At 70.0% G+C, this 56,858-nt stretch carries 47 protein-coding genes, 1 other RNA gene and 4 pseudogenes (2 of these 52 running past the window's edge); 14 read left to right on the top strand and 38 right to left on the bottom strand.

Annotated elements, in window-relative coordinates; genetic code table 11:
- From murF to dapF, 14 genes are all read right to left on the bottom strand, one after another.
- A protein-coding gene (murF, locus tag AAG689_RS00520; protein WP_406624335.1) for a UDP-N-acetylmuramoyl-tripeptide--D-alanyl-D-alanine ligase crosses the window boundary here: on the bottom strand, nt 1-698 show its 5' portion. 664 nt of this gene lie to the left of the window's left edge; the window shows 698 of its 1,362 coding nt (coding positions 1-698); it begins with the start codon at nt 696-698; its stop codon lies off the left edge, out of view.
- A complete protein-coding gene (locus tag AAG689_RS00515; RefSeq protein WP_406624334.1) occupies nt 695-2,197 on the bottom strand; it encodes a UDP-N-acetylmuramoyl-L-alanyl-D-glutamate--2,6-diaminopimelate ligase in 1,503 nt (500 codons plus the stop codon). The genes murF and AAG689_RS00515 overlap by 4 nt, the downstream gene beginning before the upstream one ends.
- Nucleotides 2,194-3,942, bottom strand: a complete 1,749-nt coding sequence (locus AAG689_RS00510; protein ID WP_406624333.1) for a peptidoglycan D,D-transpeptidase FtsI family protein — start codon at nt 3,940-3,942, stop codon at nt 2,194-2,196. The genes AAG689_RS00515 and AAG689_RS00510 overlap by 4 nt, the downstream gene beginning before the upstream one ends.
- Entirely contained in the window at nt 3,939-4,244 is a 306-nt protein-coding gene (gene ftsL, locus AAG689_RS00505) for a cell division protein FtsL (protein WP_020230910.1), read from the bottom strand. The genes AAG689_RS00510 and ftsL overlap by 4 nt, the downstream gene beginning before the upstream one ends.
- A complete protein-coding gene (rsmH, locus tag AAG689_RS00500; protein WP_406624332.1) occupies nt 4,241-5,167 on the bottom strand; it encodes a 16S rRNA (cytosine(1402)-N(4))-methyltransferase RsmH in 927 nt (308 codons plus the stop codon). Before rsmH ends, ftsL begins: the two co-directional genes overlap by 4 nt.
- 8 nt (nt 5,168-5,175) lie before the next feature.
- A complete protein-coding gene (gene mraZ / locus AAG689_RS00495; protein ID WP_034691928.1) occupies nt 5,176-5,604 on the bottom strand; it encodes a division/cell wall cluster transcriptional repressor MraZ in 429 nt (142 codons plus the stop codon).
- A 260-nt stretch (nt 5,605-5,864) separates the two neighbouring features.
- Nucleotides 5,865-7,184 carry an ATP-dependent protease ATPase subunit HslU gene (gene hslU, locus AAG689_RS00490; RefSeq protein WP_406624331.1) on the bottom strand — a complete coding sequence of 440 codons (1,320 nt, stop codon included), beginning with the start codon at nt 7,182-7,184 and terminating at the stop codon, nt 5,865-5,867.
- A gap of 78 nt (nt 7,185-7,262) precedes the next feature.
- Nucleotides 7,263-7,808 carry an ATP-dependent protease subunit HslV gene (gene hslV / locus AAG689_RS00485; RefSeq protein ID WP_020230914.1) on the bottom strand — a complete coding sequence of 182 codons (546 nt, stop codon included), beginning with the start codon at nt 7,806-7,808 and terminating at the stop codon, nt 7,263-7,265.
- 53 nt (nt 7,809-7,861) lie between these two features.
- The gene (locus tag AAG689_RS00480) at nt 7,862-9,637 is read right to left on the bottom strand and encodes an STAS domain-containing protein (protein WP_406624330.1); all 1,776 of its coding nucleotides are present in this window, start codon (nt 9,635-9,637) and stop codon (nt 7,862-7,864) included.
- A 63-nt stretch (nt 9,638-9,700) separates the two neighbouring features.
- A complete protein-coding gene (dksA, locus tag AAG689_RS00475; RefSeq protein WP_024001756.1) occupies nt 9,701-10,192 on the bottom strand; it encodes an RNA polymerase-binding protein DksA in 492 nt (163 codons plus the stop codon).
- Nucleotides 10,193-10,536: 344 nt separating this feature from the next.
- Nucleotides 10,537-11,613: a CobW family GTP-binding protein gene (locus AAG689_RS00470; protein ID WP_406624329.1), complete on the bottom strand. Its 1,077-nt coding sequence runs from the start codon at nt 11,611-11,613 to the stop codon at nt 10,537-10,539.
- A 77-nt stretch (nt 11,614-11,690) separates the two neighbouring features.
- Entirely contained in the window at nt 11,691-12,632 is a 942-nt protein-coding gene (locus AAG689_RS00465) for a tyrosine recombinase XerC (RefSeq protein ID WP_406624328.1), read from the bottom strand.
- Nucleotides 12,633-12,799: 167 nt separating this feature from the next.
- Entirely contained in the window at nt 12,800-13,465 is a 666-nt protein-coding gene (locus tag AAG689_RS00460; RefSeq protein ID WP_406626254.1) for a DUF484 family protein, read from the bottom strand.
- A gap of 19 nt (nt 13,466-13,484) precedes the next feature.
- On the bottom strand, nt 13,485-14,363 hold the full coding sequence (dapF, locus tag AAG689_RS00455) for a diaminopimelate epimerase (RefSeq protein WP_406624327.1): 879 nt from the start codon (nt 14,361-14,363) through the stop codon (nt 13,485-13,487).
- A 154-nt stretch (nt 14,364-14,517) separates the two neighbouring features.
- Between dapF and AAG689_RS00450 the strand changes: the two genes are divergently transcribed.
- The 5 genes from AAG689_RS00450 to AAG689_RS00430 all read left to right on the top strand — a co-directional run bounded on the left by AAG689_RS00450 (nt 14,518) and on the right by AAG689_RS00430 (nt 19,656).
- Complete coding sequence (locus AAG689_RS00450; protein ID WP_406624326.1) at nt 14,518-14,715, top strand: hypothetical protein; 198 nt, start codon at nt 14,518-14,520, stop codon at nt 14,713-14,715.
- An 18-nt stretch (nt 14,716-14,733) separates the two neighbouring features.
- Complete coding sequence (locus tag AAG689_RS00445) at nt 14,734-16,416, top strand: MBL fold metallo-hydrolase (protein WP_406624325.1); 1,683 nt, start codon at nt 14,734-14,736, stop codon at nt 16,414-16,416.
- Nucleotides 16,409-17,173, top strand: coding sequence for an rRNA pseudouridine synthase (locus AAG689_RS00440; RefSeq protein ID WP_406624324.1), 765 nt, complete (start codon nt 16,409-16,411; stop codon nt 17,171-17,173). The genes AAG689_RS00445 and AAG689_RS00440 overlap by 8 nt, the downstream gene beginning before the upstream one ends.
- Before the next feature lie 108 nt (nt 17,174-17,281).
- Nucleotides 17,282-18,541: a YjgN family protein gene (locus AAG689_RS00435; RefSeq protein WP_406624323.1), complete on the top strand. Its 1,260-nt coding sequence runs from the start codon at nt 17,282-17,284 to the stop codon at nt 18,539-18,541.
- Nucleotides 18,538-19,656, top strand: a complete 1,119-nt coding sequence (locus tag AAG689_RS00430; protein WP_406624322.1) for a M48 family metallopeptidase — start codon at nt 18,538-18,540, stop codon at nt 19,654-19,656. Before AAG689_RS00435 ends, AAG689_RS00430 begins: the two co-directional genes overlap by 4 nt.
- A gap of 55 nt (nt 19,657-19,711) precedes the next feature.
- Here AAG689_RS00430 and rnpB read toward each other — a convergent pair.
- Together rnpB and AAG689_RS00420 are read right to left on the bottom strand one after the other, a co-directional pair.
- An RNA gene (gene rnpB, locus AAG689_RS00425) (RNase P RNA component class A) lies at nt 19,712-20,052 on the bottom strand.
- Between the two features lie 23 nt (nt 20,053-20,075).
- A complete protein-coding gene (locus AAG689_RS00420; RefSeq protein ID WP_200405938.1) occupies nt 20,076-20,246 on the bottom strand; it encodes a hypothetical protein in 171 nt (56 codons plus the stop codon).
- A gap of 179 nt (nt 20,247-20,425) precedes the next feature.
- Between AAG689_RS00420 and cysK the strand changes: the two genes are divergently transcribed.
- The 6 genes from cysK (at nt 20,426) to AAG689_RS00390 (ending at nt 27,307) form a co-directional block, all read left to right on the top strand.
- Complete coding sequence (cysK, locus tag AAG689_RS00415; RefSeq protein ID WP_406624321.1) at nt 20,426-21,343, top strand: cysteine synthase A; 918 nt, start codon at nt 20,426-20,428, stop codon at nt 21,341-21,343.
- A gap of 106 nt (nt 21,344-21,449) precedes the next feature.
- Entirely contained in the window at nt 21,450-22,217 is a 768-nt protein-coding gene (locus tag AAG689_RS00410; RefSeq protein WP_406624320.1) for an endonuclease/exonuclease/phosphatase family protein, read from the top strand.
- Nucleotides 22,214-23,422 carry a cardiolipin synthase ClsB gene (gene clsB / locus AAG689_RS00405; RefSeq protein WP_406624319.1) on the top strand — a complete coding sequence of 403 codons (1,209 nt, stop codon included), beginning with the start codon at nt 22,214-22,216 and terminating at the stop codon, nt 23,420-23,422. The genes AAG689_RS00410 and clsB overlap by 4 nt, the downstream gene beginning before the upstream one ends.
- A gap of 7 nt (nt 23,423-23,429) precedes the next feature.
- On the top strand, nt 23,430-24,404 hold the full coding sequence (locus AAG689_RS00400) for a lysylphosphatidylglycerol synthase domain-containing protein (RefSeq protein WP_406624318.1): 975 nt from the start codon (nt 23,430-23,432) through the stop codon (nt 24,402-24,404).
- A gap of 65 nt (nt 24,405-24,469) precedes the next feature.
- Complete coding sequence (locus AAG689_RS00395; RefSeq protein ID WP_406624317.1) at nt 24,470-25,501, top strand: molecular chaperone DnaJ; 1,032 nt, start codon at nt 24,470-24,472, stop codon at nt 25,499-25,501.
- Between the two features lie 33 nt (nt 25,502-25,534).
- On the top strand, nt 25,535-27,307 hold the full coding sequence (locus AAG689_RS00390; protein WP_406624316.1) for an NAD(P)/FAD-dependent oxidoreductase: 1,773 nt from the start codon (nt 25,535-25,537) through the stop codon (nt 27,305-27,307).
- A 1-nt stretch (nt 27,308) separates the two neighbouring features.
- Here the strand turns inward: AAG689_RS00390 and AAG689_RS00385 are convergent, their stop codons facing one another.
- From AAG689_RS00385 to AAG689_RS00330, 12 genes and pseudogenes are all read right to left on the bottom strand, one after another.
- Complete coding sequence (locus tag AAG689_RS00385; RefSeq protein ID WP_406624315.1) at nt 27,309-28,268, bottom strand: tripartite tricarboxylate transporter substrate binding protein; 960 nt, start codon at nt 28,266-28,268, stop codon at nt 27,309-27,311.
- 31 nt (nt 28,269-28,299) lie between these two features.
- Nucleotides 28,300-29,820: a class I adenylate-forming enzyme family protein gene (locus AAG689_RS00380; protein ID WP_406624314.1), complete on the bottom strand. Its 1,521-nt coding sequence runs from the start codon at nt 29,818-29,820 to the stop codon at nt 28,300-28,302.
- Nucleotides 29,821-29,903: 83 nt separating this feature from the next.
- Entirely contained in the window at nt 29,904-30,836 is a 933-nt protein-coding gene (locus tag AAG689_RS00375) for an electron transfer flavoprotein subunit alpha/FixB family protein (protein WP_406622580.1), read from the bottom strand.
- 2 nt (nt 30,837-30,838) lie between these two features.
- A complete protein-coding gene (locus AAG689_RS00370) occupies nt 30,839-31,603 on the bottom strand; it encodes an electron transfer flavoprotein subunit beta/FixA family protein (RefSeq protein WP_406624313.1) in 765 nt (254 codons plus the stop codon).
- Nucleotides 31,604-31,636: 33 nt separating this feature from the next.
- Nucleotides 31,637-32,644, bottom strand: a complete 1,008-nt coding sequence (locus AAG689_RS00365; RefSeq protein ID WP_406624312.1) for a Bug family tripartite tricarboxylate transporter substrate binding protein — start codon at nt 32,642-32,644, stop codon at nt 31,637-31,639.
- An 80-nt stretch (nt 32,645-32,724) separates the two neighbouring features.
- Entirely contained in the window at nt 32,725-33,714 is a 990-nt protein-coding gene (locus tag AAG689_RS00360) for a Bug family tripartite tricarboxylate transporter substrate binding protein (protein ID WP_406624311.1), read from the bottom strand.
- A 39-nt stretch (nt 33,715-33,753) separates the two neighbouring features.
- Nucleotides 33,754-34,761 carry a Bug family tripartite tricarboxylate transporter substrate binding protein gene (locus AAG689_RS00355; protein WP_406624310.1) on the bottom strand — a complete coding sequence of 336 codons (1,008 nt, stop codon included), beginning with the start codon at nt 34,759-34,761 and terminating at the stop codon, nt 33,754-33,756.
- A gap of 44 nt (nt 34,762-34,805) precedes the next feature.
- Nucleotides 34,806-36,027, bottom strand: a pseudogene (locus AAG689_RS00350) (CaiB/BaiF CoA transferase family protein).
- A complete protein-coding gene (locus AAG689_RS00345) occupies nt 36,024-37,163 on the bottom strand; it encodes an acyl-CoA dehydrogenase family protein (RefSeq protein ID WP_406624309.1) in 1,140 nt (379 codons plus the stop codon). The pseudogene AAG689_RS00350 and the gene AAG689_RS00345 overlap by 4 nt, the downstream one beginning before the upstream one ends.
- A 19-nt stretch (nt 37,164-37,182) precedes the next feature.
- A pseudogene (locus AAG689_RS00340) lies at nt 37,183-38,378 on the bottom strand (acyl-CoA dehydrogenase family protein).
- A gap of 14 nt (nt 38,379-38,392) precedes the next feature.
- Entirely contained in the window at nt 38,393-39,589 is a 1,197-nt protein-coding gene (locus AAG689_RS00335; RefSeq protein WP_406624308.1) for an acetyl-CoA C-acyltransferase, read from the bottom strand.
- A 109-nt stretch (nt 39,590-39,698) separates the two neighbouring features.
- Nucleotides 39,699-41,800: pseudogene (locus AAG689_RS00330) on the bottom strand (3-hydroxyacyl-CoA dehydrogenase NAD-binding domain-containing protein).
- A 119-nt stretch (nt 41,801-41,919) separates the two neighbouring features.
- Here AAG689_RS00330 and AAG689_RS00325 point away from each other — a divergent pair.
- On the top strand, nt 41,920-42,804 hold the full coding sequence (locus tag AAG689_RS00325; RefSeq protein WP_406624307.1) for a LysR family transcriptional regulator: 885 nt from the start codon (nt 41,920-41,922) through the stop codon (nt 42,802-42,804).
- Here AAG689_RS00325 and AAG689_RS00320 read toward each other — a convergent pair.
- The 8 genes from AAG689_RS00320 to AAG689_RS00285 all read right to left on the bottom strand — a co-directional run bounded on the left by AAG689_RS00320 (nt 42,801) and on the right by AAG689_RS00285 (nt 49,136).
- On the bottom strand, nt 42,801-43,136 hold the full coding sequence (locus tag AAG689_RS00320; protein WP_406624306.1) for a hypothetical protein: 336 nt from the start codon (nt 43,134-43,136) through the stop codon (nt 42,801-42,803). The genes AAG689_RS00325 and AAG689_RS00320 overlap by 4 nt on opposite strands.
- 95 nt (nt 43,137-43,231) lie before the next feature.
- Entirely contained in the window at nt 43,232-44,101 is an 870-nt protein-coding gene (htpX, locus tag AAG689_RS00315) for a protease HtpX (RefSeq protein WP_020227759.1), read from the bottom strand.
- A gap of 105 nt (nt 44,102-44,206) precedes the next feature.
- A complete protein-coding gene (locus AAG689_RS00310; RefSeq protein ID WP_020227760.1) occupies nt 44,207-44,956 on the bottom strand; it encodes a DUF3025 domain-containing protein in 750 nt (249 codons plus the stop codon).
- Nucleotides 44,953-45,753 (bottom strand): NYN domain-containing protein, encoded by an 801-nt coding sequence (locus AAG689_RS00305; protein WP_020227761.1) that lies wholly within the window; start codon nt 45,751-45,753, stop codon nt 44,953-44,955. Before AAG689_RS00305 ends, AAG689_RS00310 begins: the two co-directional genes overlap by 4 nt.
- 191 nt (nt 45,754-45,944) lie before the next feature.
- A complete protein-coding gene (gene pyrC, locus AAG689_RS00300) occupies nt 45,945-46,928 on the bottom strand; it encodes a dihydroorotase (protein ID WP_406624305.1) in 984 nt (327 codons plus the stop codon).
- A gap of 148 nt (nt 46,929-47,076) precedes the next feature.
- Nucleotides 47,077-47,388, bottom strand: coding sequence for a hypothetical protein (locus tag AAG689_RS00295; RefSeq protein WP_406624304.1), 312 nt, complete (start codon nt 47,386-47,388; stop codon nt 47,077-47,079).
- 103 nt (nt 47,389-47,491) lie between these two features.
- Nucleotides 47,492-48,001, bottom strand: coding sequence for a hypothetical protein (locus tag AAG689_RS00290; protein WP_020227764.1), 510 nt, complete (start codon nt 47,999-48,001; stop codon nt 47,492-47,494).
- Between the two features lie 172 nt (nt 48,002-48,173).
- Nucleotides 48,174-49,136 (bottom strand): LysR family transcriptional regulator, encoded by a 963-nt coding sequence (locus AAG689_RS00285; protein ID WP_406624303.1) that lies wholly within the window; start codon nt 49,134-49,136, stop codon nt 48,174-48,176.
- 110 nt (nt 49,137-49,246) lie between these two features.
- Here AAG689_RS00285 and AAG689_RS00280 point away from each other — a divergent pair, with 110 nt between their 5' ends.
- On the top strand, nt 49,247-50,419 hold the full coding sequence (locus AAG689_RS00280) for an MFS transporter (protein ID WP_406624302.1): 1,173 nt from the start codon (nt 49,247-49,249) through the stop codon (nt 50,417-50,419).
- 34 nt (nt 50,420-50,453) lie between these two features.
- Nucleotides 50,454-50,803: pseudogene (locus tag AAG689_RS00275) on the top strand (aldo/keto reductase); the annotation flags it as partial.
- Between the two features lie 216 nt (nt 50,804-51,019).
- Here AAG689_RS00275 and AAG689_RS00270 read toward each other — a convergent pair.
- Together AAG689_RS00270 and uvrA are read right to left on the bottom strand one after the other, a co-directional pair.
- Nucleotides 51,020-52,174 (bottom strand): Fic family protein, encoded by a 1,155-nt coding sequence (locus AAG689_RS00270; RefSeq protein WP_406624301.1) that lies wholly within the window; start codon nt 52,172-52,174, stop codon nt 51,020-51,022.
- A 12-nt stretch (nt 52,175-52,186) separates the two neighbouring features.
- A protein-coding gene (gene uvrA, locus AAG689_RS00265) for an excinuclease ABC subunit UvrA (RefSeq protein WP_406624300.1) crosses the window boundary here: on the bottom strand, nt 52,187-56,858 show its 3' portion. It continues 1,085 nt past the right edge of the window; the window shows 4,672 of its 5,757 coding nt (coding positions 1,086-5,757); its start codon lies off the right edge, out of view; its stop codon occupies nt 52,187-52,189.

Genomic DNA, 56,858 nt, shown 5'->3' with positions numbered 1-56,858 from the left:
GGCGTGAACGCATCGGCGGCGGGGAACACGGCCACGCCGTCGGCGGGCAGCGCGGCGAGCACGCTGCCGTTCTCGCGCGCCACGGCTTCCACGGTGTGCATGAATTCGAGATGCTCGCGCTGCGCGTTGTTGACCAGCGCCACCGTCGGCCGGGCGATGTCCGCGAGGTAGGCGATCTCGCCGGGATGGTTCATGCCCATCTCCACCACGGCCGCCTGGTGCGCGGCCCCCAGGCGCAGCAGCGTGAGCGGCACGCCGATGTCGTTGTTGAGGTTGCCTTGCGTGGCAAAGGCGGCCGCACCCTTCCAGGCGCGCAGCACGGCTGCGACCATCTGCGTGACGGTGGTCTTGCCGTTGCTGCCCGTCACGCCGATGAGCGGCAGGCGCCACTGCGCGCGCCAGCCCGCAGCCAGCGCGCCGAGCGCGCGCAGCGTGTCGGGCACCTCGATGCCGGGCAGGCCCGCGGACTGCAGCCCCGCATGCGCCACGGCGGCCACTGCGCCCGCCTCGCGCGCCTGGGCCAGAAACTGGTTCGCGTCGAAACGCTCGCCCTTGAGCGCCACGAACAGGTCGCCCGCCGCCAGCGTGCGCGTGTCGCTGTGCACGCGCACGATGAGCGTGGCACCGTCGCCCACGAGGCGCGAGCCGGGCACGAAGGCATGCACCTGCGCCAGGGTCATCATCGGCCGGCCGTTCATGCCGCCTCCTTGCGCAGCGAGAGCGCGTCGCGCGCCTGCGCCATGTCGGAGAACGGCTGGCGCCGGCCCGCCGTCTCCTGGTAATCCTCATGCCCCTTGCCGGCGATCAGCACCACATCCAGCGCATCGGCCTCGGCCAGCGCCAGCCGGATGGCGGCGGCGCGGTCGGGCTCGGCGCGCACGTGCGTGGCGGCGATGGTGCCCAGCAGGATCTGGTGGATGATGGCCTGCGGGTCTTCGCCGCGCGGGTTGTCGCTGGTCACGATCACTTGGTCAGCGCCATGCTGCGCGGCCGCGCCCATCAGCGGCCGCTTGCCCGCGTCGCGGTTGCCGCCGCAGCCGAACACGCACCACAGCCGCCCGCCGCGCTCTTGCGCCACGGGCTGCAGCGCGGCCAGCGCCTGGCGCAGGGCGTCGGGCGTGTGGGCATAGTCGACGGCCACGAGCGGCTGGCCGGGCAGCGCGATCTGCTCCATGCGGCCCGGCACGGGTGCAAGCCGCGCGCAGGCGCGCACGGCGGCGGCCAGCGGCACGCCGAGCGTGCGCAGCGCGGCGATCACGCCGAGCAGGTTGGCGACGTTGTAGAGGCCGACGAGGCGCGTCTGCAGCGCATGCGCGTCATCGCCTTCGGCGACGGTGAAGGCCAGCCCTTCGCCGGTGTGCGACACGTCCCGCGCAATGAGCCGCGCGGGGCCGTGCATCGAGACGCTCCAGAGTTCGAGGCCTTTGCCTTGCAGCTCGGCGTGCAACGCCGCTCCGCGTTCGTCGTCGATATTGATGACGGCGGCGCGCAGCCCCGGCCAGTCGAACAGCGCGCGCTTGGCCTGCCAGTAGGCGTCCATGCTCGCGTGGTAGTCTAGGTGGTCCTGCGTGAAGTTGGTGAACAGGGCGGTATGGATGCGCGTGCCCGCGAGGCGGTGCTCGGCCAGGCCGATGGACGAAGCCTCGATGGCCGCGTGCGCGATGCCGCCAGCCACGAATGCGCGGAACGCGCGCTGCAGGCGCACGGGGTCGGGCGTGGTCAGGCCGGTGGATTCCACGGCGGGCGGGAATCCGATGCCCAAAGTGCCCACCAGCGCACATCCAGCAAGCGCAGGCAGCTCTTTTTTCGATAGCACGCCAAGCGCATCGGCCAGCCACCATGCGGTGCTGGTCTTGCCGTTGGTGCCGGTGACGGCGAGCACGGTGAGCCGCTCGCCCGGCTGGCCGAACCATTCGGCGGCAATCAGGCCGGTGGCGGCCTTGAGGCCGGGCAGCGCGGCGATGTGCGCGCCACTGAACGCGAACGGCTCCACGCCCTCGCGCTCCACGAGGCAGGCCGTGGCGCCGCGCGCGATGGCATCGCCCACATGGGCGCGGCCATCGGTGGCGGCGCCGGGCCAGGCGATGAAGCCGTCGCCGGGCTGGATCAGCCGGCTGTCGGTCTGCAGCGTGCCGGTGACGCGCGCGCGCAGGAAGGCGACGGCTTCGGCGACGGTGGTGAAGGTGCGCGGCGTCACAGCGGCTCCTCCACCGCGTTCGCCACGATCTGCGGCTTGACGGCCATGTCGGGCGCCACGCCCATCATGCGCAGCGTCTGCTGCACCACTTCGCCGAACACGGGGCCGGCGACGGTGCCGCCGTAGTAGCTGCCGGCCGAGGGCTCGTCGATCATCACCGCGACGATGATGCGCGGCTTGTCGATGGGCGCCATGCCGGTGAACCATGCGCGGTACTTGCCGGCGGCGTAGCTCTTGCCGACCTGCTTGCGCGCGGTGCCGGACTTGCCGCCAATCGAGTAGCCCACGGTCTGCGCCTTCTGCCCCGTGCCGCCGGGGCCGGCGGCCAGCCACAGCATGTGGCGCACCTGGCTGGCGGTCTTGGGCGAGAAGACGGGCGTGCCCACCGGGGAGCCGCTCGCCTTGAGCATGGTGGCCGGGATCACCATGCCGTCGTTGGAGAACACGGTGTAGGAGCGCGCCATCTGGAACAGCGACGCCGACAGGCCGTAGCCATAGGACATGGTGGCCTGCTCCACGGGCTTCCAGTTCTTCCAGGGCCGCAGGCGCCCGCTGGCCGCGCCGGGGAAGGCGATCTGGGGCTTCTGCCCGTAGCCCAGCGCGGTGTGCACGTTCCACATCTCCTGCGGCGACATGCGCTGCGCGACCTTGAGCGCGCCGACGTTGCTGGATTTCTGGATCACGCCATCGACGGTAAGCACGCCGTAGTTGTGCGTGTCCGAGATGTTGAAGCCGCCGATGGCGAACCGGCCGGGCGTGGTGTCGATTACCGTGTCGTGGCGCACCCGGCCCAGCTCCAGCGCCATGCCGATGGTGATGGGCTTCATGGTCGAGCCGGGCTCGAACACGTCGGTGAGCGCGCGGTTGCGCAGTTGCTCGCCGGTGAGGTTGCGGCGGTTGCCGGGGTCGTAGCTCGGATAGTTGGCCAGCGCCAGCACCTCGCCCGTGTGGGCGTCGAGCACCACCACGCTGCCGGCCTTGGCCTTGTGCGCGGCCACGGTGTCGCGCAGCTTCTGGTAGGCGAAGAACTGCACCTTGCTGTCGATCGAAAGCTGCATGTCCTTGCCATCGACCGGCGGCACTTCCGCGCCCACGCCCTCGACCACGCGGCCCAGGCGGTCCTTGATGACGCGGCGCGAGCCGGGCTTGCCGGCCAGGTCCTTGTCGAAGGCCAGCTCCATGCCTTCCTGGCCGTGATCCTCCACATTGGTGAAGCCCACCACGTGCGCGGCGGCCTCGCCCTCGGGGTACTGGCGCTTGTACTCCTTGCGCTGGTAGATGCCCTTGATGTTCAGCGCGGCGATCTTCTGGCCCACGTCCCAGTCGAGCTGGCGCTTGATCCACACGAAGGTCTTGTCCTCGTCGGCCAGCTTGGCGTTGAGCGCGGGCAGCGGCATCTCCAGCAGGCGCGCCAGCTCCTTGAGCTTGGCTTTCACCTCGGGCTTGTCGTTCTCCACGTCCTCGGGAATGGCCCAGATGCTGGCGGCGGGCACGCTGGAGGCCAGGATGAGCCCGTTGCGGTCCAGGATGCGGCCGCGGTTGGCGGGCAGCTCCAGCGTGCGCGCAAAGCGCACCTCGCCCTGGCGCTGGAAGAACTCGTTGCCGACCACCTGCACGTAGGCCGCGCGCGCGGCCAGCCCCACGAAGCCCAGCGCCACCGCGGCGACGATGAACTTGCTGCGCCACACGGGCGTCTTGCTGGCCAGCAGCGGGCTGGAGGTGTAGTTGACGCTGCGGCTGCTCACGGCCTGCCTCCCGCCGCCGCGGCGGAGACGACGGGCGAGCCGTCGTCCGTCACGTACTGGGTGATGGCCGGCGTGGCCGAGCGCATGTGCAGGCGGTCGCGCGCGAGGCGCTCCACACGCAGCGGCGTGGCCTGGGCGCGCTTTTCCACCTGCAGGCGCTGGTGTTCGGTCTCCAGCTGGCGCGCCTGCGCCACCGCGCGGTCCAGCTCGGTGAACAGGCGCCGCGACTCGTATTGCGTGTGCACGAGATAGAGCGCGCTGGCCATCACGGCCACCAGCAGCATGGCGGAGATGCGCGTCACGCGGGCACCTCCGTGCGCTCGGCCACGCGCATCACGGCGCTGCGCGCGCGCGGGTTGGCCTGCACCTCGTGCGCGCCGGGCTTGATGCGCTCCAGTGCCTTGAGGCGCATGGGCTGCGGCGGCGCGAACGGCGCGCGGCGGTCGTAGACCTCCTTGGAGTGCTTCGCGATGAACTGCTTGACGATGCGGTCTTCCAGAGAATGGAAGCTGATGACCGCCAGCCGCCCGCCGGGGGCCAGCACGTGCAGACTGGCCTCTAGCGCTTGTTGCAGCTCCTCAAGCTCGGCGTTGATGAAAATCCGAAGAGCCTGAAATGTGCGCGTTGCAGGGTTCTGGCCCGGCTCGCGGGACTTGACCGCGCCAGCCACGATGCTGGCCAGTTCGGCGGTGCCTGCAATAGGGCCCCGTTCTTCGCGCCGAGCAACAATCGCCTTTGCAATGGGGCCAGCAAACCGTTCTTCACCGTAGTCACGTATCACCTCCGCAATCTGTGCCACTTCGGCATCCGCCAGCCACTCGGCCACGCTCTGGCCGCGCGTGGTGTCCATGCGCATGTCGAGCGGGCCGTCGAAACGAAAACTGAATCCGCGCCCCGGATCGTCGATCTGCGGGGAGCTGACGCCCAGGTCCAGCAGCACGCCCGTCACGCTGGCGGGCGGCAGCTCGCCCAGGTGCGAAAAGCCCTGGTGCCGAATCGAAAAGCGCGCATCCTGGATGCGCGCCGCCTCTTCGATCGCCTGGGGGTCCTTGTCGAAGGCCACCAGCCGACCGCGCGGCCCCAGCCGCTGCAGGATGCGCCGCGAATGCCCTCCCCTGCCGAAGGTGCCGTCCACGAAGCAGCCTTCGGCCGCGGCCGCGCCGCCGAGCAAGGCGTCGACCGCCTCATCGAGCAAGACCGTGGTGTGCTGCAGGGGCTGGTTCACATGCGCCCCTAGAAAGCGAAATCCTTGAGTACGTCCGGCATGCCGGCCTGCATGGCCGCCGCCTCCTTGGCGTCGTACGTCGCCTTGTCCCACAGCTCGAAATGGCTGCCCATGCCAAGCAGCACGGTGTCCTTGGTGATGCCAGCGGCTTCGCGCAGCTCGGGCGAGACCAGCACGCGGCCGGTGCCGTCCATTTCCACGTCCATGGCATTGCCCAGGAAGATGCGCTTCCACCACTGGGCGGACATGGGGAGCTGGGCGATGCGCTCGCGGAACTGCTCCCATTCAGGGCGGGGGAAGACCATGAGGCAGCCGTCGGGGTGCTTGGTGATGGTGAGCTGGCCGCCTGCCTGCTCCGTGAGGACGTCACGATGCCGGGTCGGCACAGACAGCCGCCCCTTTGCATCCAGACTCAGCGATGACGCCCCTTGAAACACGGATTGGAAACCCCGGTCGTTGTCGCCCTCCCCCACACACGGGGGCTTCGAGGGCACTTTTCACCACTTAATTGCACTTTTTTGCACTGTAGCAGGAAAAGAACACCGAGCAAGAGGCCTCGCAACAAAATTTTGCAATGAAATCAAGGACTTAGCGCCGAATTTGCAGGCAATACCGGGAAAAATCCTTTATTGATTAAGCACTTAGGAGCAGGTATGCAAGTGCTTTGTGAAGGCTTGACGGCGCCGCCGGACAACCTTCACAAAATGTATCGGGACAGATCCTCGTCCTGGCTCAGGGACTGCAGACGCCCGTCGACATAGGCGGCATCGACCACCACGGTCTGCCCCGAGAGCCTGGCGGCATCGAAGCTCACCTCGTCCAGCAGCCGCTCCATGACCGTGGACAGGCGCCGCGCGCCGATGTTCTCGGTGCGCTCGTTGACCTCGTAGGCGATATGGGCCAGCCGCGTGATGCCCTCGGGCCGGAAGTCGAGCGTGACGCCCTCGGTGGCCAGCAGCGCCTGGTACTGCTTGACCAGCGAAGCATGGGTCTGCGTGAGGATGGCCTCGAAGTCCTGCACCGAGAGCGAGCCCAGCTCCACGCGGATGGGGAAGCGCCCCTGCAGCTCGGGAATCAGGTCGCTGGGCTTGGCCAGGTGGAAAGCGCCCGAGGCGATGAACAGGATGTGGTCGGTCTTGACCATGCCGTACTTGGTGGAAACCGTCGTGCCCTCCACCAGCGGCAGCAGGTCGCGCTGCACGCCCTGGCGCGAGACCTCGGCGCCGCCCGCCTCCTGGCGCGCGGCCACCTTGTCGATCTCGTCGATGAAGACGATGCCGTTCTGCTCGGCGTTGGCAAGCGCGCGGGTCTTCACCTCTTCCTCGTTGACCAGCTTCGCCGCCTCTTCGTCGGTCAGCAGCCTGAGCGCTTCGGCGATCTTGAGCTTGCGCGTCTTGCGGCGCTCCTGGCCCATCTGGCTGAACATGCCGCGCAGCTGCTCGGCCATCTCCTCCATGCCCTGCGGGCCCATGATCTCCAGCTGCGGGCGCGCGTCGGCCAGGTCGATCTCGATCTCCTTGTCGTCGAGCTGCCCTTCGCGCAGCTTCTTGCGGAATACCTGGCGCGCCGCGCCGCCTTCGGCGACCTCGCTGCCGCCGCGCGGCGGGGGAACGAGCACGTCGAGGATGCGCTCCTCGGCCGCGTCCTCGGCGCGGGCGCGCACCTTCTTCATGTCGGTCTCGCGCGTCTGCTTGACGGCCACCTCGACGAGGTCGCGCACGATCGAGTCCACGTCCTTGCCCACGTAGCCCACCTCGGTGAACTTGGTGGCCTCGACCTTGATGAAGGGCGCATCGGCCAGCCGCGCCAGACGCCGTGCGATCTCGGTCTTGCCCACGCCCGTGGGGCCGATCATGAGGATGTTCTTGGGCGTGATCTCCTGGCGCAGGCCGGCATCGACCTGCTGGCGGCGCCAGCGGTTGCGCAGCGCGATGGCCACGGCGCGCTTGGCGCCGGCCTGGCCGACGATGTGGTTGTCGAGTTCGGAGACGATCTCCTGGGGAGTCATGGAAGACATGTTGATACCCAAATCAGGCCCCAGCGCTTACCCATCAAGCGCCAGCAGCTATCAAAACAAGAGTTTCCACCGTGCCGCTCAAAGCGTCTCGATGGTGTGGTGCATGTTGGTGTAGATGCAGAGCTCGCCCGCGATCTCAAGCGACTTCTTCACGATCTCGGCGGCCGGCAGGTCGGTGTTGGCGAGCAGCGCCTTGGCGGCCGAATGCGCGTAGGCGCCGCCCGAGCCGATGGCGACGATGCCCTGTTCGGGCTCCAGCACGTCGCCGTTGCCGGTGATGATGAGCGAGGCGGAATGGTCGGCCACGGCCAGCATGGCTTCGAGCCGGCGCAGCACGCGGTCGGTGCGCCAGTCCTTGGTGAGCTCGATCGCCGCGCGCGTCAGGTGGCCCTGGTGCTTCTCCAGCTTGGCCTCGAAGCGCTCGAACAGCGTGAACGCGTCGGCCGTGGCGCCCGCGAAGCCGGCGAGCACCTTGCCGCCATAGAGCCGGCGCACCTTGCGCGCCGAGCCCTTGACGACGATGTTGCCGAGGGTGACCTGCCCGTCGCCGCCGATGGCGACCTGGAGGCCGTCCGCCGTCTGGCGCCGGACGCTGAGAATGGTGGTGCCGTGGTACTGTTCCATGGGGAAGGCAGATGGGGCTACCTGCGCCGTTTGCAAGCCGCAGCGAACGCGGTTCAGTTCTTGCGCGGGATCACCCAGGCGTGCTCGTTGACGCCGATCACGTTGAAGAACACCGCGGCCAGGCGGTGCAGGTTGATGAACTGCACCACGCGGCCCTGCGCCTGCTGCGCCGCCGCCCAGTTGAGCACGGAGCCGATGGCCGCGAAATCGATGCGAATCAGGCGGTCGCAGGCCACGGTGAGCGGCTGGCCGGGGGGCACCAGGGCCTCCAGCGGGTCGAGCAGCGGTGCCGCATCGCCCTCGATGTGGCCCGACAGCGCGGCGGCCGGGGCCGCATCGTCCATGCCGGCGGGCTGCGAGAGCTGGAAGCCGGACATGAACAGGTCGCTGTCCTTCGCCTCTGCCTGCGGGGCGGCCTGCATGCCGTCGTCGCCGCTGAAGGAGCAGCGCGGCGCAGCCCAGGATGGGGGCGAGACCTCGTAGGTCACGCAGTAGTCGAGGGCCACCAGCTCGAACTCGTCCGGCTGGCCCATGAGGCGCAGCGCGGCCATGCGCAGGCGCCACCATTGCGGGTCGGAGCCGCGGTCGCCCGACTGGGTGTGGGCCTGCAGCACGGACTGCAGCGCCTGCATGCCGAGAAAGCGCAGTTCCACGTCCTGGTCGGCCCAGCGCTCGAACAGGTCGGCCAGGGCGGACACGGCGGGCAGGTCCATGCCCGTGAGGCGCGCCCAGTTCAGCGTCCACGGCGGCGCGGCGCGTGCCAGCGAGGCCTGCAGCGCCGCCACGGACTGCTGCGCCAGCATGGGCTGGGCGCTCCAGCTCAGCTCGCGCTGCGCCGGGGCCGGCTGCGCCGGCTCGGCCACCGCCACGCCCTGCAGCCCGAGCTGCTCGGGCAGGGAGAACCACAGCGGCGCGGAGCGGCCGAAGCGCGCCGCATAGTCGATCGCCAGCGTGTCGAAGCGGTCCTGCTGGCCCGTGGCGCGGTACAGGTCGAACAGCGTCATCCAGAGGTCGTGCTGCTGCTGCGGCGCATCCTGCTGGTGCTGTGCCAGGACTTCCGTGAGGCCGGTTTCCGCGCCGGCGTAGTCGCCGTTGGCGAAACGGATCGCAGCTTCCTCCAGATCGGGCTCATGCACGAATTTCTCGGGCTCAGCCACGGGGGCAGCCGGCGCGCTGCTTGCCGCCACGGCGGGCGGCTCGACGGTGCCGAAGCCGCTGCCCAAGGCATCGTCGGCGAAGAGCGGCTCGACGGGAGCCGCCCGGTCGAGCGGCATGGGCATGCTCAGCGGCGCAGTGGGTGCGAAGGCATTGCCGTGCGGGCCGGCCTGCGCCGCCGCCAGGGCCGCGGCGATGGCCGCCGACGCGGGCGCGGGCTGCGTGGCGTCCACGCCCGTCGCGGGCAACGGCCGCCCGGCGGGGGGCACCGGAGGCGCGGGCTGGGAGGGCATGCCGGAAGCGGGCTTGCTCTTCCACCACTGCTGGGACATCTGCGCCTCAATCTCGTCGATCTTCTTGAGCGTCTCGGCCCGGTCGTCGGGCGATGTCATGCTGGTCTGGAAGAAGGAAGTGCGTGCCGTGGGGTCTTCCACGCGCTGGCCCTGCAGGGCCTCGCGCTGGCGCAGCTTGCGCAGCTGATCGAACTCGCGGCGGCGCACGAAGTCGTTGCGCCGCTTGCGCTCGATCATCTCCTTGAGCATCTGCTTACTGTACTGGCTCTCGCGATCGGCGTCGATCGAATCGAGCTCGGACCAGTTGACGGTCGGATTGCGCACGAAGCGCACCATCTTGGACAGCAGGCCACGGCCGGAGGAGGACTCTTCCTTGCTCATGTGCGTACCAGATCGGGCGCGTGCGCCGTCCTTTCCGTCGGGATGCGGGGGAGCGCCGTGCGCTCAGTCCCCGAACATCTTTTGCTTGAGTTCGCGGCGCTGCTGTGCTTCCAGCGACAGCGTGGCCGTGGGGCGTGCCAGCAGGCGGCCCACGCCGATGGGCTCGCCCGTCTCGTCGCAGTAGCCGTAGTCGCCGGCGTCGATGCGCGCGATGGACTGCTCGATCTTCTTGAGCAGCTTGCGCTCGCGGTCGCGCGTGCGCAGCTCCAGGGCGTGTTCTTCCTCGATGGTGGCGCGGTCGGCCGGGTCGGGCACGACCACGGTGTCCTCGCGCAGGTGCTCGGTGGTCTCGCCGGCGTTGTTGTGCATGTCCTGCTTGAGCTGAACGAGCTTGTGGCGGAAGAAGGCCAACTGCTTGTCGTTCATGTACTCGCTGTCGGGCATGGACAGCACTTCGGCGTCGCTCAGCTCTTCAGCGGACTTGGTTTTCCAGTTGTTGGCCAGCTTGGGGTCTCTCTTGGCGGCCGCCACAGGGGTTTGCAGGGTCGTAGGCATGGTGTCAATGAAGCTGGCTCATGGGGCGGCACACGCCCCTGTCGTTGCCGTGGATGGTACGTTCAATTGCGCCGGACGGGAAGAAGGCCGACGCGTCTGCGCGGTTACCGGCGCTGCAGCTGCGGCAGCGGGCGCGGGCCGGGGACGTGCAGGGCTCGGCTTTCACTTCCTCGTCTCCTCGCAAGTGGGGCGGGTCCGGCCGCTTGGAGCGGCGCGGTGCGGGCGGCTTTTTGCCGGGGCGCGATTGTATCGATGTCGGCGCGCAGGGCAACCCGCGCCGGATACCAGAGCGAATCGTGCGGCTTGTGGCGGGCCGCAGGATTCACACTCGTTCACATTGGCGGTCAGGCCAGGCACTGCTCCAGCCCCTGCTGGAAGATGTCGCGCGGCAGGTCGATGCCGATGAACACCATCTTGCTGCCGCGCGCCTCGCCCTCGGCCCACTGCGGTCCCAGGTCGCTGCCCATGAGCTGGTGCACGCCCTGGAAGATGACCTTGCGGTCGGTGCCCTTCATGTCCAGCACGCCCTTGTAGCGCAGCATCCGCGGGCCGTAGATGTTCACGATGGCGCCCAGGAAGTCCTCGAGCTTGGCGGGGTCGAACGGGCGGTCGGCGCGGTAGACGAAGCTCTTCACGTCATCGTCGTGATGGTGGTGGTGCGGATGGTCGCAGTGCTCGCCGTGTTCGTGGTGATGATGGTGGTGGTCATGGTCGCACTGGCCGTGGTCGTGATCGCAGTGCGCGTGGTCGTGCGCGTCGCCCTCTTCCTTCAGGAAGTCGGGGTCGATGTCCAGCTTGGCGTTGAGGTTGAAGCCGCGCAGGTCCAGCACCTCGGACAGCGGCACCTCGCCGAAGTGCACGGCGCGGATGGGCGCGCGCGGGTTCATGTGCTTGAGGCGGTGGACGAGGGCGTTCTTCTCGTCCTCGCTCACGAGATCGGTCTTCGACAGGAAGATCTGGTCGGCGAAGCCCACCTGGCGGCGCGCCTCCTGGCGGTCGTCGAGCTGCTTTTGCGCGTGCTTGGCGTCCACCAGGGTGATGATGGAATCGATCAGGTAGGTTTCGGCGATCTCGTCGTCCATGAAGAAGGTCTGGGCGACGGGGCCCGGGTCGGCCAGGCCCGTGGTCTCGATCACGATGCGGTCGAATTCCACCAGGCCCTTGCGGCGCTTGGCGGCCAGCAGTTGCAGGGTCTCGCGCAGGTCTTCGCGGATGGTGCAGCAGATGCAGCCGTTGCTCATCTGCACGATCTGCTCCTTGGACTCGGTGCGCAGGATGTCCGTGTCGATGTTCTCCTCGCCGAATTCGTTTTCGATCACGGCGATCTTCTGGCCGTGCGACTCCGAGAGCACGCGCTTGAGCAGCGTGGTCTTGCCGGAGCCCAGGAAGCCGGTGAGGATGGTGGCGGGAATCAAGGACATGGGACGTGCTTTCCAATGCAAAGCGGCGGCCCTTGGACGGACCGCCGCGCGACAAAAAAACCAGTGTACCGAGCCTGTCAAGACCCTGGCGGCTTGCGGCGCGCGCGCGGGTGGGCCTGGTCGTACACCTGCGCGAGGTGCTGGAAGTCCAGGCGCGTGTAGACCTGGGTGGTGGTGATGTTGGCGTGGCCCAGCAGCTCCTGCACGGCGCGCAGGTCGCCGCTGGACTGCAGCAGGTGGCTGGCGAACGAGTGGCGCAGCATGTGCGGATGCACGGGCGTGGAGAGGCCCGCGGTCTGGCTGCGCTGGCGCAGGCGCAGCCACACGGACTGGGCGCTCAGGCGAGTGCCGCGCTGGCCGATGAAGAGCGCGGCCTCCTGCGACGTGCCGCGCACGGCGAGCCAGGCGCGCAGCGCCTCGGCGGCGGCGCGGCCCACGGGCACGCTGCGGCGCTTGGAGCCCTTGCCGAACACATGCGCCTCGCCCGCCTGCAGATCCACCCAGCCGCGCCCCTGCTGGTGCGCGGCCGGGCTGGGGGCCACGTCCAGCCCGACGAGCTCGCCCACGCGCAGGCCGCAGCCGTAGAGCAGCTCGACGATGGCGGCGTCGCGCGCCTCCAGCCACGGGTCGGCCCCGGGCTGCTCGTGCTCGGCCAGGCGCACGGCGTCGTCCACCGGCAGGGCCTTCGGCAGGGGCTTGGGCGCCTTGGGCGCGCGCACGTCCTGCACCGGGTTGTGCGGCACCAGGCCCTGGCGCGCTGCCCAGGCGAAGAAGCCGCGCCAGCCCGAGAGGATGAGCGCGATGCCGCGCCCGCTGCGCCCGCCCGCGTGCATTTGCGCGACGAAGCGGCGGATGTGCGCGCTGGTCAGCTGCAGCAGCGGCTGCCCGGCCGTTTCGGCGAAGGCCGCGAGCCTTTCCAGGTCCAGCGTGTAGAGCGTGAGCGTGCGTGCGGCCAGGCGCTTCTCCACGCGCACGTGCTCCAGGTATTGCCGGGCCTCGGGCGGCAGCGGCGCGGGCATGGGAGTCAGAACGTGTGAATGAATCCGGCGTGGCCGAACAGCGCGTCAAAACGCGGCTGCACTAGGCGCAAAGCGCAGCCATAGCGCGGGCTATGGCGAGCATTTGCAACGACGGGCAGGCGTGTTTTGGCGTGATGAGCGGGCATGGCGGATTCGTTCACACGTTCTCAGCGCAGGCGCGAGAGGGCGGAGCTGGCCAGCTCGGCCATGCGCGCGAGGAAGTCGGTGCCCATGGTGGCATCGAAGCGCTGCGGGTCGTGCGAACCCAGCACCAGCAGGCCGAAGGCGGGCTGCTCGGCGCTGTCGATCGCGCCCTCGCGCAGCGGCAGCAGCGCGAGCGACTGGGCCTGCTGCGCATCGGGCAGCCAGGCGGTGGCCTCGAAGCCCAGGTTGGGACCGCAGAACGGCATGGTGAGCGAGGAGGCGAAGGAACGCACGTCCTCGCTCACGCCCTCGGTGAAAGCGGCGCCGGCGTAGGCCGGCGCGGTGCCCCACACACGCAGGGCGACCTGCGGCACGTCGAACAGCGCGCGCATGCCCTGCTCCACGACCTGCGGCAGCGCGGCGGGGTCCCGCACGGCGGCCAGGTCGCGCGCCCACTGGTGCATCTTGTGGGCGATGGCGGCGTTCTCGCCGCCGTGGCGCACCATGTCCATCACGCGGTGCTCCAGGCCCTTGATCTTGTCGCGCAGCATCTCGGCCTGGCGCTCGTGCAGGCTCACGGCGCGCTGGCCGTGCGGGCTGGCGATGGTGACGGCAGCCAGCACCTCGGCGTGGCGCTCGAAGAAGCTGGGCGTATTGACGAGGAACTCGGCGATGTCCGCCTCGGTGATGGGGGGATCTGGGAAGAGGTCATGGTGCGTCGGGAATGTCGATCTGGCCTTCGAAGACCGTGGTGGCGGGGCCGGTCATGAACACGGAGTCCTCGGGCGAGCCGCTCCACGCGATGGTGAGCAGGCCGCCGCGGGTGTGCACATCCACGCGCGCGTCCAGCAGCCCCAGGCGGATGCCTGCCGCCACCGCCGCGCAGGCGCCGGAGCCGCAGGCCAGCGTCTCGCCCGCGCCGCGCTCGTACACACGCAGGCGCACTTCGGAGCGGCTGACGATCTGCAGGAAGCCCGCGTTCACGCGCTGCGGAAAACGCGCGTGGCCCTCCACCAGCGGGCCGGTGCGGGCCACGGGGGCGGTGTCCACGTCATCGACGAGCTGCACGGCGTGCGGGTTGCCCATGGAGACGACCGCTACCAAAACAGTAGCCTCCTGCGCTTGCCCCTCAAGCGCCAGAGGCCATTTTTGCCCCGAACCCTGCGGCACGGGCACGAGGTCCGACGCATCGAACGGCACGCGCTCGGGCGCGAACACGGGGCGGCCCATGTCCACCGTCACGCGGCCGTCGGCGGCGAGCCGGGGTTCGATCACGCCAGCCAGCGTCTGCACGCGGATCGCGTCCTTGCCCGTCAGGCCCTTGTCGCGCACGTAGCGCGCGAAGCAGCGCGCGCCGTTGCCGCACTGTTCCACCTCGCCGCCGTCGGCGTTGTGGATCACGTATTCGAAGTCGACGCCCGCCGCCGGCGAGGGGCGCACGGTGAGGATCTGGTCGGCGCCCACGCCGAAGTGGCGGTCCGCCAGGAAACGGTATTGCGCGGGCGTGAGGCCCAGCCGGCCCTGCGTCTCGTCGAGCACGACGAAGTCGTTGCCCGCGCCCTGCATCTTGGTGAAGCGGATGTGCATGGCGCGATTATCGGGCCGCGCCCTTGCGCGGGCCACCGGTCCGGGCCAACCCGCAAATCCCGATGTTTTTGCTCGGATATTGATGTGCATCAGCCTGCGCCCGCCCGGGCTGCGCAGCATGCGGTGCTCCGGCCATCCCCAAGAAAACCCCACCATGACCCTCACCGTAGACGTACTGGACCGGCTGCACGCCGAAGACGTGGACACCGCCGCCGCGTTGGTGCAGCGCAGCAGCGACGGCGCCGCCCTCATCGAACTGCTGGAGATGCTCTGGCACATCGGCATCCCGCGCGCCAAGGCGCTCATCGCACCCGTGCTCGAGCGCCTGGCGCAGCTGCACCCCGCCGAGTGATGCGGGAATAATGCGGCGATGCCGCGCCAGAACCAATACCTCCACGCCCCCTTCACCCCGGTCACCCCCCTCGACGCCGCCACCGTGCTGCTGCTGCGCGACGCGCCCCAGCCCGGCGGCGGTACCGCGCTGGAGGTGCTGATGACCCGCCGCTCGGACAAGGCCAGCTTCGTGCCCGGCGCGCACGTCTTCCCCGGCGGCGGCATCGAGGCCCAGGACGCCGCGCCCGAGACCCACGCCCTGGCCGACCACCGCCCCGCCCAGAGCGGCCGGCGCCTGACCGACGCGCTGGCCGCCATCCGCGAGAGCTTCGAGGAGCTGGGCATCCTGCTGGCCCGCCGCGCCGACGGGCGCTGGGCCGGCCCCGAGGACATCGCCGCGATCGACCGCAGGGCCCCGCTGTCCCCACAGTGCGCCGCGCGCGGGCTGCGGCCCGCGGCCGACGCGCTCTGGCTCTTCGCCCACTGGACCGCCGACCGCAACCTGCCCAAGCGCTTCGCCGTGCCCTTCCTCGTCGCGCGCATGCCCGAAGGCCAGGAGCCCGTGGCCGACGAAGCCGAGCAGTTCGAGCCCATCTGGGTGCGCCCCTCGGATGCGCTGGCCCGCCACGACGCCGGGCAGTTCTTCATGATCTTCCCCACCATCCGCACGCTGCAGCGCCTGGGCCAGTTCCCCGACGTGGACGCCGTGCTGGCCGCCGTGGCGCACGAGCAGCCCCTGTGGGCCAGCAGCCCCCGCTCGGGCCTGCTAGGCGGCAAGCGCGCGCCCCACATGGAGCACGAGGCGGCCTACGGCGAACTGGCCCTGGTCTGCCCCGACGGCCAGGTCGCCCACACGCTGGACTGGCAGAGCGAGACGCCCGTGTCCCTGCTGCGCAACCTGCAGCGCCTCACCGCGCCCAACCCGGGCGTGATGACCGGCCCCGGCACCAACAGCTACCTCGTGGGCGACCCCGCCACCGGCTACATCGCCATCGACCCCGGCCCGCAGGACGGCGAGCACCTGGACCGCCTGTGGCGCGCCGCCGGCGGCGACATCCGCATGGTCGTGTGCACCCACTCGCACCCGGACCATTCGCCCGGCAGCCACCCGCTGGCCGACCTCGTGGCCGCCCACGGCCGCCCGCGCCCGCCGGTGCTGGGCCTGCCCTCGGCCCCCACGGCGCGCACGGCCAGCCACTTCGCGCCCGACCGGCCGCTACAAAATGGAGAGCTGCTCGCGCTTTCCGGCACAGGGCCGGACGCCGGAATCACCCACACCCTGGAGGTGGTGCACACCCCCGGCCACGCCGCCAACCACCTGTGCCTGCTGCTGCGCGAGGACGGGCTGCTGTTCTCCGGCGACCACATCCTCAACGGCAGCACCACCGTCATCGACCCGCCCGACGGCAACATGGCCGACTACCTGGATTCGCTGGACCGGCTGGATGCGCTGTGCGCGCAGCACGGCGTGGAATTCATCCTGCCCGCCCACGGCTACGTGCTGGGCAACGCCCGCGAGGCGATCGCCCGTCTGAAGGCCCACCGCCTCGCGCGCGAGGCCAAGGTGGTCGCCGCCATGCAGGCGCGGCCCGAGGGCACCATGGAGGACTGGGTGCGCCTGGCCTACGACGACGTGCCCGAGCGCCTGTGGCCCGTGGCCCAGCGCTCACTCCTGGCACACGTGGAACGCATCCGCATGCTGGAGCCGGGCAATGACTGAGCCGGTCCGCCTGTCCAAGCGCCTGGCCGAGCAGTTGCCCTGCTCGCGCCGCGAGGCCGAGCTGTACATCGAAGGCGGCTGGGTGCGCGTGGACGGCGCGGTGGTCGAGGCGCCCGGGGCGCGCGTACTGCCCGCCCAGCAGGTGGTGCTGGCCCCCGGCGCGCGGCCCGAGGAGGCGCCGCCCGTCACGCTGATCCTGCACAAGCCGCCCGGCTACGAGGCCGGGCTGGGCGCGGCTGCGGGCGACGTGCGCGGCAGCCGCAGCCAGGGCGCGCCCGAGGCGCTGACGCTCGTGGGCCCGGACACCCTGCGCAAGGAAGGCGGCCCGCCGCCGCGCGTGCTGCAGCGGCATTTCCGCCAGCTCGAATGCTTCACCCCCCTGCCCACCGAGGCCAGCGGCCTCGTGGTCTACACGCAGGACCGGCGCATGGCGCGCAAGCTCGCCGAGGACATCGAGACGCTGGAACAGGAATGCATCGTCGAGGTGGCGGGCGAGATCGCCCCCGGCGGCCTGCAAAAGCTCTGCCACGGACTGAGCGTCAACGGCCGCCCCCTGCCCCCGATCAAGGTGAGCTGGCAGAGCGAGCGGCGCCTGCGCTTCGCGCTCAAGGGCATCCGCCCGGGCCAGGTCGGCGCGATGTGCGAGGCCGTGGGCCTCAACGTGGTCGCCCTGCGGCGCATCCGCATCGGCCGCGTGCCGCTGGCCAAGCTGCCCGAGGGGCACTGGCGCTACCTGCAGCCCTGGGAACGCTTCTAAAAACATAGCTGCCTGCGCTTGATGGGCGGGCGCTGGAGCCTCTTTTTCCTCTGATGCACCGCGCGCGGCTACACTGCGCGCCACCACACACAGGGAGAGAGGGGAAACATGGACGCACAGACCTTGTCCGACACGGGCGGGCGCACGGGCATGCGCTCGTCGTTCGAGTCGCAGGACATCGAGCCGCACCGGCTGCGCTTCACCGGCAGCGGCGGCGAATACTTCCGCGTGTGGATCGTGAACGTGCTGCTGTCCATCGTCACGCTGGGCTTCTACACGCCCTGGGCGCGGCGGCGCACGGCGCAGTATTTCTACGGCCACACGCTGGTGGCGGGCAGCCCGCTGGAGTTCACCGCCCAGCAGCGGCGCATGGTGGTGGGCTTCCTGGTGGTGGCGCTGCTCACGCTGGCCTACAACATCGCCTCCAACACCGGGCAGGACGTGGCCGTGGGCCTGTTCATCCTGGGCGGCGCGGCGCTCGCGCCGCTGATCTGGGGCAGCGCCATGCGCTTTCGCCTGGCCAACACGCGCTGGCGCGGCCTGCGCCTGGCCTTCACCGCGAACTGGCGCGAGGTGTACACCGCCAGCTGGCCCGTGTTCGCGCTGGCCCTGGTCTGGCTGGCCGTGGCCTGGGGCCTGCAGACGCTGGCGCCGCCCGCTGCGCTGGACGAGGACACGGGCCGCAAGCTGCCCACCATCACCGCGCCCATGTGGGGGCTGATCGCGCTGGGGCTGCTGCTGTCGGTGCTGTGCGTCATCCGCCTGGAGTTCAACTACCGCAGCCTGCTGGTGCTGCGCTCGCGCATCGGCGATGAGCCCGGGCGCTGGAAGCCGGTGTACCTGGACTTCGTCAAGCTCTGGCTGGCCACGCTGGGGGTGTTCATCGCCTCCGTGGCGGTGCTGGCCGCCGTGGCCGCGGGGCTGCTGCGCGGCTCGTGGGCGCTGTTCAAGGCGCTGGGCCAGGGCGGCGGCATGGGCCTGGGGCTGTTCCTGCTCATCCTCGCGGGCATCGCGGCAATGCTGTTCGTGCTGCTGCTGGCCACCGCGCCCGCGCGCGCCTACCGCGAGGCGGCGCTGTTTCGCCTCACCTGGAGCCACATCGGCGTGAGCCGCATCGCCCGCTTCAAGTGCCAGCTGCGCGTGGGCGCCTACATCCTGCTGCGGCTGCGCAACATGCTGCTCACGCTCGTCACACTGGGCTTCTTCCGGCCATTCGCCATGGTGAGCGAATACCGCATGAAGCTCGAATCCGTCACGCTGTACGTCAAGGGCGGCGTGGACCAGGTGGCCGGCCGCCTCGGGCGCCAGCAGCCCGGCGGCATCGGCGACGCGCTGGCCGACGCGGCCGGCCTCGACCTGATCGGATGACGCCCCCCACGCCCCTGCGTGCACGCTGGTTCGATGGCGCCAGCAGCCAGGCCCGCACCGTCCTCGTCGTGCTGGAGCCCGCGCCCGGCGGTCCGCAACTCGCGCTGCATGCGCCGGGCCAGCCGCCGCGCCGCTTCGCCCACGGCGCGGTGGAGTGGCCCGAGGAGTGGAACCCGCGCCGCCCGCCGCCCCGGCTGGTGGTGGACCTGGGCGACGGCGGCAGCCTGGAGATCGACGAACCCGCCGCCTGGCAGGCGATGCTCTCCGCCGCGGGCCACCGGCCCGGCCTAGCGCAGCGCATGCAGACGCGCTGGCCCGTCTTCGCCGCCGTGCTGGTGCTGGCGGCGGCGGGCCTGTTCCTGTTCTACCGGCACGGCACGCCCTGGCTGGCCACCCAGCTCACGCGCCACGTGCCGCTGGCCTGGGAGACGGCGCTGTCGCAGCAGGTGCTGCACCAGATGGACGATGGCACGCTCAAGCCCAGCAAGCTCGCCCCCGAGCGCCAGGCCGAGCTGCGCGCGCGCTTCGACGCGCTGGCGGCACAGGCCGGCGCCGGGCGCTACGCCGGCTATGCGCCGCGCTACGCACTGCAGTTCCGCTCCGGCCTGGGCGCCAACGCCTTCGCGCTGCCCGGCGGCACCGTGGTGGTCACCGACGCGCTGGTCGAAGCCGCGCGCGCGCACCGCCTGGGCGACGACGCCATCGCCGGCGTGCTGGCGCACGAGATCGGCCACGTGGCGCACCGCCACACCACGCGCATGGTGGTGGAGCAAGGCGTGCTCAACATCGGGCTGGGGCTGGCGCTGGGCGACGTGTCGGGGCTGCTGTCCACCGGCGGCTCGCTGCTCACCGGCCTGGCCTACCGCCGCAACCACGAGCGCGAGGCCGACTGCCACGCGCTCGCGCTGATGCGCGCAGCCGGCCTGCCCACCGCGCCCATGGCCGACCTGCTGCTGGCCATCGCCCAGGACGGTGCGGCGCGCCGCAAGGGCCAGGACGGCCCCGCGCAGGCGCCGCAGGAGGAGGACGGCCTGTGGTCGCTGCTCTCCAGCCACCCCGACACCGCCGCCCGCGCCCGCGAGCTGCGCGCCGGGCATGCGCCGCATTGCTCCTGAAAAAGAGCTGCTCGCGCTTGACTGGCAAGCGCTACAGCCCTTTTTGATTTGAAAAGTGTGAAGCCCGCCGATAAGCCGGATTCTGTGCACCGCGGTTGCCCGCGGCGTGACCGCCATTACTCTGGGCCGGGGGTCGCCCACCCGGCTCGATGCCACCTACCCGCACACTCCGGGGGCCCCGTCAACGTGTGCCTACTTGGTGTTGCTGCGCGTAGAGATTGCCCGTTTCACCCCCGGTGGTTTGCCTTCGCAGGCACTCCCCCGGGACTCGTCTCTGTTGCTCTGATCCTCACCTCGCGGTGGACAGCCGTTAGCTGCTACGCTGCCCTGTGCAGTCCGGACGTTCCTCCAGTGCCTGGTTTCCCAGATCGCACCAGCGGCGGTCTGGCGGGCTTCACGGGGGCGATTATCCCACCAGGTCAGTGCACCGACGACATCTCGTAGATGTTGTAGGCGATGAGCAGCAGCGCGCCCACGATGCCCAGCATCATCAGCGCCGGGCCCCAGCGCGACTCGCGCGCGGAAAAGCCGACGAGCATCAGCGCGCAGCTCGCGCCCAGCATGAGCATGGTGGTGTGCAGCAGGGTCATCGCTTCGCCTCCGTGGTCTGTCTGCGGCCATTGTCCCGCGCGCGGGGCCCGGGCGCAGCGGCCGCGCGCGCGGTCCTTGATGCGCATCAAGCGGATCGGGCCATATCGATATAGCCCCGGCGTCGAAGAGGTGGGCCACAATGCGCCGCATTCCCGCCACCACAACCCTCGGAGGTCCGATGAAAGCTGACAACATCCTGCATACGATTGGCAACACGCCCCACGTGCGCATCAACCGCCTGTTCGGCCCGGCCGCGCAGGTGTGGGTCAAGTCCGAGCGCTCCAACCCCGGCGGCTCCATCAAGGACCGCATCGCGCTGGCCATGGTCGAGGAGGCCGAGCGCTCCGGCCAGCTCCAGCCCGGCGGCACCATCATCGAGCCGACCAGCGGCAACACCGGCGTGGGCCTGGCGCTCGTGGCCGCCGTCAAGGGCTACAAGCTGGTGCTGGTGATGCCCGACAGCATGAGCATCGAGCGCCGCCGCCTCATGCTGGCCTACGGCGCCAGCTTCGACCTCACGCCCAAGGAAAAGGGCATGAAGGGCGCCATCGCCCGCGCCCAGGAGCTGGCCGCGCAGACGCCCGGCGCCTGGATCCCGCAGCAGTTCGAGAACCCCGCCAACGTCGACGTGCACGCGCGCACCACCGCGCGCGAGATCCTGGCCGACTTCCCCGAGGGGCTCGACGTGCTCATCACCGGCGTGGGCACGGGCGGCCACCTCACCGGCGTGGGCCGCGTGCTCAAGGCCCAGTTCCCGCAGCTCAAGGTGTTCGCCGTGGAGCCCGTGGCCTCGCCCGTGATCTCCGGCGGCCAGCCGGCGCCCCACCCCATCCAGGGCATCGGCGCGGGCTTCATCCCGAAGAACCTGGACACCAGCCTGCTCGACGGCGTGATCCAGGTCGACGCCGAGCCCGCGCGCGAATACGCGCGCCGCGCCGCGCGCGAGGAAGGCCTGCTCGTGGGCATCTCCTCGGGCGCCACGCTGGCGGCCATCGCGCAGAAGCTGCCCGAACTGCCGGCGGGCAGCCGCGTGCTGGGCTTCAACTACGACACGGGCGAGCGCTACCTGTCGGTCGAAGGCTTCCTGCCGACCTGACCCCCAAGGCCCGCAAGGGCCTTTTCTTTTTTGCGGCAGGCACAGGCACGCCTTCAGCCAGCCGTCCTACAGGCCCGTGCGGGGCGCGCCCGGAACAATCGGGACGATGACCGCGCCACACCCTTCCAGTCCCCTCGCGTTCAAGGTGCTCACCGTGAACGTGCACAAGGGCTTCACCTCCTTCAACCGCCGCTTCATGCTGCACGAGCTGCGCGACGCGGTGCGCGAGGTGTCGGCCGACGTGGTGTTCCTGCAGGAGGTGCTGGGCACCCACCAGCGCCACGCGGGCCGCGTGGCCAACTTCCCGCAGGAGCCGCACTACGAGTTCCTGGCCGACTCGATCTGGCAGCAGTACGCCTACGGCCGCAACGCGGTCTACGACAACGGCCACCATGGCAACGCGGTGCTGTCCAAGTTCCCCATCGCACGTTTCGAGAACCACGATATTTCCGTGAGCGGCCCCGAGCGCCGCGGCATGCTGCACTGCACACTGCAACCGCCGGGCCATGCCACGCCGGTGCACGCCATCTGCGTGCACCTGGGGCTGCAGGAGGCGCACCGCCAGCAGCAGCTGCGCCGCGTGGGCGCGCTGACGCGCGGGCTGCCCGAGGCCGAGCCCGTGATCCTCGCGGGCGACTTCAACGACTGGCGCGGCCGCGCGCACGAGGTGCTGCGGCGCGAGGCCGGGCTGCACGAGGTCTTCGTGCACGCCAGCGGCCGCGCGGTGCGCACCTTCCCCGCGCCCATGCCGCTGCTGGCGCTGGACCGCATCTACGTGCGCGGCGTGTCCGTGCACACCCCGCTGGCGTTGCCGCGCCGGCCCTGGAACCGGCTGTCGGACCACGCGCCGCTGGCCGCGGAGATCGCGCTGTGAAGCCCCGGCCATCGGCCCGCTGGGTGGGCGGCAACCAGTTCCGCCTGCTGGAGAACGGCGAGGAGTACTTCCCGTGCGTGTTCGAGGCCATCGCCGGTGCGCGCCGCGAGGTGTTCGTGGAAACCTTCATCCTGTTCGACGACAAGATCGGCCGCGGCCTGCACGCCGCGCTGCTGCAGGCCGCCCAGGGCGGCGCGCAGGTGCACGTGCTGGTGGACGGCTTCGGCTCGCCCGACCTGCCCGAGGACTTCGTGGCCAGCCTGGTGCAGGCCGGCGTGCGCTTTCGCGTGTTCGACCCGGGGCGGCGCCTGTTCGGCCAGCGGCTGAACCTGCTACGGCGCATGCACCGCAAGATCGTCGTGGTGGACGGGGAGCTGGGCTTCATCGGCGGCATCAACTACTCGGCCGACCACGTGGCCGACTTCGGCCCCGAGGCCAAGCAGGACTACGCCGTGGAGGTGCGCGGCCCCATCGTCGCGCACATGCACCGCTTCGTGCAGGCCGCCGTGCTGCCGCGCGCCGAGCTGCGCCAGCGGCTGCGCGCCGCCCCACCCGTGCCGCCGCCGGCGGGCGAGGCGGGCGCCCTCTTCGTCACGCGCGACAACCGCCACCACACCACCGACATCGAGCGCCACTACCGCATCGCCCTGCGCGCCGCGCGCGAGCGCGTGGTGATCGCCAACGCCTACTTCTTCCCCGGCTACCGGCTGGTGCGCGAGATGCGCCGCGCCGCGCGCCGGGGCGTGCAGGTGGCGCTGATCCTGCAGGGCCAGCCCGACATGCCGATCGTGAAGACCGCCGCCGGCCTGCTCTACGACCACCTGCAGCGCGCGGGCGTGCGCATCCACGAATACTGCGAACGCCCGCTGCACGGCAAGGTGGCGCTGGTGGACGGCGAATGGGCCACCGTGGGCTCCAGCAACCTCGACCCCCTGAGCCTGTCGCTGAACCTGGAGGCCAACGTCGTCATCCGCGACGCGCGCTTCAACGCCACGCTGCACGAGCGCCTGTCGCGCCTGATGCGCGAGAGCTGCAAGCAGGTGGAGCCCGCGCCGCGCACGCGCTGGGAGGGCCTGCGCCTGCTGCGCGGCTACTGCGTCTACCACCTGATGCGCTGGTTCCCCGCCTGGGCCGGCTGGCTGCCGCGCCATGCACCCGTGATCGAAATCGTGGAGGCCGACGGGCTGCACAAGCCGGCGGCCTGATCCTCCCATGCACGCACACACCGCTCCGCCACAGCGCCGCAGCCGCGGCGCCTGGCCCTGGCTGGCGGGCGCCTTCACGGCCGCACTGATTGCGCTGGTGGTATGGCTGCTGCTGCGCCAGGCGCGGCAGGTGGACTGGCCCGGCGTGTGGCAGGCCTTGCGCGCGCTCCCGCCGGGCACGCTGGCGCTGGGCGCGCTGCTGGCCTGGGCGAGCCACCTGGCCTATGGCTGCTTCGACCTGTTCGGCCGCCACGTGCTGCGCCATGGCCTGGGCGTGGCGCGCACCATGGGCGTCACGCTCACGGCCTATCCGTTCGCGCTCAATTTGGGCTCCATCATCGGCGGCGTGTCCGTGCGTTGGCGGCTGTACTCGCGCCAGGGGCTGCAGCCGGGGCAGATCGGGCAGGTCATCGTGCTGTCCATCATCACCAACTGGCTGGGCTACTGCGTGCTGGCCTGCGCCGTGTTCTGGGCCTGGGCGCCGCCGCTGCCGCCGGGCTGGGAAATCGGCCCGCACCGCATGCGCCTGCTGGGCGCCGTGCTGGCCGCCGTCGCCGCGCTGTACCTGGCGCTGTGCGCCTGGCGCGGCGGGCGGCCGCTGGCCGTGCGCGGGCATGAACTACCGCTGCCGCGCGCGCGGGTGGCGCTGCTGCAGATGCTGCTGTCGTGCGTCAACTGGGCGCTGATGGGCGGCGCGCTGTGGGCGCTGGCGAGCGGCCAGGCGCCCTACGCCGCGGCGCTGGCCGCCGTGCTGCTGGGCGCGGTGGCGGGGCTGCTCTCGCGCATCCCCGCCGGGCTGGGCGTGATCGAGGCCGTGGGCACCGCCGTGCTGAACCCCTGGATGCCCGCCAGCCAGGCGCTGGCCGTCGTGCTGGCCTACCGGGCGCTCTACTACTTCGCGCCGCTCGCGGTCGCGGGCGTGGCGCTGCTGGCCTGGGAGTGGCGTGGGAAAATACAAGCCAAATCGGCCTCCAGCGCTTGATGCACAAGCGCAAGCAGCTATTGAATAGATAGCGATGCAGCGAATGCGGAGGCCACAATGCCCGCATGCCGCCACGCCATTCCGTCCTTCCCATCGCCACGCCCACCCATGCCGCGCCGCTGAGTGCGCAGCAGGCGCAGTTCAACGAGCACCTGCGCCGCATCGCCGCCCAGCAGGAACTGCTGGCCGCCTGGAACGAGGCCACCGCCGCCTTCCATGCGCGGTATGCGCGCGACGTGGAGCCGCTGCTGGCCACCTACCACGCGCTCTATTGCGAGCTGGCGCAGGTGCTGGACGCCGAGGCCGGCCGCAAGGGCCTGTCGAAGGCCGACCGCGCCGCGCTGGGCGAGGCCATCGCCCGCCTCGCCGCCCGCCTGGCCGCCGGCGTGCGCGACGAAGCCCTGCGCGCAGCGATGCAGGCGCTGCACGACCGCTACGCCAATGCCGACGAAGCGGCACCGGACACCGCCGACCCGGATTCGCCCGAGGAAGTGCTGCGCCGCGTCGAGGCGCAGATGCACGCCGCCCAGGCCCAGGCCGAGCAGGCGCGCGCCACCCACCACGCCGCGCGCCGCGCGCGCAAGCCCGGCGCGCGCGAACGCCAGGCCCAGGCTGCCGCGCGCGAGGCCGCCCAGCCGCTGCGCGAGATCTACCGCCGCCTCGCCAGCACCCTGCACCCCGACCGCGAGAGCGACCCCGCCGAGCGCACGCGCAAGACCGCGCTCATGCAGCGCGTCAACCTCGCCTACGCGGCCGGCGACCTGACCGGCCTGCTGCAGTTGCAGCTCGAAGCCGACCAGATCGACCCCGCGCGCATCGCCGCCTTCAGCGACGCCCGCCTCGCGCCCTACAACCGCCTGCTGGCCGACCAGCTCGCCGAACTGCAGCGGCAGACCCGCGCCGCGCAGGAGGCGTTCTGCGCCGACTACGGGCTGGAGCCAGGTGCCGCCAGCAAGCCCGCCAAGCTCATGGGCCATCTGCGCGCACAGGTGCGCGACCTGCAGGAAGACATCCAGCACCTGCGGCTGCAGTTGCGCGCGTTGCGCGAGGAACCCGACGCGCTGCGGCACTGGCTGCGCCACGCGCGCGCCGCATAATCGCCACCCTCTTTTGCTTGATCGCCACAAGCCATGATCCGCCTCTCCGAACTCAAGCTGCCCCTCGCGGCGCTGCGCTACCACCCCGAGAACCACACCGAATACCCGCCTGAGGAAGCGCTGCGCACGCTCGCGGCACAGCAGCTCGGCGTGGAGGAAGGCGCCATCGCCAGCCTGCACGTGCACAAGCGCAGCTTCGACGCGCGCAAGGCCGACCTGCTGGCCGTCTACATCGTCGACGTGCAGGTGGCCGATGAAGACGCGCTGCTCGCCCGCCACGCCGGCCACCCGCACGTGCAGCCCACGCCCGACATGGCCTGGCGCCCCGTGGGCCGTGCACCCGCCGGGGCGGCCCTGCGCCCCGTGGTCGTGGGCTTCGGGCCCTGCGGCATCTTCGCGGCGCTGGTGCTGGCACAGATGGGCTTTCGCCCCATCGTGCTGGAGCGCGGCAAGCCCGTGCGCGAGCGCACGCAGGACACCTGGGGCCTGTGGCGCAGGTGCGAACTCAACCCCCAATCGAACGTGCAGTTCGGCGAGGGCGGCGCGGGCACGTTCAGCGACGGCAAGCTCTACAGCCAGATCAAGGACCCGCGCCACCTGGGCCGCAAGGTGATGCAGGAGTTCGTGGACGCGGGCGCGCCGCCCGAGATCCTCTACGCCGCGCACCCGCACATCGGCACCTTCAAGCTGGTGAAGGTGGTGGAATCGCTGCGCGCGCAGATCATCGCGCTGGGCGGCGAGGTGCGCTTCGAGCAGCACGTGAGCGACGTGGTGCTCGAAGGCCGCCCCGGACAACGCCATGTGCGCGGCCTGCGCGTGCACGACCTCGCCACCGGCGCTACCGAGGAGCTGCGTGCCGACCACGTGGTCATGGCCCTGGGCCACAGCGCGCGCGACAGCTTCGCCATGCTGCACGCGCACGGCGTGGCCATGGAGGCCAAGCCCTTCTCGGTCGGCGTGCGCATCGAGCACCCGCAGAGCGTGATCGACCGCGCGCGCTGGGGCAAGCATGCCGGCCACCCGCTGCTCGGCGCGGCCGACTACAAGCTGGTGCACCACGCGAGTGGCGGGCGCACCGTCTACAGCTTCTGCATGTGCCCTGGCGGCACCGTGGTGGCCGCCACCAGCGAGCCCGGGCGCGTGGTGACCAATGGCATGAGCCAGTATTCGCGCGCCGAGCGCAACGCCAATGCGGGCATGGTGGTGGGCGTGGAGCCGCTGGACTACCCGCGCGATCCCGCCGCGTTCGAGGCGCTGCTCGGCGCCACGCACGGCGTGGAAGTCTTGGCGCCGGACGCCGTGCACCCGCTCGCGGGCATCGTGCTGCAGCGCCAGCTCGAATCGTGCGCCTACCAGCTCGGCGGCGGCAACTACAACGCGCCCGCGCAGCGTGTGGGCGACTTCCTCGCGCGCCGCGCCTCCACGGCGCTGGGGGACGTGGAGCCCTCGTACAAGCCCGGCGTGACGCTGGTCAGCCTGGACGACGCCCTGCCCGCCTTCGCCACCGCCGCCATGCGCGAGGCCCTGCCCGCCTTCGGCCGCAAGATCCACGGCTACGACATGCCCGATGCGGTGATGACCGGTGTGGAGACGCGCACCTCGTCCCCGCTGCGCATCGGCCGGGGCGAGGACTTCCAGAGCCTGAACACCCCCGGCCTGTACCCCGCGGGCGAGGGCGCGGGCTACGCGGGCGGCATCCTCTCGGCGGGCGTGGACGGCATCAAGGTCGGCGAGGCCGTGGCCTGTGCCCTCCTCGGGCTGCCGCTGCCCTCATCGGGCACGCGCGGCTCCGGCGGCGCGGCGTGACTCAGTCATTCAGGCCGAGCGACTCGACGATGGTCTTTTCCTCGGCGAAGGTCTTGCGTGCGAATTCGGCGTAGGCCGCGCTGTCGCGGTAGTCGGTGCGCACGCCGGCGTTCTCGATGATGCGCTTCATATCCGGGTCCTCCAGTGCGGCCTTCACCGCCGCGTCGAGCTTGTGCACCACGGCCTGCGGCATGCCCTTGGGGCCGGCGATGCCCAGGGGCGAGGGCACGACCACGTCGTAGCCCGCCTCGCGGAACGTGGGCACGCCGGCGAAGGCCGGCGGGCGCGTTTCGGCGGCGATGGCCAGCGCGCGCACCTTGCCCGACTCCATGAAGTTGCGGATGCCGTTGGTGCTGACCATGGTCTTCACGTGGCCGCCGAGCAGCGCGTTGGTGGCCTCGGAATCGCCCTTGAACGGCACGTGCGTGAACTGCACGCCAGCCGCCTTGCCCAGCAGCGCCATGGCGACCTGGTTGCCGGTGAACTTGCCGGGCGTGCCGTAGTCCACGCCGCCTGGGTGGCTCTTGGCGTGCTCCACCACGTCCTTCACGGTCTTGAACGGCGAATCGGCGGCCACGCCGAGGATGAAGTCGTAGGCCGAGAACGAGGCGATGTAGGTCAGGTCCTTCACCGGGTCGTACTGCGTCTTCTGCACGTAGGGCTGGCGGAACACGCTCACCGGCACCAGGGTCAGGCGGTAGCCGTCGGGCTTGGTGCGCAGCATCTCCACCACGCCCAGCGTGCCGCCCGCGCCGGGCTTGTTGTCCACGATCACGGTCTGCTTGAGATGCTTGGACATGCCCTGGGCCAGCGCACGGCCCATCACGTCGGTGGTGCCGCCGGGCGCGTAGGGCACGATGAGGGTGATGGGCTGGCTCGGAAAGTCGGCCTGGGCGTGGGCGCCCGTGGCGGCGAATGCGGCGGCGCAGGCGAGCGCGGTGGTGATGAAGCGGCGTTGCATGGTGTTGTCTCCTTGGGTTGAATGAACGGGGTCAGCGGGCGGCGTAGCCGTCGCGCAGGTCGCGCTTGAGCACCTTGCCGATGGGGCTGCGCGGCAGCTCGCCGACAAAGCGCAGGTCCGCCAGCCGCTGGGTTTTGCCCGCGCGCTGGTTGAACCATTCCAGGACCTCGGCGGGCGTGGCGGCATGCCCGGCATGCGGCACGACGAAGGCCACGGGCGTCTCGCCCCACTGCACGGAGGGCACGCCGACCACGGCCGCGTCGGCCACGGCCGGGTGCTGGCGCAGTTGCGCCTCCAGGTCGCTCGGGTAGATGTTGAAGCCGCCGCTGATGACCATGTCCTTGCGGCGGTCGATGAGGGTGAGGAAGCCGTCGGCATCGAACCGGCCCACGTCGCCGGTGCGGATGAAGCGCTTGCCCGAGGCGTCGAACCACTCGGCCTCGCGCGTCTTGTCGGGCTGGTTGTGGTAGCCGGTCATCATGCCGGGCGAGTGGCCCACAACCTCGCCCGCCTCGCCGGGCGGCACCTCGCGGCCCTCCTCGTCGATCAGGCGGATGTCGTGGCCCTCGGCAGGCCGGCCCACGGTGTGCAGCTTGTCCGGGTGCAGGTGCGCGTCGAGGATGCAGGTGCCGCCGCCCTCGGTCATGCCATAGAACTCGGTCAGCGTGCCGGGCCAGCGCGCGAGCACGTCGGCCTTCAGCGCGGCACTGAACGGCGCGCTGGTGCAGAACTTGAAGCGGAACGCCGAGAGGTCGAAATCGCCGAACTGAGGCAGCGCCATGATGCGCTGGTACTGCACCGGCACCAGCATGGTGTGCGTCACGCGGTACTGCTGCGCGAGCTGCAGGTAGCGCAGCGCGTCGAACTTGGCCATCAGCAGCACGCAGCCGCCGCCCGCCAGCGTGGGCAGGAACACGACCAGCGTTGTGTTGGAGTAGAGCGGCGTAGCCAGCAGCGTGGTGCCGTGCGGGCCGTAGTCGTAGACCGGCACGCGGCGCATGTGCGTCCAGCGCATGCCGTGCGGCTGCACGATGCCCTTCGGAACCCCGGTGGTGCCCGAGGAATAGATGAGGTTGAAGGGCGCCTCGGGCCCGATCTCCACGGGCGCGGGCACCGTGCCTTCGGGTGCGAGCCATGCATCGAACGCGGGCCCGTCCAGCGCGATGGTGCGCGGCGCGCCCTCGGCGGTGGGGGCAGTGCCGTCCACGAACAGCAGCCGCGCATCGGCATCGCGCAGCATGCCGCGCAGGCTCTCGGGCGTGGACGAGGGCGCCAGCGGCGCCGCCACCGCGCCTGCGCGCAGCACGCCCAGGAACAGCGCGGCATAGCGCACCGAGCTCAGCGCGCAGATGGCGATGGCCTCGCCCGGCTGCACGCCATCGCGCTGCAGCGCGGCGGCCACGCGGTCCATGAGGGCGTCGAGCTGCGCGTAGCTCAGCACCTGCTGCTCGTCACGCAGTGCGGGGTGGCCGGGCTGGTGGCGCGCGTGCAGGGCGATCAGCCCGGGCAGCGTGCGGAACGGGGCATCGGGGGTGAATAGGTCGGCGGTCATTGCGTGGTCCATTCATCAAAAAAGATAGCTGCTTACGCTTTATCCATAAGACCCTCGAGCATTTTTCTTTGCAAACCCGCCGGTCAGAGCGCCTGCACCAGTTCCGGCACGGCCGCGAACAGGTCCGCCTCCAGCCCGTAGTCGGCCACACTGAAGATCGGCGCCTCCGGGTCCTTGTTGATCGCCACGATCACCTTGGAGTCCTTCATGCCGGCCAGGTGCTGGATGGCCCCCGAGATGCCCAGCGCGACGTACAGCTGCGGCGCCACGATCTTGCCCGTCTGGCCCACCTGCAGGTCGTTGGGCGCGTAGCCCGCGTCCACCGCCGCGCGGCTGGCCCCGATGGCCGCGCCCAGCTTGTCGGCCAGCGGCGTGAGCACTTCCTGGAATTTCTCGCTGCTGCCCAGCGCCCGCCCGCCCGAGACGATGATCTTGGCGGCGGTCAGCTCGGGCCGGTCGCTCTTGGTGACTTCGCGCCCGACGAAGGCGCTCTTGCCGCTGTCTGCCGCAGCGGCTGCGGTTTCGACGGCGGCGCTGCCTCCCGTGGCGGCGGCGGCGTCGAAGCCCGTGGTGCGCACGGTGATGACCTTGACGCTGTCTGCGCTTTGCACGGTGGCGATGGCGTTGCCCGCGTAGATGGGGCGCTCGAAGGTGTCGGGGCTGTCGACCTTGGTGATGTCGCTGATTTGCGCCACGTCGAGCTTGGCGGCCACGCGCGGGGCGGCGTTCTTGCCGCTGGCGGTGGCGGGGAACAGGATGTGGCTGTAGTTGCCGGCGATCTGCAGCACCTGCGCGGCGATGTTTTCGGCGAGGCCGTCCTTGAGGCTGGCGCCGTCGGCGTGGATGACTTTGGCGACGCCGGCTATTTTGGAGGCGGCGTCTGCTGCGGCGCCCGCGTTTTCTCCGGCGACGAGCACGTGCACGTCGCCGCCGCAGGCCTGCGCGGCGGTGACGGTGTTGAGGGTGGCGCTCTTGATGGAGGCGTTGTCGTGTTCTGCGATGACGAGTACGGGCATTTTTAGATCACCTTGGCTTCGTTCTTGAGCTTGGCCACGAGGGTGGCCACGTCGGGCACCTTGACGCCGGCGCCGCGCTTCGGGGGCTCGGAGACTTTGAGGGTCTTCAGGCGCGGGGCGACGTCGACGCCCAGCGCTTCGGGCTTGAGGGTGTCGAGCGGCTTTTTCTTGGCCTTCATGATGTTGGGCAGCGTGACGTAGCGCGGCTCGTTCAGGCGCAGGTCGGTGGTGATGACTGCCGGCAGGGTGAGCGAGAGGGTTTCCAGGCCGCCGTCGACTTCGCGGGTGACGCTGGCCCGGGGCGCGTCAGCCTTGCCGTCGGCGACTTCGACCTTGCTGGCGAAGGTGGCCTGGGGCAGATCGGCCAGGGCCGCGAGCATCTGGCCGGTCTGGTTGGCGTCGTCGTCGATGGCCTGCTTGCCCAGGATGACGAGCTGGGGCTGCTCCTTGTCGACCAGGGCCTTGAGCAGCTTGGCGACGGCCAGGGGCTGCAACTCGGCGTCGGTTTCCACCAGGATGGCGCGGTCGGCGCCGATGGCCATGGCCGTGCGCAGGGTTTCCTGGCACTGCGCCACGCCGCAGCTGACGGCGATCACTTCGGTGGCGATGCCTTTTTCTTTCAGGCGCACGGCTTCCTCGACGGCGATTTCGTCAAAGGGGTTCATGCTCATCTTCACGTTGGCGATGTCCACTCCCGTGCCGTCCGACTTCACTCGGACCTTCACGTTGTAGTCCACCACGCGCTTGACGGGGACGAGGATCTTCATGGCGGTTTTCCTTTGCTTGCGAGAACGTGGGCATCAATCCAGGCGCACGTTGGCCGCCTCGATCAGCGCCTTCCACTGGGGCACGTCGCCCAGGTAGGCCGTGCGGAACGCCTCGGGCCCGGCTATCGCGGAGACGCCGCCGATGCTGAGGATCTGCTCCTGCACCTTCGCGTCCCTGGCGACCTCGGCCATCACCGCGGCGAGCTTGTCGAGCACGGGCCTGGGAATGCCCGCGGGCGCGCCCATGCCGATCCAGCCGACGAGGGAGTACGGATCGTCCGTCAGCCCCTGCTCGTAGATCGTGGGGACGTTGGGCAGGGACGGCACGCGCTGGCGGCCGATCAGGCCGATGGCCTTGAGGCGGCCCGCCTCGATGAAGGGGCGGGTACTGGCGACGCTGGCGAGGCAGAACTGGATCGGGCCGCCGATCAGGTCCTGCAGCATGGGCGCCTCGCCCTTGTAGGCCGCGTGGGCCATGTCGGCGTTGGCGGACTTGCTGATGTATGCGCCCACGAGATGCGCCTGCGAGCCCTGCCCCCAGGAGCCGTAGGAGAACTTGCCCTTGTTCGCGCCCAGATAGGCCAGCAGCTCCTTCATGTTGCCGGCGGGCACCGAGGGGTGCGCGACGAGCACCACCGGCGCGGTAGCGATCTGGGTGACCAGCGCCATGTCCTTCTGCAGGTTGTGCGGCAGCTTGGCGTAGAGGTACTGGTTGACCATCATCGACGTGCCCAGGCCCACCAGCAGCGTGTGGCCGTCGGGCGGGGACTTGAGCACCGCGTCGGTTCCCAGGATGCCACCCGCGCCGCCCTTGTTGTCCACCACCACGGGCTGGCCCAGCAGCCTGGACATGGGCTCGGCCAGGGCGCGCGCGATGATGTCGGTGCCGCCGCCCGCGTTGTAGGGCACGACGATGCGGATGGGCTTGGCTGGCCACTGGCCGGTCTGCGCGGCGGCGCGGCCCAGCAGCGCGGCGCCCCCCAGGGCGGCCATGCCCTGCAGCACGGCGCGGCGGCTGGGGAACGAGGCGGAACGTTGCATGAAAAAGTCTCCTATATGAAAAAACCGGCCGCAGCGCTTATCCAGAAAGCGCCAGCAGCTATTAAAAACAGAGCAACCGATCAATCGGCGGAAGCGCCCGATTCCTTGACCACCTTGCCCCACTTGGCGGCCTCGGCCTGGATGAAGGCGGCGAACTGCGCGGGCGTCTCGGCCACCGGGTCGCCGCCCTGCTCGGCGATCTTCTTCTTCACCTCGGCCTGGCCCAGCACCTTCACGAGCGCGGCGTGCAGCTTGTCCAGCACGGGCTTGGGGGTGGCCGCGGGGGCGAACATGCCGAACCACGAGGTGGCCTCGTAGCCGGGCACGCCGGCCTCGGCGATGGTGGGCACGTCGGGCAGCTCGGGCGAGCGCTTGGCCGTGGTCACGGCGATGGGGCGCAGCTTGCCCGAGCGCACGTGCTGGATGGCCGAGGGCATGTTGTCGAACATGACGGCGATCTGGCCGCCGAGCAGGTCGCTCATCGCCGGCGCGCTGCCCTTGTAGGGCACGTGGGTGAGCTGTGCGCCGGTCAGGCTCTGGAACAGCGCGCCGGAGACGTGCGGCGACGCGCCCGAGCCGGGCGATCCGTAGGTCACGTCGCCAGGGTGGGCCTTGGCGTAGTCGATCAGCTCCTGCACGGTCTTGAACGGCTGGCTCGGGTGCGCGACGAGCAGGTTGGGCACCGTGGCCACGCGCGAGAGCGGCGCGAAGTCCTTCACCGGGTCGAACGGCATCTTCTTGTAGAGCGCCTGGTTGATGGCGTGCGTGCCCACCGTGCCCATGAAGAGCGTGTAGCCGTCGGCCGGCGACTTGGCGGCGAGCGTGGCGCCGATGTTGCCGCCCGCGCCGGGCTTGTTGTCCACCACCACGGACTGGCCCAGCTCCGCCGTGAGCCCCTGGCCCACGATGCGCGCGAGGATGTCGGTGGTGCCCCCCGCCGAGAACGGCACGATGATGGTGATGGGCCGCGCGGGAAAGCCCTGCGCCGCAGCGGCGCCCATGAAGCCGCCGCAGGCCAGCGCGGCTGCGGCTTGCAGAACGGTGCGTCGGTGGATTCGGAAAATGGCCATACTTGCCTCCTTGATGGTGAAAATCGGCTGCGTCACGGGTCAGTCCAGCTTGGCGCCGGCCAGCTCGACCAGCGACTTCCAGATGGGCAGGTCGCGCCGGTAGTTCTCGCGGAAGGCGGCGGGGCTGTTCATCAGGGGCATGAAGCCCGCGCCCCGGATGCGCTCCAGCATCTTGGGCTCCTTGGCGATCTCGGCCACGTGGGCGGAGAGCTGGTCCACGATGGACTGGGGGGTGCCGGCGGGCGCGCCCATCGCCACCCAGCCGGCGATGGAATACGCATCGTCCTGCACGCCCTGCTCGTGGATGGTGGGCAGCTGGGGCAGGATTTCCATGCGCTCGCGGCCCGTCACGCCGATGGCCTTGAGGCGGCCCGCGTCGATGAAGGGCTTGGTGTTGAGCGCGCTGGAGAAGCACAGCTGCAGCTGGCCGCCGAGCAGGTCCTGGATCATGGGCGCCTCGCCCTTGTAGGCCGAGTGGATCATGTCGGCGTCCATCGTCTTGCTCATGTAGGCGCCACCCAGGTGCGCGTACGAGCCCACGCCCCAGGAGCCGTAGGAGAGCTTGCCCTTGTGGGCCTTCACGTAGGCCAGCAGCTCCTTCATGTTGCCCGCGGGCACCGAGGGGTGCACCACCAGCGTGACCGGCGCCGCGGCGATCTGGGTGATCAGCTCCAGGTCCTTCTGCGGGTTGTAGGGCAGCTTGGCATAGAGGAACTGGTTGATGAGCATCGAGGTGCTCAGGGACACCAGCAGCGTGTGGCCGTCCGCCGGCGACTTGGCGACGTTGTCCGTGCCCAGGATGCCCGCCGCGCCGCCCTTGTTGTCGATGACCACGGGCTGGCCCACGCGCTGCGCGAGGGCTTCGCCCAGCGTGCGGGCGATGATGTCGGTGGCGCCGCCCGCATTGAAGGGCACGACCACGCGGATGGGCCTGGCGGGCCAGGCGGCCTTGCCGGCCTGCGCGATGGCGCCGGCGCCCGGCAGGCAGCCGCCGCCCACGGCGGCCAAGCCTTGCAGGACGGTGCGGCGCGTGATGGATGTCTTCATGTCTGTCTCCTTGTCGTGATGCGGCGTGGATACGCCTTTGAGGTTCAGCCCCGGGGCAGCGTCAGCACGCCCTTGTCCTTGAGCATCTGGAGTTGCTCGTCGCTCATGGACAGCAGCTGCTTGAGCACGTCGCGCGTGCCCTCGCCCAGCGTGGGCGGCGCGTTGCGGATGGGCAGGCGCTGGCCGTCCAGCCGGTAGGGCGGCGCGAACACCGGCGTGGTGCCCGCGACGGGGTGCGGCAGGTCCTGCACCAGCCGGCCGCGGCGCGTGCGCTCGCTGGTCAGCGCCTCGTGCAGCCCGGCCACCTCGCCGCAGGGAATGCCCGCCGCCGTCAGGCGCTCCAGCAGCACGGCGCGCGGCAAGGCGCGGATCAGCCCGTTGAGCAGCGGCACCAGCGCGTCGCGGTGCCTGGCGCGGTTGACGTTGGTGGCGAAGCGCTCGTCCCGGGCGATGTCCGGCCGCTCGAGGCACAGGCGGCAGAACTTCTCGAACTGGGCGTTGTTGCCCACGGCGATGATGAGCGGGCCGTCCGCCGACTCGTACATGCCGTAGGGCACGATGGACGGGTGGGCGTTGCCCCAGCGCGGCGGCGCGTGGCCCAGGTGGAGCGCTTCCAGCCCGTAGTAGCCGGTGACCATCAGGCCGCAGTCGTACAGCGCCATCTCGATCAGGCGGCCCTTGCCCGTGCGCTCGCGCCGCAGCAGCGCGGCCAGCACGGCCTGCGCCGCGTACATGCCGGTCATCAGATCGACCACGGCCACGCCGAACTTCAGCGGCAGGGGTGCCCGCCTCGCCGTTGAGCGCCATGAGCCCGGCCTCCGCCTGGATCACGAGGTCGTAGCCGGGGCGCGCGGCCTCGGGGCCGCTGCTGTCGTAGCCCGCCACGGCGCAATAGACCAGGTCGGGTTTGATGGCCTTGAGCTGCGCGTAGCCCAGGCCCAGCTTCTCGGCGCCCCCGGTCTTGAAGTTGTGGATCACTACGTCGCACGCGGGCAGCAGGTCGTGGATGATCCTGGTGCCCTCGGGGGTCTGCAGATCGACGGTGATGGACCGCTTGTTGCGGTTCATGCTGTTGTAGTAGGTGGTCTCGGTCTTGCCGATGCGCAGGCCCCAGTCGCGCGTGTCGTCGCCGCGGGACGGATGCTCCACCTTGATGACCTCGGCACCGAAGTCGGCCAGCACCTGGCCGCACAGCGGCCCGGCGAACACGCGCGAGAGGTCGAGCACGCGCACCCCGGCCAGGGGCAGGTCCAGCTCCTGCGTCATGGCCGCTGCCTGCCTAGCGCGATGAAGCGGGCGAGGTGGTGGTCCTCGTCACCGAACTGGTGGTCAATCATCACCAGCCGCTTGGCGTAGTGCGCCAGCGGCAGCTCCCAGGTCATGCCGATGCCGCCGTGCATCTGGATGCTCTCCTGCGCCACCTTCGTGCCCACGCAGCCCACGGTGTATTTCGCGGCGGAAAGGGCCTTCTCGCGCGCTGCTCCCGTAGCGTTGTCGATGGCGTCGGCCGCGTTGATGACGGCCGAGCGCGCCTGCTCGACTTCGAGCAGCACGTCGGCCATGCGGTGCTGCAGCGCCTGGAAGGTGCCGATGGCCACGCCGAACTGCTTGCGCGTCTGCAGGTATTCCAGCGTGAACTGCTTGGCCACGTCCATCGCGCCCACCGACTCCGAGGCCAGCGCCAGCAGCGCGTAGCCCTGGATGCGCTCCAGCACCGCATGGCCCAGGCCTTCGGCGCCCAGCAGCGCGTCGGCGGGCAGATGCACGTCGCTGAACGTCAGCTCGGCCCCGCGGCCGCCCTCGAAACACTGGTAGCCGCGCCGGGCGATGCCCGCAGCGCCACCGTCCACCAGGAACAGGCTGATGCCGGCCTCGTCGTACTGGCCGCCCGAGGTGCGCGCAGACACCAGCAGCAGGCCGGCCTTCTCACCGAAGGCCACCACGCCCTTGGCGCCATTCAGCACCCAGCCGCCGCCTGCGCGGGCAGCCGTGGTGGCGACATGGCTCAGCTCGTAGTGGCTGCCCGGCTCGTCGTGCGCCAGCGCTGCGACCACGCTGCCGGCGATGATGTCTTCCAGCCTCTGCTGCTGCGCATCGGTGCCCGCGGCGACCAGCGCCTGGCCCACGACCAGCGCGCCCAGCAGCGGCTCGGCCACGATGCCCCGGCCCAGCGCCTCGAACACCACGCTGATGTCGAAGCCCACGCCGCCGAAACCGCCGGCGGACTCGGGAAACAGCGCGCCGATGGCGCCCAGTTCGGCGAACTGCGCGTAGAGCCCGGGGCTGTGGCCCTCTTCGCCGTAGGCCAGCCGGTTGCGGTGCTCGATGCCGTACTGCTCGGAGACGAATCGGTTCAAGGTGTCCGCCAGCATGCGGCGGTCTTCGGTGTGCTCGAAGTTCATGGCGCGATTCCTTTTCCGGTCAGAGGCCGAGGATCATCTTGGAGATGATGTTTTTCTGGATTTCGTTGGAGCCGCCGAAGATGGACAGCTTGCGGTGGTTGAAGTAGGCGGCTGCGGCGGAGACGGCCTCCTCGGGGCCGATCGGCGGCTCGCTGCCGCGGCCATGCATGGCCTCTTCCACGAAGGGCGCGGCGTACGGGCCCATGGCGCGCCGGATCAGCGACAGGATTTCCTGGCGGATCTCGGTGCCCTTGATCTTGAGCATGGAGCTTTCCGCGCCCGGCACGCCGCCGCCGGCCACGGCGGCGATCACGCGCAGGTTGGTGGTCTTCATGTTCTCCAGGTCGATCTCGACGCGCGCCACGCGCGCGGCGAACAGCGGGTCCTGCGACAAAGGCTTGCCGTTGCACAGCATGCGGCTGGCGACGGCCTTGAGCTTGTCCAGGCTGGCGACCGAGAAGCCCACGCCCGCGATGTTGGTGCGCTCGTAGGTCAGCAGGTACTTGGCGTAGGTCCAGCCCTTGTCCTCCTCGCCCACCAGGTTCTCCACGGGCACCTTCACGTCGGTGAAGAAGACCTCGTTGACCTCGTGCTCGCCGTCCAGCGTGATGATGGGGCGCACCTCCACGCCGGGCGTGTTCATGTCCACCAGCAGGAAGCTGATGCCCGCCTGGGCCTTGGCCTCCTTGTTGGTGCGCACCAGGCAGAAGATCATGTTGGCGTGCTGGCCCAGCGTGGTCCAGGTCTTCTGGCCGTTGACGAGGTAGTGGTCGCCATCGCGCACCGCCGTGGTCTTGACCGAGGCCAGGTCGGAGCCCGCGCCCGGCTCCGAATAGCCCTGACACCACCAGTCTTCGCCGCTCAGGATGCGCGGCAGCCAGTATTGCTTCTGCACCTCGCTGCCGTACTTGATGAGCACGGGGCCGAGCATGCTCACGCCGAAGGGCACGATGCGCGGCGAGCCCGCCAGCGCGCACTCGTGCTCGAAGATGAACTTCTGTACCGCGCTCCAGCCGGGGCCGCCCCACTGCGCGGGCCAATGGTTGGCCAGCCAGCCGCGTTCGTTCAGCGCGGCGTGCCAGCCCTCCAGGTCCTGCTTGCCCAGGATCAGGCCGCCCTTGACCCTGTTCGCCAGCGCGGGGCTGAGCTTGTCCTTCAGAAAGGCGCGCACTTCCTCGCGGAAGGCGAGTTCTTCGGGGTGAATTGCAGATCCATGATGCGTGTGATCCTCAGAAAATTTCGAACAGCCCGGCCGCGCCCATGCCGCCGCCGATGCACATGGTCACCACGCCCCACTTGACTGACGCGTCCCGGGCTTTGCGCCGGCGCCCTTCGAGCAGGAGGTGCCCGGCCAGGCGCGCGCCCGTCATGCCGAAGGGGTGGCCGATGGAGATGGCGCCGCCGTTGACGTTGAGGCGCTCCATCGGAATGCCCAGCCTGCGCTGGCAGTACAGGGCCTGCGAGGCGAAGGCCTCGTTCAGCTCCCACAGATCGATGTCGTCCACCGTGAGGCCCGTGCGCTCCAAAAGGCGCGGCACGGCGAACACGGGGCCGATGCCCATCTCGTCGGGCTCGCAGCCCGCGACGGAGAAACCGCGGAACGCGCCCAGCGGCTGTAGGCCGCGGCGCTCGGCTTCCCTGGCTTCCATCAACACGCAGGCGGCGGAGCCGTCGGAGAGCTGCGAGGCGTTGCCCGCGGTGATGAACTTGTCCGGCCCCTTCACGGGCTCCAGTTGGGCCAGGCCCTCCAGCGTGGTCGCGGGGCGGTTGCAGTTGTCCATGCGCACCGTCACGTCCTTGCAGGTGAGCTCGCCGGTTTCCTTGTTCTTCTCGGCCATGCGCGTGTCGCAGGCGACGATCTCGTCGGCGAACACCCCGGCGGCCTGCGCCGCGGCGGTGCGCTGCTGGCTCTGCAGCGCGAAGGCGTCCTGGTCCTCGCGCGAGATGCCGTAGCGCCGGGCCACGATGTCGGCGGTGTCGATCATCTCCATGAACACGGCGCTCTTGTGCTCGGCCAGCCACGGGTCGGTGTCGGTCGGCGTCTTGCCGTGCGGGCGCATCAGCGAGATGCTTTCCACGCCGCCCGCGACGATGGCGGGCACGCCTTCCACGACGATGCGGCCCGCCGCCACGGCGATGGCCTGCAGGCCCGAGGAGCAGTAGCGGTTGATGACCGTGCCGCCCACCGTCACCGGCAGCCCGGCGCGCAGCGCGGCCTGGCGGCCGATGTTGCGGCCCGTCGTGCCCTCGGGAAAGCCGCAGCCGAGGACCAGGTCTTCGAGCAGGCCCGGATCGACCTGGGAGCGCTCGACGGCGGCGCGCACCGAATAGGCGGCCAGCTGCGCGCCGGGGGTGACGTTGAATTCGCCGCGGTGGGATTTGGCCAGCGGCGTGCGTGCGGTGGAAACGATGACGGCTTCGCGCATGGCGTGCGCTCCTTGGGTGCTTTGGTTTTGATAGCTGCTTGCGTCATCCATCCGTGGTTTTCAACATGTTTTGATGCTGAAAACCCCGAGAGACAAGCGCAAGCCGCTCTTATTTTTGATTCAGGCTGTCGAAGTTCCTGCCTTCTGCCACCAGTTTTTCCAGCAGTGGCGCGGGCTTCCAGAACAGCGGGTCTTCGTGGGCGAATGCGCGGATGTCCGCCAGCACCTTGTCCAGCCCCGTCATGTCGGCCCACTTCATGGGGCCGCCGCGCCAGCGCGGGAAGCCGTAGCCGGAGAGGAAGGTCACGTCGATGTCGAGCGGGCGCAGCGCGATGCCCTCTTCCAGCACCTTCGCGCCTTCGTTGACCATCGCGGCCATGTAGCGGTGCATGATTTCCTGAGGGGTGAATGGGCGCGGCGTGATGCCCTTCCTGGCGCGCTCGGCATCGACGATGGCGAGCACCTCGGGGTCGGGCTGGCCGGTGCGCGCGCCCTGCGGGTAGAGGTAGAAGCCCCGGCCCGTCTTCTGGCCGAACCAGCCGCGCTCGCAGATGCGGTCCGCGATCTCCACGTAGCGCGCCCGGGGGTCGCGCGTGGCTGCGCGGCGCTTGCGCGTGGCCCAGCCGATGTCGCCGCCGGCCAGGTCGGTCACCTGGAACGGCCCCATGGGGTAGCCGAAGCCGCGCACGGCCTCGTCGATCTCGTAGGGACTGGCGCCGTCTTCCATGATGTAGTCGGCGGCCTGCTTGTAGACGGCCAGGATGCGGTTGCCGATGAAGCCGTCGCACACGCCCGCGCGCACCGGCACCTTCTTCATCTTCTTGGCCAGCTCGAACGCGGTGGTCACCACGTCGGGCGCGGCCTGGGCGGGCACCACGATCTCCAGCAGCTTCATGATGTTGGCCGGGCTGAAGAAGTGCAGTCCGATCACGTCCTGCGGGCGGCGGGTGGCAGCGGCGATGGCGTCGATGTCGAGGTACGAGGTGTTGGTGGCGAGCACGGCGCCGTTCTTGCACACGCGGTCGAGCTCCTCGAACACGGCCTTCTTGACGTCCAGGTCCTCGAACACCGCCTCGATCACGAGGTCCACGTCGCGGATGTCGTCGTAGCTCGTCGAAGGCGTGTAGCGCGCCATCACGGCGGCCTTGGCCTCGGGCGTCATGCGGCCCTTGGCGATCAGGCCGTCGTAGACCTTCTCCACGTTCTTGCGGCCGCGCGCGATGGACTCTGCATCGCGCTCGATCATGGTCACGGGCAGGCCCGCATCCAGCGCCGACACGGTGATGCCCGCGCCCATGGTACCGCCGCCGATGATGGCGATCCGGTGGAAGGGGCGCGGCCGTGCGGCCTTGGCCTCGGGGATCTTCGCCGTCTCGCGTTCGGCGAAGAAGGCGTGCACCAGGCCGGCGCGCTGCGGGCTGTCCAGGCATTCGACGAACAGCGCGCGCTCCTGGCCTGGCCTTCGGCGAAGGGCAGCTCCACGGCGGCGCGCACGCATTCGACGATCCTGAGCGGCGAGAACAGGCCACGCGACTTCCTGGCCGTCTCGGCAGCCAGCGCGTCCAGGTCGGCCAGCGCGGCGGCCTTGTCCGCCATCTGCAGGTCACGCGTGCGGCGCGGCGGGGCGTTCCGGGCCAGCAGTTCGTTGGCGTAGGCCAGGCCCACGGCCTCGGCACTATCGCCCTCCACCAGCTTGTCCACCAGGCCGGCGGCCTGCGCGGCCTTGGCGGAGAGGTGCTTGCCGCTCAGCATCAATTCGGCGGCGGCCCTGGCGCCCATCAGGCGCGGCGCGCGCTGCGTGCCGCCCGCGCCGGGCAGCAGGCCCAGGTTCACCTCGGGCAGGCCCAGCCTGGCAGCGGGCAGCGCCACGCGGTAGTGGGCCGACATGGCGATTTCCAGCCCGCCGCCCAGCGCCGGGCCGTGGATGGAAGCGACGACGATCTTGCCGGAGGCTTCGATGCGGTCGCAGACCTCGGGCAGCGAGGGCGGCACGGGCGGCTTGCCGAACTCGCGGATGTCCGCGCCCGCGATGAAGGCCTTGCCCTCGCCCACGATCAGCACGGCCTGGACGGCGGCATCGGCATCGGCCTGCTCCACGGCGGCCAGCAGCCCGGCGCGCACGGCTTGGCCCAGCGCGTTGACGGGCGGGTTGTCGATGCGCACCACCAGCACGGAGCCCTGGCGGGTGGTGTGGACGGGAGAAGCGGGCATGGCGGATGTCTCTCGAAAGGTCGTTGTGAACGGTGCCGGGATTCTGTTGGCGACAATCCGTCTTTACAATCCCAGGCCCCGTTGACAAACCGTCAAACATCATTTGACGATCAAGCCCCATGGACCTCACCGCGCTCAGCCTCTTCGTGGAAATCGTGGACTGCGGCAACCTGAGCCAGGCCGCGCGCAAGCTCAAGATGACGCGCGCCAACGTGAGCTACCACCTCGCGCAGCTCGAGAAGTCCGTGGGCGTGCAACTGCTGCGCCGCACCACGCGGCGCATGGAGCCCACCGAGGTGGGCCTGCGCCTCTACGAGCACGGCCGCAACATCCGCAACGAGATGCTGGCCGCGCGCGAGACGGTCACCAGCCTGGGCCAGGAGCTGCAGGGCCGCGTGGGCATCAGCGTGCCCAGCGGCTACGGGCAGATGGTGATGGGCGACTGGCTGATCGAGTTCAAGCGGCAGTACCCGCGCATCGTGCTCGACGTGCTGTTCGAGAACCGCGCCGACAACCTGCGCGACGAAGTGGACATCGCCATCCGCGTGATCCAGGAGCCGCCGCTGTCCCTGGTGGCGCGCAGCCTGGGCGACGTGTGCTACCTCGCCTGCGCCTCGCGCGCCTGGGCCGAGCAGCACGGCCTGCCGCGCACGCTGCAGGAACTGCGCACCGCGCCGGTCGTCACCTCGGGCGCCGTGGGGCGGCAGCTGCGCCTGTCGGCCTACCAGGGCGAGGAACGCCACGAGGTGCTGCTGGAGCCCACGCTGATCTCCGAGCACTTCCCCTTCCTGCGCTCGGCCATCCTCGCGGGCCTGGGCGTGGGCGTGGTGCCCGACTACGTGGTGCAGGACCAGGTGGCCGCAGGCGCGGTGCTGACCACGCTGCAGGACTACCGCCTGAGCATCTTCGGCACGCGCATGTACCTGCTCTACATGCCCAACCGCCACCAGACGCGCGCGGTGCGCACCTGCATCGATTTCCTGCTGGAGAAGGCAACGGCCTAGCGCGGCCCCCAGCGCCCCCCACGCGGTTGCCAGCCACGCGGGCCGGGCTGCCACTGGCGCGGGTGCCACACGTAGCCCGGGCGCGGCGGTACTGCCCAGTGCCCGGGCCGCCAGTCGTAGCGGCTGCCGCCCCAGCCCCAGTAGCCGTTGATCCATACGTGCACGGGGGACGGCGCCACAGGCACGACTTCGGTGTAGACCGGCGGCGGCGCCATGGGCGCATAGACGGCTTCGCCGGGCCCAGCCACGGGATAGGCGGGCGCCACCACGCAGCCGCCGAGCAGCACGCTGGCGGCGGCTGCGGCGAGGAAAGAAGGTCGAAGGAATCTCACGGCATGCTCCCGGGAACGTGATACCCCTTCAACGAAAAAGCCCCTGCCGGGTGTTGACAGGGGCTGTGTGAAGGCCGGGTAAAGACGCGAGGCGGTCAGCCCTGCTGCAGCGCGGCCACGCGCTCCTCGATGGGCGGGTGCGAACTGAACAGCTTGCCGATGCTGCCCGTGATGCCCATCGCCTGCAGGCTCTTGGGCATCTCGCCCGGGTGCATGCCGCCCAGGCGGTACAGCGCATTGATCATCGGCTGCTTGCGGCCCATGAGCTGCGCGGCACCCGCGTCGGCGCGGAACTCGCGCTGGCGCGAGAACCACGCCACGATGATGGCGGCCAGGAAGCCCAGCAGGATGTCGAGCACGATGGTGGTGACGAAGTAGCCGATGCCGGGGCCGGAGCTGTTCTCGTCGTTCTTGCGCAGGAAGCTGTCCACCGCGTAGCCGATCACGCGCGAGAGGAACACGACGAAAGTGTTCATCACGCCCTGGATCAGCGCCATGGTCACCATGTCGCCGTTGGCCACGTGCGCGACCTCGTGGCCGATGACGGCCTCGACCTCCTCGCGCGTCATGCCCTGCAGCAGGCCGGTGGAAACGGCCACCAGGGCCGAGTTCTTGAACGCGCCGGTGGCGAAGGCGTTGGGATCGCCCTGGTAGATGCCGACCTCGGGCATCTGGATGCCAGCCTTCTCGGAGAAGCGGCGCACGGTCTCCACGATCCAGGCCTCGTCAGCGTTGCGCGGCTCGTTGATGATCTGCACGCCCATGCTCATCTTGGCGATGGGCTTGCTCATGAGCAGCGAGATGATGGCGCCGCCGAAGCCCATGATGAAGGCGAAGCCCAGCAGCGCCCCCAGGTTCAGGCCGTTGGCGGTGAGGTAGCGGTTCACGCCGAGCAGGCTGGCGACGATGCCCAGCACCACCACGACGGCGACGTTGGTCAACAGAAAAAGCGCGATGCGTTTCATAGAGGTGGGTTCTCCACTCGGGAACAAGTGTCTGCGGGTATATGGGGAGTGCGCGGCGTTTTCCAAGCCGCGCGTGCAACGGTGGGCGGCCCTGTTGTGGTTGGCTTATGCGGGGCGCATGCTGCGGAAAACGAGAGAGTCATCATAGAAGCAAAAGTTCTCGTTTTCGGGCCACCAGCCGGGCACGCCCAGAACCGGCAGGGGATTGAACGGCTTGGCCGCCAGCACCTCGGGCGCGAGGGCGGCGGCCAACCAGGCATCGGCGCTTGCTATGCCTTCGATAGCTGCTGGCGCTTGGTGGGCATGCGCCGTGATCGGTTTTCGTGGCGCAACCAGCTTTTCGAGCAGCGCGTGGCCGAACAGCAGCAGGCGCGCCTGGCCCCAGAGCGGGCGCAGTTCCACGCACAGCCGTCGCCACTGGCGCGCGGCCAGCGCCGCGTGCAGCGCGGGCGGGGCGCAGAAGATGGCGCCGTTCTCGTCGAACACGGTGGCCGCGTCGCGCAGCGGCCCGCGCACCGCGCCCACGCCGTGCGCCGCGATGGCCCGGGCCTGGCACTGGTTGAGCCGGCGCTTGGTGGCGGGGTAGTGCAGCCAGACGAGGCCGTTGAAGAAGTCGTGCAGGTTGTCGCGCGTGGGCACCTGGCCGGTCTCGAAGATGAAGCGCTCGTAGGCCATGCCTTCCGGCAGCGCCGCCTGGGGCACGAAGCGCACGCCGGGCGCGGGGGCGAGGCCGCCGTCCGCCAGCGCGTTGAGCGCCTGCGCCACGCTGGCGCCCGCCGCCACCCGCTGCGCGCCGGCGCGGCCCAGCCGCGCCAGGGGAGCGAGCCAGGGGCGCTCCCAGTCGATGGCGTTCACGGCGTGCGCTTGTCGCGCACGGCCACGCGCGAGGTGCCCTCGTCGCGGAACTCGAAGGCCTGCGTGGCCGCGAGCAGCTTGGACAGCGTGGCGTAGCCGTAGTTGCGCGCGTCGAACGAGGTCTTGTTGCCGATCTGCGTACCCACGGCGCCGACGCGCGCCCAGCCGGTTTCGTCCTGCGAGGCCTGCACGGCGTAGCGCAGCAGGTTCATGAGCCGCGTGTCCTGGCGCAGCTGGGCCGTGGGCACACGCAGCCGGGCCGGGCATTCGGGCACGCCGGGCGCGGGCACCTCCGGCTGCTGGGGCGCTTCGGGCGCGGCCGGCTTGGCGGCCTCTCCCTGCTCCTCGCCCTCGCCCACCAGCGACTCCAGGTAGAGGAAGCGCGAGCAGGCGTTCACGAACGGCTTGGGCGTCTGCGCCGCGCCGAAGCCGTACACGGCCGCGCCCTTGGAGCGCAGGTGCATGACCAGCGGCGTGAAATCGGCGTCCGACGAGACGATGCCGAACGCATCCGGCCGCTCGCTGTAGAGCAGCTCCATCGCGTCCACCGTCATCGCCATGTCGGTGGCGTTCTTGCGCTTGGAATAGTCGAACTGCTGGATGGGCCGGATGGCGAACTCCAGCAGCCGCTCCTGCCAGCCGCCCAGGCCATGCTTGGTCCAGTTGCCATAGGCGCGGCGGATGCTGATCTCGCCCAGGGTGGACAGCTCGGTGAGGATCTCGTCGATCTTCTCGGCCGGCGCGTTGTCCGCGTCGATCAGCAGGGCGATGCGCAACTGGCGTTCAGGCGAGGTCATGAGCGGCTCCTTCAAATGAATGGCGCTGTGCACCGTTCGTGTTGCTTGAAACTGGCGCGCGTCAGGCCAGGGCCGCCGTGCAAGGGCCTTAGCCGGCCGCGCCGCCCCGCCGCACTGGCGGCGTCCCCCTGCCCGCAGCGCGCAGCGCTGCGAGAGCGGGGGAAGGCCCGCAGGGCCTCAGGGGGTGTTCCTCATACCAGGCGCCAGGGCAGTGCCTCGCCCGCGCGCAGGGGTTTCAGCTCGGCCTCGCCGAAGGGGAAGCTGTCCGGCGGCGTCCACGACTCGCGGCGCAGGGTGATGGTGCCCTGGTTGCGCGGCAGGCCGTAGAACGCGGGGCCGTGGAAGCTGGCGAAGCCCTCCAGTTGGTCCAACGCGCCCGCGTTGTCGAACGCCTCGGCATACATCTCGATGGCCGCGTGCGCGGTGTAGCAGCCCGCGCAGCCCGTGGCGTGCTCCTTGAGGTGCGCGGGGTGCGGCGCGCTGTCGGTGCCCAGGAAGAAGCGGTCGCTGCCGCTGGTGGCGGCCTGCACCAGCGCCTGGCGGTGCGTCTCGCGCTTGAGCACGGGCAGGCAGTAGTAGTGCGGGCGGATGCCGCCGGTGAAGATGGCGTTGCGGTTGTAGAGCAGGTGGTGCGCGGTGATGGTGGCGGCCGTGAAGCGGTCGGCCTGCGCCACGTACTGCGCGGCCTCCTTGGTCGTGATGTGCTCGAAGACGATCTTCAGCTCGGGGAAGTCGCGGCGCAGCGGGATCAGGTGCTGGTCGATGAACACGGCCTCGCGGTCGAACAGGTCGATGTCGCTGCTGGTCACCTCGCCATGCACCAGCAGCAGCATGCCGGCCTTCTGCATGGCTTCGAGCGTCTTGTAGGTCTTGCGGATGTCGGTCACGCCCGCGTCGCTGTTGGTGGTGGCGCCGGCCGGGTAGAGCTTGAGGGCGACCACGCCCGCGTCCTTGGCACGCGCGATCTCGTCCGGCGCGAGGTTGTCGGTGAGGTAGAGCGTCATCAGCGGCTCGAAGTGCACGCCGGGCGGCACGGCGGCCAGGATGCGCTGCTTGTATGCCAGCGCCTGCGCGGCCGTGGTCACGGGCGGGCGCAGGTTGGGCATGATGATGGCGCGGCCGAACTGCGCGGCCGTGTGCGGCACCACGGTGGCGAGCGGTTCGCCGTCGCGCACGTGCAGGTGCCAGTCGTCGGGGCGGGTGATCGTGAGGGTGTCGAGGGGGTGGCGGTCATGACCGCCATTTTCCCATCCGGGGCCGCCGCGCCTCGTCTTTCAAGCAAAAAGGGACTCCAGCGCTTATCCGGCAAGCGCGAGCAGCTCTTTATTCAATAGCATTCGCCCACAGGTCGGCATCGCACCCGGCGCCCGCCGCTATCCAGCGCCGCGCAAGCACCGCAGCCGCACGGCGCCAGGGCGGCGCGCCGGCGGGCACGGCCACCGCGCCGCACAGGTAGCGCCGGGCCTCGGGCGACCAGCACAGCGCCGCGCATGCGCCCGTGCGGCGGCGCGACAGCAGCATGCCCAGCGGGCATGGCTCGGCCAGGCAGCACAGGCCGCAGCCGTTGCAGGGCGCGCCGTGCGCGGGCTTGGGCGGCGCGGCCGGTTGGATGTGGACGATGCGTGAGGAGCCCATGGCGGCCCGCATGCTACGCCGGATGGCCCGCCGCGCACGGAAAAGGCCCCGGCCACCGCGAGGCGGCCGGGGCAAACCCCGTGAAGGGGCGAGGGGTAATCGGTCAGCAGCCCGAAGGGCGGTTGGGCCGCATGGGGATGACGCCGGAGACAGTCACGCGCGCGCCCGAGCCGTCGGTAGCCACCAGGGTCTTGTTCAGCATGCGGATGCGGTCGGTGTCGCGCACCACGCTCACGTCGCTCCAGCCGTCGTCGGCGCGGAATTCGCGGCCCAGGAAGGTGAGGAAGGCCTCGTACACCACGCCTTCGTTCGGCCGGTAGCGGATGTCGCCAAACGCCTGCCCGCTGCCGCCCACGCGGTTGGCGCCGTCGAAGCGGAAGGTGCAGACCTCGGGGTAGGAGCCGACAGGGTTCTTCTTGTCCACGTCGGTCAGGTTGATGTTGCCGTCGCCATAGATGCCGTTGAGGCCGTCCACCGTGGAGCCCGTCACGGTCAGCACGCCGGGCTGGTCGCTCGGGCTCGGATCGTCGTCGTTGCCGCCGCCGCAGGCGGCCAGAAGGGCGACGGCTGCGCAGGTGGCGGCCAGTTGCAGTGTGCGGAAGGTCGGGCGCATGGTGGTTCTCCATCGAGAGGCGGGTGACAACTCCGCGTGCCGGGCCGGAAACCTTGTCCAACCCCGTCCCGCGGGAACGATGGGTGAATGCTAGGGAGCGCCCGTGCCGCGCCCGTCGGCCCAGCGCACCCCGCCGCGTAGGACCAGGGCGCGCCGTGGCGTCGGCCCCGGGTCAGGCAGCGGCCGCAGGAACGAAGGCCCGCTCGGCCTGGCGCAGGTCCACGTGCGCCTGCAGGAAGTCCAGCACCGCGCGCGTGCGTGGCGGCAGGCGGTCGGGCTTGCCGAGGTAGACGGCGTGGATGGGCTCCAGCTCGCCGGTGTTGAAAGCCTCCAGCACCGGCACCAGCCGCCCGGCCACCAAGTCGTCCCAGGCGTGGTAGAGCGACAGCCGTGCCAGACCCGTGCCGTGCAGCGCCAGGCGGCGCATCGCATCGCCGTCGTTGACGCGCACCGCGTGGTCCGTTTCCACGTCCACGCGCCGCCCGTCGACGAGAAAGGGCCAGTGCGGCACCGCACGCTGGTAGTTCCAGCCCAGGCGCAGGTGGCCGCGCAGGTCGCCCGGATGGCGCGGCTCGCCGTGGCGCGCGAGGTAGTCGGGCGAGGCCACGACCACCTGCCGCGTGCGCCCCAGCAGGCGCGCCACCATGTCGGACGAAGGCAGGCGGCCCCAGCGGATGGCGATGTCGATGCCCGCCTCCGCCAGATCGACCACGTGGTCGGTGAAGTGCAGGTCCACGCTCAGGCCCGGGTGCTGCGCCAGCAGGCGCGGCACCAGCGGCGCGAGCAGCAGGTAGCCCGTGGCCGTGCTCGCGCCGATACGCACCGTGCCCCGGGGCGCGCCGCGCGCGGCCACGTCGGATTCCAGCTCGTCCAGGTCGGCCAGCAGGCACTTGCCGCGCTCGTAGAGCCGCGCGCCCTCGGGCGTGAGGTGCACGCGCCGCGTGCTGCGCTGGAGCAGTTGCACGCCCAGGCGCGCCTCCAGCCGCGACATGGTCTTGCTGACGGCCGAGGGCGATACGCCGAGCTGCCGCGCCGCCGCCGACAGGCTGCCGCGCTCGGCAACGAGCACCAGCGCCTCCAGCTCGGCGGCGCGGTTGACGGCAGTGCCTTCGGGTTCGTTGATGTGGGATGGCATGGCTCTTGGATTGATGCCTGCAAGGCACAGGCGCATTTCCATTATTCCGGCTACACAAAGACCGGGCGCGCCGCCACAGTGATGGGCATCGTCATTTTTCAGAGCTTTCCATGCCCGTCTCCCTCCTCGCCCTGGCGGCTGGTGCCTTCGGCATCGGCACCACGGAATTCATCATCATGGGCCTGCTCACGCAGGTGAGCCAGGACCTGCACATCTCCATCCCCACGGCGGGCACGCTGATCTCGGGCTACGCCGTCGGCGTGGCCGTGGGCGCGCCGCTGCTCACCCTCGCCACGCGCCGCTGGCCGCGCAAGCAGTTGCTGCTGGCGCTGATGCTGATCTTTATCGCGGGCAACGCCGCCGCCGTAGTGGCGCCCAGCTATGCATGGCTGATGGCCGCGCGCGTGCTCACCTCGCTCACGCACGGCACCTTCTTCGGCGTGGGCGCGGTGGTGGCGACGGGGCTGGTGGCGCCGGACAAGCGCGCCTCGGCCATCGCGCTGATGTTCTCGGGCCTCACGCTCGCCACGCTGCTCGGCGTGCCGGCGGGCGCGTGGATCGGCCAGCACTTCGGTTGGCGCATGGCCTTCGCCGCCGTGGCGGGCGTGGGCGTGCTGGCGCTCGCCATCCTGGCCGCCTTCGTGCCGCGCGATGCGGGCCGCCCCGAGGCGGCGCCGCTGCGGCAGGAACTGGCCGTGCTCGCCCGCGCGCAGGTCTGGCTGGGCCTGGGCGTGACGGTGTTCGGCTTCGCCGGGCTGTTCGCGCTCTACACCTACGTGGAGCCGCTGCTCACGCAGGTCACGCGCATGGGCGATGGGCTGGTCGCCGCCACGCTGCTGCTGTTCGGCGCGGGCCTCGCGGCAGGCAACCTGCTGGGCGGCAAGCTGGCCGACCGGGGGGTGGTGCGCGCGCTGGTGCTCACCATCGCCGCGCTGATGGCGGTGCTGGCCGCCGGGCGCTGGGCCTTCGGCCATTCGGCGCTGGCGATGGGCTACGTGGTGCTGCTGGGCACCGTGGCCTTCGCCACCGTGGCGCCGATGCAGATGCGCGTGCTGCAACAAGCCGGGCCGCATGGGGCCACGCTGGCGTCGAGCCTGAACATCGCCGCCTTCAACCTGGGCAACGCGCTGGGCGCGTGGGTGGGCGCTCTGGTGCTGGCGGGTGGGCTGGGCCTGACCGCGCTGGCCTGGGCGGGCGCGGGGCTCACCACCATTGGTTTGCTGCTGGCGGGCTGGAGCGCACGCACGGGCGGCAGGGCGCTGGGCGCGCCGGCCGCCGCATGACTTATTCCTTCATTCACTCAAAGGAGTTCAATTCATGGAATACCGTTATCTCGGCCGCAGCGGCCTCAAAGTCCCCGCCTTGGGTTTCGGCTGCGGCACCTTCGGCGGCCAGGGGCCGCTGTTCAGCGCATGGGGCACGAGCGGCATGGAGCACGCGCGCCGCATGGTCGACGTGTGTTCCGACGGCGCCTCGGAAAGCGTGCTGGGCGAAGCGCTGGCAGGCCGGCGCAGATCTCGACCAAGGTGGGATTGCGCACCGAGAAAGGCCTGTGGGCAGCGGGCAGTTCGCGCCAGCACCTGACGGCCGCCGTGGAAGCCTCCCTGCGCCGCCTCAAAACCGACCACATCGACCTGCTGCAACTGCACGCCTTCGACGCGCACACCTAGGGGCCATCGGCTGGGCGCTGACCGAAGCGCAGCAGCGCAGGCTGGACGACGCCAGCGCCGTGATGCCACCCTATCCGTACTACCCGTACTGGAACGGCCAGTTCACCGAGCTGGCGCCGCCGGCCGTGCGCAGCAGCGTGCGGGAGCACAAGCGGTGCTCGCAATAATTAAACTTTCATTTAAATTTCCTTGTTTAATTTTCATCGGGAAAATTTAAACAAGGAAAAGCTTTAAATAAGCCTCGAACGCAAAGATCCGGTTTCGTGCATATCCAGTCTGCTCCTTCAGCAGCCCGAACCGCTCAAACTCGGACACCAGCTTGTTCGCCGTGGGCACGCTCATCGTCAGCGCCTCGCCCACATCCGACACGGTAACCACCGGCCGGCGGTACAACAGCCGTAGAAGCTCCAAGCCCGTTTTGCCGCGCCGCCCCAACTCATGCATGCGCGCCTCGGACTCGGTGCGCAGGCTCAGCACTTTCTGGAAGGTATCGCGCCCATTCTTCGCTGTTTCCGCCACACCCGTCAGGAAGAACCGCACCCAGTGGTTCAGGTCACCCGAGGTGCGCACTGCCATCAGCGCGTCGTAGTAGCTGGCACGGTTGCGCTCAAAGAAGTCGGACAGGTACAGAGCAGGCTTGTGCAGCAGCCCCTTGCTCACCAAGTACAGCGTGATCAGCAGGCGGCCGATGCGACCATTGCCGTCGCAGAACGGGTGGATGGTCTCGAATTGGTAGTGGCTGATCGCAATGCGGACCAAGTCGGGCACCTCAATCATTTCGTTGTGCCAGAACTTCTCCAAGTCGCCCATCAGGTCCGGCACCTCGGCGGGATGGGGTGGCACGAAGGCCGCGTCCTTGAGCCCCGAGCCGCCGATCCAGTTCTGCGAGGTGCGGAATTCCCCAGGCATCTTGTGCTCGCCGCGCACGCCCCGCATCAGCACGGCATGCGTGTCACGCAGCAGGCGGTTCGACAGCGGCAGCGTCTGCAGTTCGGCAATCGCCATGTTGATGGCATCGACGTAGTTGCGCACCTCGCGCCAGTCGTCGCGCTTTTCCGGGGCAATCAGTTCCTCGCTCATCACCGCTTCATCCATCGCCGTCTGTGTGCCCTCAATCCGGCTGGACTGGTTTGCCTCTTTCGCGATGTGCATCTCGATGAATAGATCGACATCCGGCACGATGAGCGAGAACGCGTTCAACTCGCCCAGGGCCCGCGTGGCCTGCTCCAGGAGGGTGTTGATGCGCGGGTCTTCCCAGCGCCAGGGCCGGTTCACCAGCTCGGGCGAAAAGCTTTTGTACTGGTACTGCTGGCGCCAGACACCGGGCTTGTAGCCCTCGAACCGCATAGGTTGAACGTCGTCCGTCATACAGCCCTCCATTCACCGCGCCAGCACCGGCGCCAGCGCCATGCCCGTGTGCGTGCCCAGCCGCACCACGTCCTCCGGCGTGGCCGCCGCCACGATGCGCCCGCCGTCCTTGCCGCCCTCGGGGCCCAGGTCGATGATCCAGTCGGCCTCGGCGATCACGTCGAGGTCGTGCTCGATCACCACCACGCTGTGGCCGCCATCGACCAGGCGGTGCAGCACGTGGATGAGCTTGTGCACGTCGGCCATGTGCAGGCCCACCGTGGGCTCGTCAAGCACGTAGAGCGTGTGCGGGCTTTTCTGCCCGCGCCGGCCCACGTCGTCGCGCACCTTGGTGAGTTCGGTGACGAGCTTGATGCGCTGCGCCTCGCCGCCGGAAAGCGTCGGGCTGGGCTGGCCGAGCGTGAGGTAGCCCAGGCCCACGTCCTTCAGCAGTTGCAGCGGGTGGGCGATGCTGGGCATGCTGGCGAAGAATTCCACCGCCTCGTCCACTTCCATCTGCAGCACGTCGCCGATGCTCTTGCCGCGCCAGGTAACGGCCAGGGTTTCGGGGTTGAAGCGCGCGCCGTGGCAGACCTCGCAGGGCACTTTCACGTCGGGCAGGAAGCTCATCTCGATGGTGCGCACGCCCTGGCCTTCGCAGGCGGGGCAGCGGCCTTCGCCGGTGTTGAAGCTGAAACGGCCGGCCGCGTAGCCGCGCGCCTTGGCCTCCAGCGTTTCGGCGAAGAGCTTGCGGACGGTGTCCCAGAAGCCGATGTAAGTGGCGGGGCAGGAGCGCGGGGTCTTGCCGATGGGGGTCTGGTCGACTTCGAGCACGCGGTCGATGGTCTCGAAGCCCGACAGGCCCGCGCAGCCGGCGAGCGGCGGGGCCTTGCCCGCGTCCATCGCGTCGCGCCCGGCCTTGGTGGAGCGCTGCTGCACCCACGCCTGCACGTTGGCGAGCAGCACGTCGCGCGCAAGCGTGGATTTGCCCGAGCCGCTGACGCCGGTGACGGCGACGAGGCGTTTGAGCGGCACGCGCGCGGTCACGTCTTGCAGGTTGTGCATGCGCGCGCCGTGCACGGTGAGCCAGTGCAGGGTTTCTTGGTCTTTTTGGCCTGTAGCGCTTGCTGGACGAGCGCTGGCAGCTCCTTTTTCAGGAGCATCAATCGGGCGGCGCGGCCGCAGCGGATGGCGCATCGCATGCAGCAGGTAGCGCCCGGTCTGCGAATCCTCCGCCGCCGTGATGTCCGCCACCTTCCCCTGCGCGACGAGCCGCCCGCCGCGCTTGCCCGCGCTGGGGCCGATGTCGATGATGTGGTCGGCGCGGCGGATGGTGTCCTCGTCGTGCTCCACCACCACCAGCGTGTTGCCCTTGTCGCCGAGCTTGTGCAGCGCGTCGAGCAGGATCTGGTTGTCGCGCGCGTGCAGGCCGATGGTGGGCTCGTCGAGCACGTAGCACACGCCCTGCAGGTTGCTGCCGAGCTGCGCGGCGAGGCGGATGCGCTGGGCCTCGCCGCCGGAGAGCGTCGGCGCGCCGCGGTCGAGCGTGAGGTACGACAGGCCCACTTCCTCCAGGAATTCGAGGCGACTCTTGATTTCGGGAACGAGGTCGCGGGCAATGTCCGCCTCGCGGCCCGAGAGTTGCAGCCCCTCGATCCACTGCCGCACTTCCGATACCGACAGGCGCGCCACCTCGGTGATGGGCGTGCCCGCGAACAGCACGGCGCGCGCCACGGGGTTCAGGCGCGTGCCCTGGCAGCTCGGGCAGGCGACGTCGGCCACGTCTTCCACCTCGGGCTCGGCGAAGGTCTGCTCGCGGCCTTTTTCCTTGTCATCGAGCACGGAATCGTCGAGCGCCTTGCGCTGCTCCTTCGTGAGCTTGACGCCCGTGCCCACGCAGTCCGGGCACCAGCCGTGCTTGCTGTTGTACGAGAACAGGCGCGGGTCGAGTTCGGCGTAGCTCGTCGCGCAGACAGGGCAGGCGCGCTTGGTGGAGAACACCTGCAGCGCGCCGATGTGCGCCGTGGGGCGGCCCTCCTCCATCGCCTCCTTCAGCCCATCGAGCCCGCTCAAGACGTGCACCACGCCCTTGCCCAGGTCGAGCGCCTTGGCGAGCTGCGTGCGCAGTTCGTCCTCGTGCTGCGCGCTGACGTGCAGGCTGGCCACGGGCAGCTCGATGGTGTGTTCCTTGAAGCGGTCGATGCGCGGAAAGCCCGAGGTGGGCAGGAAGTCGCCATCCACGCGCAGGTGCGTATAGCCGCGCGGGCGCGCCCAGTCGGCCAGCTCGGTATAGACGCCCTTGCGGTTCACCACCAGCGGCGCGAGCAGCCCGATGTGCCGGCCCTTGAACTGCGCGAGCAGTTGCGCGGCGATGCGGTCGGGCGTCTGCGGCTGCACGGCCGCGCCGTCGTGGATGCAGTGCTGCACGCCGAGCTTGACGTACAGCAGGCGCAGGAAGTGCCACACCTCCGTGGTCGTGCCCACCGTGCTCTTGCGCCCGCCACGCGAGAGGCGCTGCTCGATCGCCACCGTGGGCGGGATGCCGTAGACCGCGTCCACCTCGGGCCGGCCGGCCGGCTGCACGATGCTGCGCGCGTAGGCGTTCAGGCTTTCGAGGTAGCGGCGCTGGCCTTCGTTGAACAGGATGTCGAACGCGAGCGTGGACTTGCCCGAGCCGCTGACGCCGGTGATGACGTTGAACTTGCCGCGCGGAATGTCCACGTTCAGGTGCTTGAGGTTGTGCTCCTTGGCGTTGACGATTTCAATGGCGTTTTTGGCTTCCAGCGCTTGCCCATCAAGCGCGAGCAGCTTCTCTTTTCGTAGCACCGCCGCGCGCTCGTGCACCGAGTGGCCGCCCGCGCCCAGCGCCTGTTCGTACTCGCGCAGCGCCTCGCCGGTGTGCGACTGCGGATGCTGGCGCACGTCCTCGGGCGTGCCCTCGGCCACCACGCGGCCACCCGCGTCGCCGCCTTCGGGGCCGAGGTCGATCACCCAGTCGCTGGCGCGGATCACGTCGAGGTTGTGCTCGATGAGGATCAGCGAGTGGCCCGCGTCCAGCAGCTTGCGCAGCGCGCGCATGAGCTTGGCGATGTCGTCGAAGTGCAGGCCGGTGGTGGGCTCGTCGAACAGGAACAGCGTGCCCTTGCGCGCGACGGGCTGGCGCGATTTGCTTTGCGTGCGCGCGGCCTCGGCGAGGAAGCCCGCCAATTTCAGCCGCTGCGCCTCGCCGCCCGAGAGCGTGGGTACGGGCTGGCCAAGCTTCACGTATTCCAGGCCCACGTCCACGATGGGCTGCAGGGCGCGGATCACGTCGCGGTCTTGCGCGAACAGCGTGGCGGCCTCGCTTACCGTGAGGTCGAGCACGCTGGCCACGTTCAAGAGGCGGCCCGCGCGCTCGATGCGCACTTCCAGGATCTCGGGCCGGTAGCGCTTGCCGTCACAGTCGGGGCAGCGCAAGTACACGTCGGAGAGGAACTGCATCTCCACGTGTTCGAAGCCCGAGCCGCCGCAGGTGGGACAGCGCCCATCGCCGCTGTTGAAGCTGAACTTGGCGGCGGTGTAGCCGCGCTCGCGCGCCAGCGGCGCCACGGCGAACAGCTCGCGGATGGCATCCCACGCGCCCACGTAGCTCACGGGGTTGGAGCGCGCGGTCTTGCCGATGGGGGACTGGTCGACGAACACCACGTCGCCCAGGTGGTCCGCGCCCAGCAGCCGGTCGTGCGCGCCGGCCGCCTCGGTGGCCTTGCCGAAGTGGCGCATGAGCGCGGGCGCGAGCACGTCCTGGATCAGCGTGGATTTGCCCGAGCCCGACACACCGGTGACGGCAACGAGGCGCTGCAAGGGGAATTCGACGCTCACGTTCTTCAGGTTGTGCTCGCGCGCGCCTTCCAGCACCAGGCGCGGCGTGCTTTCCGTGACCATGCGCTTCAAGCCCGTGCCGATCTGCTTGTGCCCGCCCAGGTACTGGCCCGTGAGCGTGTCTGCGCGGCGCAAATCGGCCACCGGGCCGTCGAACACGATGGAGCCGCCGCGCTCGCCAGGGCCGGGGCCGAAGTCGATCACGCGGTCGGCCGCGAGCATCACGGCCGGGTCGTGCTCCACCACCACCAGCGTGTTTCCCGCGTCGCGCAGGCGCAGCATGGCCTCGGTGATGCGGTGCATGTCGCGCGGGTGCAGGCCGATGCTGGGCTCGTCGAGCACGAACAGGGTGTTGACCAGCGAGGTGCCCAGCGCCGTGGTGAGGTTGATGCGCTGCACCTCGCCGCCGCTCAGGGTGCGGCTCTGCCGGTCGAGCGTGAGGTAGCCGATGCCCACGTCGCACAGGTACTTGAGGCGGGTGGTGATTTCCTCGTGCAGCAGCTTCAGCGCCTGGGCTTCGCCCGCCGCGCCGGCCATAGGCAGCGCCATGCGCGCGAAGAAGCGCCGCAGCCGCTCGATGGGCAGCAGCATCAGGTCGTGCAGCGTGAGGCCGGGCAGCGCTTCGAGCTGCGCGCGCGACCATTGCACGCCCTGGGGCATGAAGCGCTTCGCGGGGTCGAGCACTGCATCGGCATCGTCCTTGCCGCCGATGCGCCACAGCAGGCTCTCGGTCTTGAGCCGCGCGCCCGCGCACACGGGGCACGGCGTGTAGCTGCGGTACTTGGAGAGCAGCACGCGGATGTGCATCTTGTACGCCTTGCTCTCCAGGTAGGCGAAGAAGCGGCGG

The organism is Acidovorax sp. SDU_ACID1 (genome assembly GCF_045291395.1).
In the GTDB taxonomy this organism is placed as follows: Bacteria; Pseudomonadota; Gammaproteobacteria; order Burkholderiales; family Burkholderiaceae_C; genus MR-S7.
This window is presented reverse-complemented; position numbering and strand designations above follow the sequence as displayed.

Excerpts from the sequence above, each read along its gene's own strand:
- AAG689_RS00295 (WP_406624304.1), bottom strand. The coding sequence starts at position 47,388 with ATGGGCTCCTCACGCATCGTCCACATCCAACCGGCCGCGCCGCCCAAG.
- AAG689_RS00270 (WP_406624301.1), bottom strand. The coding sequence starts at position 52,174 with ATGACGGACGACGTTCAACCTATGCGGTTCGAGGGCTACAAGCCCGGT.
- AAG689_RS00380 (WP_406624314.1), bottom strand. The coding sequence starts at position 29,820 with ATGACCGCCGACCTATTCACCCCCGATGCCCCGTTCCGCACGCTGCCC.
- AAG689_RS00395 (WP_406624317.1), top strand. The coding sequence starts at position 24,470 with ATGCCGCCACGCCATTCCGTCCTTCCCATCGCCACGCCCACCCATGCC.
- AAG689_RS00375 (WP_406622580.1), bottom strand. The coding sequence starts at position 30,836 with ATGCCCGTACTCGTCATCGCAGAACACGACAACGCCTCCATCAAGAGC.
- AAG689_RS00290 (WP_020227764.1), bottom strand. The coding sequence starts at position 48,001 with ATGCGCCCGACCTTCCGCACACTGCAACTGGCCGCCACCTGCGCAGCC.
- AAG689_RS00355 (WP_406624310.1), bottom strand. The coding sequence starts at position 34,761 with ATGAAGACATCCATCACGCGCCGCACCGTCCTGCAAGGCTTGGCCGCC.
- AAG689_RS00370 (WP_406624313.1), bottom strand. The coding sequence starts at position 31,603 with ATGAAGATCCTCGTCCCCGTCAAGCGCGTGGTGGACTACAACGTGAAG.
- AAG689_RS00345 (WP_406624309.1), bottom strand. The coding sequence starts at position 37,163 with ATGAACTTCGAGCACACCGAAGACCGCCGCATGCTGGCGGACACCTTG.
- AAG689_RS00325 (WP_406624307.1), top strand. The coding sequence starts at position 41,920 with ATGGACCTCACCGCGCTCAGCCTCTTCGTGGAAATCGTGGACTGCGGC.
- AAG689_RS00435 (WP_406624323.1), top strand. The coding sequence starts at position 17,282 with ATGGACGCACAGACCTTGTCCGACACGGGCGGGCGCACGGGCATGCGC.
- AAG689_RS00430 (WP_406624322.1), top strand. The coding sequence starts at position 18,538 with ATGACGCCCCCCACGCCCCTGCGTGCACGCTGGTTCGATGGCGCCAGC.
- AAG689_RS00280 (WP_406624302.1), top strand. The coding sequence starts at position 49,247 with ATGCCCGTCTCCCTCCTCGCCCTGGCGGCTGGTGCCTTCGGCATCGGC.
- dapF (WP_406624327.1), bottom strand. The coding sequence starts at position 14,363 with ATGCACATCCGCTTCACCAAGATGCAGGGCGCGGGCAACGACTTCGTC.
- AAG689_RS00410 (WP_406624320.1), top strand. The coding sequence starts at position 21,450 with ATGACCGCGCCACACCCTTCCAGTCCCCTCGCGTTCAAGGTGCTCACC.
- AAG689_RS00480 (WP_406624330.1), bottom strand. The coding sequence starts at position 9,637 with ATGAGCAAGGAAGAGTCCTCCTCCGGCCGTGGCCTGCTGTCCAAGATG.
- AAG689_RS00360 (WP_406624311.1), bottom strand. The coding sequence starts at position 33,714 with ATGGCCATTTTCCGAATCCACCGACGCACCGTTCTGCAAGCCGCAGCC.
- AAG689_RS00445 (WP_406624325.1), top strand. The coding sequence starts at position 14,734 with ATGCCGCGCCAGAACCAATACCTCCACGCCCCCTTCACCCCGGTCACC.
- AAG689_RS00470 (WP_406624329.1), bottom strand. The coding sequence starts at position 11,613 with ATGTCCTTGATTCCCGCCACCATCCTCACCGGCTTCCTGGGCTCCGGC.
- cysK (WP_406624321.1), top strand. The coding sequence starts at position 20,426 with ATGAAAGCTGACAACATCCTGCATACGATTGGCAACACGCCCCACGTG.
- AAG689_RS00335 (WP_406624308.1), bottom strand. The coding sequence starts at position 39,589 with ATGCGCGAAGCCGTCATCGTTTCCACCGCACGCACGCCGCTGGCCAAA.
- dksA (WP_024001756.1), bottom strand. The coding sequence starts at position 10,192 with ATGCCTACGACCCTGCAAACCCCTGTGGCGGCCGCCAAGAGAGACCCC.
- hslV (WP_020230914.1), bottom strand. The coding sequence starts at position 7,808 with ATGGAACAGTACCACGGCACCACCATTCTCAGCGTCCGGCGCCAGACG.
- AAG689_RS00285 (WP_406624303.1), bottom strand. The coding sequence starts at position 49,136 with ATGCCATCCCACATCAACGAACCCGAAGGCACTGCCGTCAACCGCGCC.
- AAG689_RS00390 (WP_406624316.1), top strand. The coding sequence starts at position 25,535 with ATGATCCGCCTCTCCGAACTCAAGCTGCCCCTCGCGGCGCTGCGCTAC.
- AAG689_RS00420 (WP_200405938.1), bottom strand. The coding sequence starts at position 20,246 with ATGACCCTGCTGCACACCACCATGCTCATGCTGGGCGCGAGCTGCGCG.
- AAG689_RS00400 (WP_406624318.1), top strand. The coding sequence starts at position 23,430 with ATGCACGCACACACCGCTCCGCCACAGCGCCGCAGCCGCGGCGCCTGG.
- htpX (WP_020227759.1), bottom strand. The coding sequence starts at position 44,101 with ATGAAACGCATCGCGCTTTTTCTGTTGACCAACGTCGCCGTCGTGGTG.
- hslU (WP_406624331.1), bottom strand. The coding sequence starts at position 7,184 with ATGTCTTCCATGACTCCCCAGGAGATCGTCTCCGAACTCGACAACCAC.
- AAG689_RS00365 (WP_406624312.1), bottom strand. The coding sequence starts at position 32,644 with ATGCAACGTTCCGCCTCGTTCCCCAGCCGCCGCGCCGTGCTGCAGGGC.
- AAG689_RS00440 (WP_406624324.1), top strand. The coding sequence starts at position 16,409 with ATGACTGAGCCGGTCCGCCTGTCCAAGCGCCTGGCCGAGCAGTTGCCC.
- AAG689_RS00305 (WP_020227761.1), bottom strand. The coding sequence starts at position 45,753 with ATGACCTCGCCTGAACGCCAGTTGCGCATCGCCCTGCTGATCGACGCG.
- AAG689_RS00450 (WP_406624326.1), top strand. The coding sequence starts at position 14,518 with ATGACCCTCACCGTAGACGTACTGGACCGGCTGCACGCCGAAGACGTG.
- AAG689_RS00385 (WP_406624315.1), bottom strand. The coding sequence starts at position 28,268 with ATGCAACGCCGCTTCATCACCACCGCGCTCGCCTGCGCCGCCGCATTC.
- AAG689_RS00465 (WP_406624328.1), bottom strand. The coding sequence starts at position 12,632 with ATGCCCGCGCCGCTGCCGCCCGAGGCCCGGCAATACCTGGAGCACGTG.